This window comes from Aeromicrobium sp. 10G20-16 (assembly GCF_055809665.1).
On sequence record NZ_CM147919.1, the window covers coordinates 451,363 to 506,561 of the forward strand.

General features: G+C 68.9%; 58 protein-coding genes, 1 tRNA gene and 1 pseudogene (2 of these 60 only partly in view). 24 read left to right on the top strand and 36 right to left on the bottom strand.

Translation table 11 applies throughout. From position 1 onward, the window contains the following. On the bottom strand, positions 1-692 hold the 5' portion of the coding sequence (mshC, locus tag AC0L5F_RS02275) for a cysteine--1-D-myo-inosityl 2-amino-2-deoxy-alpha-D-glucopyranoside ligase (protein ID WP_473314991.1). The gene continues 532 nt to the left of window position 1, outside the view; only the first 692 of its 1,224 coding nucleotides appear in the window; the start codon lies at positions 690-692; its stop codon lies beyond the left edge, outside the window. A gap of 74 nt (positions 693-766) precedes the next feature. Here mshC and corA point away from each other — a divergent pair, with 74 nt between their 5' ends. Continuing rightward, the gene (gene corA, locus AC0L5F_RS02280; RefSeq protein ID WP_473314992.1) at positions 767-1,726 is read left to right on the top strand and encodes a magnesium/cobalt transporter CorA; all 960 of its coding nucleotides are present in this window, start codon (positions 767-769) and stop codon (positions 1,724-1,726) included. Positions 1,727-1,800: 74 nt separating this feature from the next. Here the strand turns inward: corA and AC0L5F_RS02285 are convergent, their stop codons facing one another. After that, a complete protein-coding gene (locus AC0L5F_RS02285; protein WP_473314993.1) occupies positions 1,801-2,634 on the bottom strand; it encodes an undecaprenyl-diphosphate phosphatase in 834 nt (277 codons plus the stop codon). A 63-nt stretch (positions 2,635-2,697) separates the two neighbouring features. Between AC0L5F_RS02285 and AC0L5F_RS02290 the strand changes: the two genes are divergently transcribed. From AC0L5F_RS02290 to AC0L5F_RS02300, 3 genes are read left to right on the top strand one after another with little or no spacing between them, the layout of a single operon-like run. Then, positions 2,698-3,654: an aldo/keto reductase gene (locus tag AC0L5F_RS02290; RefSeq protein ID WP_473314994.1), complete on the top strand. Its 957-nt coding sequence runs from the start codon at positions 2,698-2,700 to the stop codon at positions 3,652-3,654. After that, positions 3,651-3,851, top strand: a complete 201-nt coding sequence (locus AC0L5F_RS02295) for a DUF5703 family protein (protein WP_473314995.1) — start codon at positions 3,651-3,653, stop codon at positions 3,849-3,851. Before AC0L5F_RS02290 ends, AC0L5F_RS02295 begins: the two co-directional genes overlap by 4 nt. Before the next feature lie 7 nt (positions 3,852-3,858). Further along, positions 3,859-4,698: a hypothetical protein gene (locus tag AC0L5F_RS02300; RefSeq protein ID WP_473314996.1), complete on the top strand. Its 840-nt coding sequence runs from the start codon at positions 3,859-3,861 to the stop codon at positions 4,696-4,698. A 176-nt stretch (positions 4,699-4,874) separates the two neighbouring features. Here the strand turns inward: AC0L5F_RS02300 and AC0L5F_RS02305 are convergent, their stop codons facing one another. Further along, positions 4,875-6,167 carry a M20/M25/M40 family metallo-hydrolase gene (locus tag AC0L5F_RS02305; RefSeq protein ID WP_473314997.1) on the bottom strand — a complete coding sequence of 431 codons (1,293 nt, stop codon included), beginning with the start codon at positions 6,165-6,167 and terminating at the stop codon, positions 4,875-4,877. A 14-nt stretch (positions 6,168-6,181) separates the two neighbouring features. After that, a complete protein-coding gene (locus AC0L5F_RS02310) occupies positions 6,182-6,586 on the bottom strand; it encodes an SRPBCC family protein (RefSeq protein WP_473314998.1) in 405 nt (134 codons plus the stop codon). 21 nt (positions 6,587-6,607) lie between these two features. Between AC0L5F_RS02310 and AC0L5F_RS02315 the strand changes: the two are divergent. The 4 genes and pseudogenes from AC0L5F_RS02315 to AC0L5F_RS02330 form a co-directional block, all read left to right on the top strand. Then, positions 6,608-7,117: pseudogene (locus AC0L5F_RS02315) on the top strand (AAA family ATPase); the annotation flags it as partial. Between the two features lie 37 nt (positions 7,118-7,154). Beyond that, a complete protein-coding gene (locus AC0L5F_RS02320) occupies positions 7,155-7,484 on the top strand; it encodes a hypothetical protein (RefSeq protein WP_473316234.1) in 330 nt (109 codons plus the stop codon). After that, a complete protein-coding gene (locus AC0L5F_RS02325) occupies positions 7,477-8,901 on the top strand; it encodes a VWA domain-containing protein (RefSeq protein WP_473314999.1) in 1,425 nt (474 codons plus the stop codon). The genes AC0L5F_RS02320 and AC0L5F_RS02325 overlap by 8 nt, the downstream gene beginning before the upstream one ends. A 14-nt stretch (positions 8,902-8,915) precedes the next feature. Beyond that, the gene (locus AC0L5F_RS02330; RefSeq protein WP_473315000.1) at positions 8,916-9,875 is read left to right on the top strand and encodes a glycoside hydrolase family 16 protein; all 960 of its coding nucleotides are present in this window, start codon (positions 8,916-8,918) and stop codon (positions 9,873-9,875) included. Between the two features lies 1 nt (position 9,876). On the opposite strand, the gene AC0L5F_RS02335 is transcribed toward AC0L5F_RS02330, so the two are convergent. Beyond that, on the bottom strand, positions 9,877-10,638 hold the full coding sequence (locus tag AC0L5F_RS02335) for a 3-hydroxyacyl-CoA dehydrogenase (RefSeq protein ID WP_473315001.1): 762 nt from the start codon (positions 10,636-10,638) through the stop codon (positions 9,877-9,879). 49 nt (positions 10,639-10,687) lie between these two features. Between AC0L5F_RS02335 and AC0L5F_RS02340 the strand changes: the two genes are divergently transcribed. Together AC0L5F_RS02340 and AC0L5F_RS02345 are read left to right on the top strand one after the other, a co-directional pair. Then, a complete protein-coding gene (locus tag AC0L5F_RS02340; protein ID WP_473315002.1) occupies positions 10,688-11,080 on the top strand; it encodes a DoxX family protein in 393 nt (130 codons plus the stop codon). Positions 11,081-11,157: 77 nt separating this feature from the next. Next, positions 11,158-11,640 (top strand): DUF2231 domain-containing protein, encoded by a 483-nt coding sequence (locus tag AC0L5F_RS02345; protein ID WP_473315003.1) that lies wholly within the window; start codon positions 11,158-11,160, stop codon positions 11,638-11,640. 10 nt (positions 11,641-11,650) lie between these two features. Here AC0L5F_RS02345 and AC0L5F_RS02350 read toward each other — a convergent pair whose 3' ends face one another. Continuing rightward, a complete protein-coding gene (locus tag AC0L5F_RS02350; protein WP_473315004.1) occupies positions 11,651-13,483 on the bottom strand; it encodes a right-handed parallel beta-helix repeat-containing protein in 1,833 nt (610 codons plus the stop codon). Between the two features lie 154 nt (positions 13,484-13,637). On the opposite strand from AC0L5F_RS02350, the gene AC0L5F_RS02355 reads away from it, so the two are divergent. Next, positions 13,638-15,020 carry a serine/threonine-protein kinase gene (locus AC0L5F_RS02355; protein WP_473315005.1) on the top strand — a complete coding sequence of 461 codons (1,383 nt, stop codon included), beginning with the start codon at positions 13,638-13,640 and terminating at the stop codon, positions 15,018-15,020. A gap of 7 nt (positions 15,021-15,027) precedes the next feature. Here AC0L5F_RS02355 and AC0L5F_RS02360 read toward each other — a convergent pair whose 3' ends face one another. From AC0L5F_RS02360 to AC0L5F_RS02380, 5 genes are all read right to left on the bottom strand, one after another. Further along, complete coding sequence (locus AC0L5F_RS02360; protein WP_473315006.1) at positions 15,028-16,158, bottom strand: HNH endonuclease signature motif containing protein; 1,131 nt, start codon at positions 16,156-16,158, stop codon at positions 15,028-15,030. Positions 16,159-16,269: 111 nt separating this feature from the next. Further along, complete coding sequence (locus tag AC0L5F_RS02365) at positions 16,270-18,312, bottom strand: vWA domain-containing protein (RefSeq protein ID WP_473315008.1); 2,043 nt, start codon at positions 18,310-18,312, stop codon at positions 16,270-16,272. Further along, on the bottom strand, positions 18,305-19,690 hold the full coding sequence (locus AC0L5F_RS02370) for a magnesium chelatase ATPase subunit I (RefSeq protein WP_473315009.1): 1,386 nt from the start codon (positions 19,688-19,690) through the stop codon (positions 18,305-18,307). Before AC0L5F_RS02370 ends, AC0L5F_RS02365 begins: the two co-directional genes overlap by 8 nt. Positions 19,691-19,776: 86 nt before the next feature. Beyond that, positions 19,777-19,861, bottom strand: a tRNA-Leu gene (locus AC0L5F_RS02375). Positions 19,862-20,311: 450 nt separating this feature from the next. Next, a complete protein-coding gene (locus AC0L5F_RS02380; protein ID WP_473315010.1) occupies positions 20,312-21,604 on the bottom strand; it encodes a DUF445 domain-containing protein in 1,293 nt (430 codons plus the stop codon). Positions 21,605-21,655: 51 nt separating this feature from the next. On the opposite strand from AC0L5F_RS02380, the gene ypfJ reads away from it, so the two are divergent. Genes ypfJ through hrpA form a run of 3 tightly spaced genes read left to right on the top strand, consistent with a single transcriptional unit; the run spans position 21,656 to position 26,935 of the window. Then, positions 21,656-22,564 carry a KPN_02809 family neutral zinc metallopeptidase gene (gene ypfJ, locus AC0L5F_RS02385; RefSeq protein ID WP_473315011.1) on the top strand — a complete coding sequence of 303 codons (909 nt, stop codon included), beginning with the start codon at positions 21,656-21,658 and terminating at the stop codon, positions 22,562-22,564. Then, complete coding sequence (locus AC0L5F_RS02390) at positions 22,561-23,322, top strand: CPBP family intramembrane glutamic endopeptidase (protein ID WP_473315012.1); 762 nt, start codon at positions 22,561-22,563, stop codon at positions 23,320-23,322. Before ypfJ ends, AC0L5F_RS02390 begins: the two co-directional genes overlap by 4 nt. 10 nt (positions 23,323-23,332) lie before the next feature. Next, entirely contained in the window at positions 23,333-26,935 is a 3,603-nt protein-coding gene (hrpA, locus tag AC0L5F_RS02395; protein WP_473315013.1) for an ATP-dependent RNA helicase HrpA, read from the top strand. Between the two features lie 879 nt (positions 26,936-27,814). On the opposite strand, the gene AC0L5F_RS02400 is transcribed toward hrpA, so the two are convergent. The 5 genes from AC0L5F_RS02400 to AC0L5F_RS02420 form a co-directional block, all read right to left on the bottom strand. After that, positions 27,815-28,177 carry an FKBP-type peptidyl-prolyl cis-trans isomerase gene (locus AC0L5F_RS02400; protein ID WP_473315014.1) on the bottom strand — a complete coding sequence of 121 codons (363 nt, stop codon included), beginning with the start codon at positions 28,175-28,177 and terminating at the stop codon, positions 27,815-27,817. After that, complete coding sequence (locus tag AC0L5F_RS02405) at positions 28,174-28,407, bottom strand: DUF952 domain-containing protein (protein ID WP_473315015.1); 234 nt, start codon at positions 28,405-28,407, stop codon at positions 28,174-28,176. The genes AC0L5F_RS02400 and AC0L5F_RS02405 overlap by 4 nt, the downstream gene beginning before the upstream one ends. 77 nt (positions 28,408-28,484) lie before the next feature. After that, entirely contained in the window at positions 28,485-28,934 is a 450-nt protein-coding gene (locus tag AC0L5F_RS02410; protein ID WP_473315016.1) for a MarR family winged helix-turn-helix transcriptional regulator, read from the bottom strand. 21 nt (positions 28,935-28,955) lie between these two features. Further along, positions 28,956-30,173: an acyl-CoA dehydrogenase family protein gene (locus AC0L5F_RS02415; RefSeq protein ID WP_473315018.1), complete on the bottom strand. Its 1,218-nt coding sequence runs from the start codon at positions 30,171-30,173 to the stop codon at positions 28,956-28,958. A gap of 14 nt (positions 30,174-30,187) precedes the next feature. Then, positions 30,188-31,501 carry an acyl-CoA dehydrogenase family protein gene (locus tag AC0L5F_RS02420; protein WP_473315019.1) on the bottom strand — a complete coding sequence of 438 codons (1,314 nt, stop codon included), beginning with the start codon at positions 31,499-31,501 and terminating at the stop codon, positions 30,188-30,190. Positions 31,502-31,635: 134 nt separating this feature from the next. Between AC0L5F_RS02420 and def the strand changes: the two genes are divergently transcribed. After that, positions 31,636-32,235, top strand: a complete 600-nt coding sequence (def, locus tag AC0L5F_RS02425; protein WP_473315020.1) for a peptide deformylase — start codon at positions 31,636-31,638, stop codon at positions 32,233-32,235. Between the two features lie 3 nt (positions 32,236-32,238). Here def and AC0L5F_RS02430 read toward each other — a convergent pair whose 3' ends face one another. Then, positions 32,239-33,039, bottom strand: a complete 801-nt coding sequence (locus AC0L5F_RS02430; RefSeq protein ID WP_473315021.1) for a TrmH family RNA methyltransferase — start codon at positions 33,037-33,039, stop codon at positions 32,239-32,241. Positions 33,040-33,057: 18 nt separating this feature from the next. On the opposite strand from AC0L5F_RS02430, the gene AC0L5F_RS02435 reads away from it, so the two are divergent. After that, a complete protein-coding gene (locus AC0L5F_RS02435; protein WP_473315022.1) occupies positions 33,058-33,585 on the top strand; it encodes a YbhB/YbcL family Raf kinase inhibitor-like protein in 528 nt (175 codons plus the stop codon). 25 nt (positions 33,586-33,610) lie between these two features. Here AC0L5F_RS02435 and AC0L5F_RS02440 read toward each other — a convergent pair whose 3' ends face one another. From AC0L5F_RS02440 to AC0L5F_RS02455, 4 genes are read right to left on the bottom strand one after another with little or no spacing between them, the layout of a single operon-like run. Further along, complete coding sequence (locus AC0L5F_RS02440; protein WP_473315023.1) at positions 33,611-34,144, bottom strand: lytic transglycosylase domain-containing protein; 534 nt, start codon at positions 34,142-34,144, stop codon at positions 33,611-33,613. Continuing rightward, positions 34,075-35,469, bottom strand: a complete 1,395-nt coding sequence (locus tag AC0L5F_RS02445) for an SPFH domain-containing protein (RefSeq protein WP_473315024.1) — start codon at positions 35,467-35,469, stop codon at positions 34,075-34,077. Before AC0L5F_RS02445 ends, AC0L5F_RS02440 begins: the two co-directional genes overlap by 70 nt. Next, complete coding sequence (locus AC0L5F_RS02450) at positions 35,470-35,943, bottom strand: NfeD family protein (RefSeq protein ID WP_473315026.1); 474 nt, start codon at positions 35,941-35,943, stop codon at positions 35,470-35,472. Then, positions 35,847-36,755, bottom strand: a complete 909-nt coding sequence (locus AC0L5F_RS02455; protein ID WP_473315027.1) for an ABC transporter ATP-binding protein — start codon at positions 36,753-36,755, stop codon at positions 35,847-35,849. Before AC0L5F_RS02455 ends, AC0L5F_RS02450 begins: the two co-directional genes overlap by 97 nt. 79 nt (positions 36,756-36,834) lie before the next feature. Between AC0L5F_RS02455 and serB the strand changes: the two genes are divergently transcribed. Together serB and AC0L5F_RS02465 are read left to right on the top strand one after the other, a co-directional pair. Then, positions 36,835-38,040 (top strand): phosphoserine phosphatase SerB, encoded by a 1,206-nt coding sequence (serB, locus tag AC0L5F_RS02460; protein ID WP_473315028.1) that lies wholly within the window; start codon positions 36,835-36,837, stop codon positions 38,038-38,040. Positions 38,041-38,084: 44 nt separating this feature from the next. Further along, positions 38,085-39,305: an MFS transporter gene (locus tag AC0L5F_RS02465; protein WP_473315029.1), complete on the top strand. Its 1,221-nt coding sequence runs from the start codon at positions 38,085-38,087 to the stop codon at positions 39,303-39,305. Between the two features lie 6 nt (positions 39,306-39,311). Here AC0L5F_RS02465 and AC0L5F_RS02470 read toward each other — a convergent pair whose 3' ends face one another. Further along, on the bottom strand, positions 39,312-39,527 hold the full coding sequence (locus AC0L5F_RS02470) for a dodecin (RefSeq protein WP_473315030.1): 216 nt from the start codon (positions 39,525-39,527) through the stop codon (positions 39,312-39,314). A 56-nt stretch (positions 39,528-39,583) separates the two neighbouring features. Between AC0L5F_RS02470 and AC0L5F_RS02475 the strand changes: the two genes are divergently transcribed. Then, positions 39,584-39,907, top strand: a complete 324-nt coding sequence (locus AC0L5F_RS02475) for a DUF3099 domain-containing protein (protein WP_473315031.1) — start codon at positions 39,584-39,586, stop codon at positions 39,905-39,907. Next, positions 39,904-40,092, top strand: a complete 189-nt coding sequence (locus AC0L5F_RS02480) for an acetone carboxylase (protein ID WP_473315032.1) — start codon at positions 39,904-39,906, stop codon at positions 40,090-40,092. The genes AC0L5F_RS02475 and AC0L5F_RS02480 overlap by 4 nt, the downstream gene beginning before the upstream one ends. A gap of 5 nt (positions 40,093-40,097) precedes the next feature. Here the strand turns inward: AC0L5F_RS02480 and moaA are convergent, their stop codons facing one another. Then, entirely contained in the window at positions 40,098-41,099 is a 1,002-nt protein-coding gene (gene moaA / locus AC0L5F_RS02485) for a GTP 3',8-cyclase MoaA (protein WP_473315033.1), read from the bottom strand. Between the two features lie 38 nt (positions 41,100-41,137). Between moaA and AC0L5F_RS02490 the strand changes: the two genes are divergently transcribed. Then, the gene (locus AC0L5F_RS02490) at positions 41,138-41,908 is read left to right on the top strand and encodes an SURF1 family cytochrome oxidase biogenesis protein (RefSeq protein WP_473315034.1); all 771 of its coding nucleotides are present in this window, start codon (positions 41,138-41,140) and stop codon (positions 41,906-41,908) included. Here the strand turns inward: AC0L5F_RS02490 and AC0L5F_RS02495 are convergent. The 9 genes from AC0L5F_RS02495 to AC0L5F_RS02535 form a co-directional block, all read right to left on the bottom strand. Next, positions 41,881-43,479, bottom strand: coding sequence for an ABC-F family ATP-binding cassette domain-containing protein (locus AC0L5F_RS02495; RefSeq protein ID WP_473315035.1), 1,599 nt, complete (start codon positions 43,477-43,479; stop codon positions 41,881-41,883). The genes AC0L5F_RS02490 and AC0L5F_RS02495 overlap by 28 nt on opposite strands. Positions 43,480-43,876: 397 nt before the next feature. After that, positions 43,877-44,257: a metal-sulfur cluster assembly factor gene (locus AC0L5F_RS02500; protein WP_473315036.1), complete on the bottom strand. Its 381-nt coding sequence runs from the start codon at positions 44,255-44,257 to the stop codon at positions 43,877-43,879. Further along, entirely contained in the window at positions 44,254-44,721 is a 468-nt protein-coding gene (gene sufU / locus AC0L5F_RS02505) for a Fe-S cluster assembly sulfur transfer protein SufU (RefSeq protein WP_473316128.1), read from the bottom strand. The genes AC0L5F_RS02500 and sufU overlap by 4 nt, the downstream gene beginning before the upstream one ends. Positions 44,722-44,734: 13 nt before the next feature. Next, the gene (locus AC0L5F_RS02510; protein ID WP_473315037.1) at positions 44,735-46,021 is read right to left on the bottom strand and encodes a cysteine desulfurase; all 1,287 of its coding nucleotides are present in this window, start codon (positions 46,019-46,021) and stop codon (positions 44,735-44,737) included. After that, positions 46,018-46,782, bottom strand: coding sequence for a Fe-S cluster assembly ATPase SufC (sufC, locus tag AC0L5F_RS02515; protein WP_473315038.1), 765 nt, complete (start codon positions 46,780-46,782; stop codon positions 46,018-46,020). The genes AC0L5F_RS02510 and sufC overlap by 4 nt, the downstream gene beginning before the upstream one ends. Before the next feature lie 21 nt (positions 46,783-46,803). Beyond that, entirely contained in the window at positions 46,804-47,121 is a 318-nt protein-coding gene (locus tag AC0L5F_RS02520) for a Rieske (2Fe-2S) protein (protein WP_473315039.1), read from the bottom strand. Then, entirely contained in the window at positions 47,118-48,290 is a 1,173-nt protein-coding gene (sufD, locus tag AC0L5F_RS02525) for a Fe-S cluster assembly protein SufD (protein WP_473315040.1), read from the bottom strand. Before sufD ends, AC0L5F_RS02520 begins: the two co-directional genes overlap by 4 nt. Next, positions 48,287-49,744, bottom strand: a complete 1,458-nt coding sequence (gene sufB / locus AC0L5F_RS02530; protein ID WP_473315041.1) for a Fe-S cluster assembly protein SufB — start codon at positions 49,742-49,744, stop codon at positions 48,287-48,289. The genes sufD and sufB overlap by 4 nt, the downstream gene beginning before the upstream one ends. Then, entirely contained in the window at positions 49,741-50,430 is a 690-nt protein-coding gene (locus tag AC0L5F_RS02535; RefSeq protein WP_473315042.1) for a helix-turn-helix transcriptional regulator, read from the bottom strand. The genes sufB and AC0L5F_RS02535 overlap by 4 nt, the downstream gene beginning before the upstream one ends. Before the next feature lie 79 nt (positions 50,431-50,509). On the opposite strand from AC0L5F_RS02535, the gene AC0L5F_RS02540 reads away from it, so the two are divergent. Beyond that, on the top strand, positions 50,510-51,562 hold the full coding sequence (locus tag AC0L5F_RS02540) for a DNA polymerase domain-containing protein (RefSeq protein ID WP_473315043.1): 1,053 nt from the start codon (positions 50,510-50,512) through the stop codon (positions 51,560-51,562). A gap of 40 nt (positions 51,563-51,602) precedes the next feature. On the opposite strand, the gene AC0L5F_RS02545 is transcribed toward AC0L5F_RS02540, so the two are convergent. Both AC0L5F_RS02545 and AC0L5F_RS02550 read right to left on the bottom strand, forming a co-directional pair. After that, positions 51,603-51,818 (bottom strand): hypothetical protein, encoded by a 216-nt coding sequence (locus AC0L5F_RS02545; protein WP_473315044.1) that lies wholly within the window; start codon positions 51,816-51,818, stop codon positions 51,603-51,605. Between the two features lie 55 nt (positions 51,819-51,873). Continuing rightward, on the bottom strand, positions 51,874-52,539 hold the full coding sequence (locus AC0L5F_RS02550) for an aggregation-promoting factor C-terminal-like domain-containing protein (protein ID WP_473315045.1): 666 nt from the start codon (positions 52,537-52,539) through the stop codon (positions 51,874-51,876). A gap of 199 nt (positions 52,540-52,738) precedes the next feature. Here AC0L5F_RS02550 and AC0L5F_RS02555 point away from each other — a divergent pair, with 199 nt between their 5' ends. Beyond that, entirely contained in the window at positions 52,739-53,512 is a 774-nt protein-coding gene (locus AC0L5F_RS02555) for a GTP pyrophosphokinase (RefSeq protein ID WP_473315046.1), read from the top strand. Here AC0L5F_RS02555 and AC0L5F_RS02560 read toward each other — a convergent pair. Next, the gene (locus tag AC0L5F_RS02560; RefSeq protein WP_473315047.1) at positions 53,509-54,594 is read right to left on the bottom strand and encodes an ATP-dependent DNA ligase; all 1,086 of its coding nucleotides are present in this window, start codon (positions 54,592-54,594) and stop codon (positions 53,509-53,511) included. The genes AC0L5F_RS02555 and AC0L5F_RS02560 overlap by 4 nt on opposite strands. A gap of 1 nt (position 54,595) precedes the next feature. Next, positions 54,596-54,931: a DivIVA domain-containing protein gene (locus AC0L5F_RS02565; protein ID WP_473315048.1), complete on the bottom strand. Its 336-nt coding sequence runs from the start codon at positions 54,929-54,931 to the stop codon at positions 54,596-54,598. A 64-nt stretch (positions 54,932-54,995) separates the two neighbouring features. On the opposite strand from AC0L5F_RS02565, the gene AC0L5F_RS02570 reads away from it, so the two are divergent. Beyond that, positions 54,996-55,199 carry the 5' portion of an ABC transporter ATP-binding protein gene (locus tag AC0L5F_RS02570; protein WP_473315049.1) on the top strand. It continues 717 nt past the right edge of the window, so only the first 204 of its 921 coding nucleotides appear in the window; it begins with the start codon at positions 54,996-54,998; its stop codon lies off the right edge, out of view.

Genomic DNA, 55,199 nt, shown 5'->3' on the forward strand with positions numbered 1-55,199 from the left:
CACTCGATGTGCCATCCGGGCCGGCCACGGCCGAGCGAGGTGTCCCACGCGGGTTCGCCCGGTCGCTCGGCCTGCCACAGCAGGCAGTCGAGAGGGTGCTTCTTGCCGGGGCGGTGGGGATCTCCCCCTCGCTCGCCGAACACCTGACGCATCGTGTCGTCGTCGTAGCCGGAGACGGCACCGAAGTCGACGTCGGCGTGCACGTCGAAGTACAGGTCGTCGTCGACGGCGTAGACGGCGCCGGCAGCGTCGAGCTGGCCGATCATCTCGACCACGAGGTCGATGGACTCGACCGCACCGACGTAGTGATCGGGCGCGAGGATGCGCAGTGCCGTCATGTCGGTGCGGAACAGCTCGGTCTCGCGCTCGGCGAGCTCGGTCCAGTCCACTCCCGTGGCGGTGGCGCGCTCCAGCAGCGGATCGTCGACGTCGGTGACGTTCTGCGTGTAGACGACGTCCAGACCCGCGTCGCGCCACGTGCGCTGCATCAGGTCGAAGGTCAGGTACGTGGCGGCGTGGCCGAGGTGCGTGGCGTCGTAGGGCGTGATCCCGCAGACGTACAGGCGCGCCTGCTCCTGCGGCGCGACCGTGACCGCACCCTTCGTGGCCGAGTCGTGCACCTGCAGCGCCGGGCCGTGGCCGAAACCGAGGTGCTCGAGGGACGGGACGGTCGGACTCGTCCAGCTGCGCATGTCCTGAGGGTATCTGCTGGCTCGTAGCGGCCTGTCGACACCTGCTGCGCGAGAATTCGTCGGACAATGGCGGGGTGATCATCGACTGCGCTGTCTACCGCGGTGGGGTCCGCGAGGACACCGACGGAGAAGCCCCCGGACTCGACGCCGTGCTGGCCGGCCTGACCGACGACGAGTTCCTCTGGATCGGGATCAACAACCCGACCGCGGCGGAGATGCAGCGGGTGGGCGAGGCGTTGCAGCTGCACCCCTTGGCGATCGAGGACGCGCTCGAGGCTCACCAGCGGCCCAAGGTGGAGCGCTACTCCGACCACACCGTCATCTCGTTGCGCACCGTCACCTACAGCGACGACGACATCACGACCAACGAGGTCAACATCTTCCTGGGTGAGCGGTTCCTGCTCACCGTGCGCCACGGGGGTCGTGATCTGCGCGACGCCCGGCGTGCGGCCGACAAGATGATCGACCACCTCTCCCACGGGCCGACTGCTGCGCTCTACGCCGTGGTCGACAGCATCGTGGACCAGTACGAGCGGGTTGCCGCCGAGCTGGAGGTCGACGTCGAGGAGGTCGAGTCGTCGGTGTTCTCGCCGCAGCGCACGAGCGACTCCACCCGCATCTACCGCCTCAAGCGCGAGACGTTGGAGTTCCGCCGGGCGGTGATGCCGCTGCGCGATCCGATCAACCGGTTCGCCGTCGGCACGATGCCGACCGAGTCCCAGCCGTACTTCCGCGACATCGCCGACCACCTGACACGGGCGGCTGAGGCCATCGACTCCATCGACCACCTGCTCGACAACGCCCTGAACGCGCATCTGGCGCAGCTGAGCGTGCAGCAGAACGAGGACATGCGCAAGCTCACGGCGGGCGCCACCATCTTCGCCGTCCCCACGGCCATCGCCGGCATCTACGGGATGAACTTCCGGGACATGCCCGAGCTCTCGTGGCGCTTCGGCTACCCGGTGTGCCTGCTGGTCATCGCCGGCCTCTGCGCCTACGTCTACGCCCGCTTCAAGAGGTCCGGCTGGCTCTGAGGCCCCGAATTCTGCGGGCCTAGGCACCATTTCACCCGGTCGAATCGGTGCTTGACCCCGCAAAATGTGGGGAATCAGCCGACGGTCGTGCCGGCCGTGATGACGCCGGTGCCGATGAGGATCAGGACGAGGGAGCCGAGGCCGATGCGGTAGGCGACGAACGGGGCGTAGGAGCGGGTGCTCACGTACCGCAGCAGCCAGTGGATGACCGCCAGCCCGACGACGAACGAGATGACCGTGCCGACGACGGTCGGACCCCAGCCGTAGGTGTTCTCCCCGCTGATGTCCTTGAGCTTGTAGACGCCTGCGCCGACCACGGCGGGGATGGCGAGCAAGAACGCGTACCGAGTGGCCACCGCCCGCTCGTAGCCGAGGAACAGACCCATGCTGATCGTCGCCCCGGAGCGCGACACACCCGGGACGAGTGCGCCGGCCTGCGCCAGGCCCAGGAGGACGGCGTCGCGAGCGTTCAGCTCGTCGAGCGGCTTGACCTTGCGGCCGACCTTCTCCGCGATGCCGAGCACGATGCCCAGGACGATCAGGGTGGTGCCGATGACCGTGAGGTTGCGGAACTGGTCGTCGATGGCGTTCTGCAGCAGCAGACCCAGCACGACCACCGGGATGGACCCGATGATGATGAACCATCCGAGCCGCCATTCCGGTTCCTCGCGAGCCTCGCGGCGGAACACTCCGCGCACCCAGCCCGAACCGATCGTCCAGATGTCGTGCCAGAAGTACAGGAGCACGGCCAGCTCGGTACCGATCTGGACCACGGCCGTGTACGCGGCACCGGGGTCCTCCCAGCCGAGGAACTTGGGAATGATGGCCAGGTGGGCGCTGCTGGAGATCGGCAGGAACTCGGTGAGGCCCTGGACGACTCCGAGCACCACGGCTCGCAAGAGATCCACGCGCCGAGAGTACGCCTCGCGAGCCTCCCTACGGCCGCGACCCGGCCCCACTAGCCTGTGACCATGCAGATGCGCCGTGTCGGACGCTCCGGTCTGGAGGTCTCGCGCATCGGCTTGGGCACCATGACCTTCGGTGCGGACACCGACGCCTACGACGCCGAGGACCAGCTGACCGCGTTCCTCGACGCCGGCGGCACGCTCGTCGACACGGCTCCCATCTACGGCAACGGAGCGTGCGAGCCGCTGCTGGGAACACTGCTGGCCAAGGTCGGGCGCCGAGACGAGATCGTGCTCGCGGGCAAGGCGGGCTTCGTCCGTCGGGGCGACGCGGTGGTCAAGGACGGGTCGCGCCGCAGCCTGCTGGCCCAGCTCGACCAGTCGTTGAGCGACCTCGGGACCGACCACCTCGACCTGTGGCAGATCCACTCCCCCGACACCACGGTGCCGCTGGAGGAGACGTTGGGCGCCCTCGAGCACGCCGTGGCCACCGGCCGCGTCCGCTACGTCGGCGTCTCCAACTTCACGGGCTGGCAGACCGCCTTCTCGCACACCTGGCTCGCCGCCCGCCCCGCTGGCGTTCCGCTGCTGAGCAACCAGGTCGAGTACTCGCTGGTCAACCGCGATCCCGAGGACGAGGTCGTCGAGGCGGCCGAGTACCTCGGCATGGGCACCTTCGCGTGGTCGCCCCTCGGCCGCGGGGTGCTCACCGGCAAGTACCGCAGCGGCACCCCCGGAGACTCCCGCGGCGCGCAGCCGGGCTGGGACGAGTTCGTCGGCCAGTACCTCACCCCGGCCAGGTCGGGGACTGTCGAGGCGCTCGCCCGTGCGGCCGAGGGCCTGGGCGTGCCCATGACGCACGTCGCGCTCGCGTGGCTGTTCAAGCGCCCGACCCTGGCCGCCGCGATCGTCGGCGCGCGCACCACCCAGCAGCTGAAGCAGAATCTCGGAGCCGACGACGTCGAGCTGCCCCCCGAGATCCTGGCCGCCCTGGATGACGTCTCGAGCAAGGAGCCCAGATGATCGACGGCACGCTGATCGAGTACGAGTTCTGGAACCTGACGATCGACCGCACCAAGTCACGCAACGCGGTGTGCCGCATGCTCACCCAGGCGGCCGAGTACCAGGGGTGGGAGCTCGACCACCTGCGCAAGGACCTCACCGGCCAGCGCACGGTGCGACTGCGGCGCAAGATCATCCGCATGCGCAGCACGCTGTAGGGCGGACGTGGAGCCCCGCGAAGCCGCGATCGAGACCTACCGCTACCTGCGGGTGGGCATCGTCGCGCTGGCGGTGCTGCTCGCACTGGCCGTCACCGGCGAGATCGCCTTCGGCGACACCGGGCTGCTCGGCTCGATCAGTGCCTACTACTTCACGCCCGTGCGCGACGTGTTCGTCGGTGTCCTGGTCGCTCTGGGAGTCGGACTGATCGTCATCCGAGGCCGCGGCGTCGAGGACGTGCTGCTGAACGTCGCCGGCATGCTCGCACCCGTGGTGGCGTTCGTCCCCACGCCGGTCACCGACAGCACCCGTGCCGCACTCGGGTCGGTGCCACCGCCGGCACCCGACGCCACGTGGGCACTGATCGCGCTGGGAGTGCCCGCACTGGTCTTCGCCGCTGCCACCGCACGACGCCTGGAGGGGACGCAGCGCGCCGCAGCCTTCCGCGGAGTGGCGGCCGGCGCGGCGCTGGTCGTCGGCTTCGCTGCGTGGTTGGCGATCGACGCGTCGTCGTTCCTGCGCGGCGCCCACTTCGTCGCCGCTGTCGCCATGTTCGCGATGTTCGTGGTGGTGGCCCGGCTCAATGCCGCGTCGGCCCGGGACACCGAGGCGCCCGTCGTGACGATGCTCCCCGCCCGACGACGCCGGGCCGCCTACACCACGATCAGCTGGTCGATGCTTGCCACCGTGGTCGTGGCCGGCCTGCTTGGACTGCTGCAGCTGGCCGGCCACGTCCCGATCCCCCACTGGTTGTTCTTCGTCGAGGCGATCCTGTTGACGCTGTTCGCGACGTTCTGGGTGCTCCAGACCATCGAGTACTGGCGCGACGGCGTCCCGCTGGACTGACGTCGCTCACACGTCTCGCAGGCTCCCCGTTCCCTGCTCGCCAGGGGGCCGTTCGCGGCCGACCGTGAGGAAGCGAGGAACGAGCGACCGAGGCGAGACTTCCGCAAGCCGCCCGGCTGTGGTCCGCCTCGCTCCGCACACGCTCCTCGCAGGGCTCGTCGCTGGCGAAAGGGCGTTCAGGCGAGGTTGAGGAACTCGTCGAACACCTGGGAGCCGAACTCGAGAGCCGAGACGGGGACACGCTCGTCGACGCCGTGGAACAGAGCCGTGAAGTCGAGGTCGGCCGGGAGGCGCAGCGGTACGAACCCGTACGACGTGATGCCGAGCTTGTGCCACGCCTTGGCGTCCGTGCCGCCGGACATGAGGAACGGGGCGATGTGGGCCTCGGGGTCCTGGCTGTGCAGGGCCACCGTCATGGCATCGACCAGATCGCCCTCGAACGGGTACTCCAGCGCCGCGTCACTGATGTGCGGCTCGACGGTGACCTTGTCACCGACGATGTCCTGCACGGCAGGAAGGAACGTGTCGGCGTGACCGGGCAGGTAGCGACCGTCCACGTACGCGACCGCCTCGCCGGGGATGACGTTGTGCTTGTAGCCGGCCTCGAGCATGGTCGGGTTGGTCGAGTTCTTGATGCCGGCGCCGATCATGCGGATGGCAGGCCCGAAGTGGCTCATGATCTCCTCCGCGGAACCGTCCGTGCCGGTGAGCGCGGTGACCTTGGCCAACAGCGCCTGCATCGACGGGCCGGGCTCCTCGGGCCACTCGTGGTCGGCGATCGCCACCAGGCTCCGCGCCAGGTTCGACACGGCGTTGTCGTCGTTGCGCATGGAGCCGTGTCCGGCCGTGCCCTTGGCGGTCAGCCGCATCCAGCCGATGCCCTTCTCACCGGACTCGATCAGATAGAGGCGCTGACCGCCGACCTCGGTGGAGAAGCCGCCCACCTCCCCGATCGCCTCGGTGCACCCCTCGAAGAGGTCACGGTGGTGCTCGACCAGCCAGTGGGCGCCCTTCACTCCCCCGGCTTCCTCGTCGGCGGTGAAGACCAGCAGGATCGGCCGATCCGGGATGGCGCCTGCGCGTTGCCGGGCGCGCACGACCGACAGCAGGATGCCGTCGAAGTCCTTCATGTCGACCGCGCCGCGTCCCCACAGGTACCCGTCCTTGACCTCGGCGGCGAACGGGTCGACCGTCCAGTCGGCGGCGTTGGCCGGCACGACGTCGAGGTGTCCGTGGATCAGCAGGCCGGGGCGCGCGGAGTCCTGGTTGCCCCAGCGGGCCACCACGCTCGCCCGGCCCGGCTCGGACTCGTAGATCTGCGACTCGATCCCCACCTCGGCCAGGGAGGCGGCCACGTACTCGGCGGCCTTGCGCTCCCCCGGTCCGGACGAGTCACCGAAGTTCGTGGTGTCGATGCGGATCAGGTCTCGGCAGATCTCGAGCGCCTCGGTCTCCGGTGCGTAGCCCATGGAGCCGACCCTACCTACGCCGGCTGAGCCAGCACGCCGTCCAGCACCCGCGAGAACAGCATCTCGCTGGAACGCCGTACTGCACCGGCCGCGAAGCGCGGAACGCCGCGCACCGAGATGTCCTCGCGCCACACCACGCGGCTACCGTCCCCGTGCGGCGCCACCTCGAGCTCGGCCCATCCGGTCACCAGTCGGCCGGTCTTGACCAGCTTGCAGTAGCTCGGCTCGTCCCACTCGACGATCTCCATCGGGTCGTCGAAACCGACTCGGCCCACACCCGTGCGAGCCAGGAACCCGTTGTCGGTCCGGCTGATCGTGGTCAGCGGCACGTGGTCGCCGTGCCGCTCCCAACGGGTCAACCGGGCCCAGGCCTCGGACGGTTCCAGGTCCACCACGCGCACGATCTCGAATTGGGTCACGGCATGATCGTAGGCATGACCATGTCGTTCGCGTCGCCTGACGACGTCAAGAAGCGCCTCTCCGCAGCCGGCTACCTGGCCTCCGACGCGGTGGCCACCACCGTGTTCCTCGCCTCCGCTCTCGGCAAGCCCTTGCTGGTCGAGGGCCCTGCGGGCGTGGGCAAGACCGAGCTGTCGCGTGCTGTCGCCGAGGCCTGCGGCGCCGAGCTCATCCGCCTGCAGTGCTACGAGGGTGTCGACGAGGCTCGGGCGCTGTACGAGTGGAACCACGCCAAGCAGCTGCTGCGCATCACCGCGGGCCGCGACGAGTCGTGGGACGAGGCACGCACTGACATCTTCAGCGAGGAGTTCCTGCTCCCCCGCCCCTTGTTGCAGGCGATTCGTCGCGACGGGCCCACCGTGCTGCTCATCGACGAGACCGACAAGGCCGACGTCGAGATCGAGGGCCTGCTGCTCGAGCTGCTCGGCGACTTCCAGGTCACGGTCCCCGAGCTCGGCACGATCACGGCCACCCAGCGGCCCTTCGTGGTGCTCACGTCCAACGCGACCCGCGAGCTTCTCCGAGGCATTGCGTCGTCGCTGCCTGTTCCTGCACATCGACTTCCCCGATGCCGATCTCGAGACCGACATCGTGCGGCTGAAGGTGCCGAACCTCGACAAGACCCTGGCCGACTCGGTCGTGCGCGTGGTCAACGCGCTGCGGGCCATGCCACTGCGCAAGGCCCCGTCGGTGTCCGAGTCGATCGACTGGGCTCGCACGCTGATGGCGCTCGGCGCCGACATCCTCGACGACGAGGTGGTCAAGGACTCGCTCGGCGTGATCCTCAAGCACCGCGACGACATGGACAAGGCCACCGCCAAGCTCGACCTGGATGCGGTGCTCCAGTCCGGTGAGTGACGAGCTCGAGGGCCTCCCGGGACGCCTGGTGGCGTTCGTCGGGGCCCTGCGCAGCAAGGGCATCCCGGCCGGCACCAGCGAGACCGTCGATGCCGCCGCCGTCATCGACGTGCTCGGCATGCAGGACCGCACCCTGCTGCGCGAGGGGCTGGCCTCGGCGCTCGTGCGCCGCGGTGGCCAGCGCGACGTGTTCGACATGACGTTCGACCTGTTCTTCCCCGCCGGCGTCGGCACGTCGCAGTCGGTGCTGGACGCCCAGGACGACAGAACCGGCATGGATCTGGACGATCTGCGCGACCTGCTGGCCATGGCGCTGGCCGACGGAGATCTGCGCACGCTCGAGCAGCTCGCCGAGCTGGCGGTGGAGACGCTGGGCGAGGTCGGCCTGCCCGGAACAGCCACCGGCGGCTGGTCGGCCTACCAGACCCTGGAACGGCTGCGTCCCCAGACACTCATCGCGCAGATCATGCAGATGCGGGGCGAGGGAGGCATGCCGGGCGAGGGTTCGGGTCAAGGATCCGGGCAGGGTCAGCAGAGCGCGGGTGCCTTCACCCAACGGCTGGAGCGAGACGAGCTGCGACAGGCCATCGAGCGCTTCCGGCAGATGGTGCAGGCCGAGGCTCGGAGGCGAACCGCCGAGGTACGCGGCCGCGACGTCGTGACGCGCCACGCGGTGCGGCAGGGCACCGATCGCATCGACTTCCTGAGCGCCAATCGTCAGCAGCTCGAGGAGCTGCGGCGGACCGTGCAGCCCCTGGCCAGGCGGCTCGCCACCCGGCTGGCAGCACGCCGGCGCAAGAACCAGCGCGGCCAGATCGACATCCGTCGCACGCTCCGCCGGGCGATGGGGACCGGCGGGGTGCCGATGGAACCGGTCCACGCCAAGCCACATCCCACCCGCCCCGAGCTGGTGCTGCTGTGCGACGTCTCGGGCTCGGTGTCGGGCTTCTCGAGCTTCACGATGCACCTGGTGCAGGCGTTGAGCAGCCAGTTCAGCAAGGTACGGGTGTTCGCCTTCGTCAACGCCATGGACGAGGTGACCGACCTCGTGGTGCCGGACGAGGACGATCTCGGTGGCCGCATCGCCCGCGAGGCGCGCATCACCAAGTGGCACACCAGCAGCGACTACGGCGAGGCCTTCGGCGACTTCACCGAGCACTTCCTGGCCGCCGTCGGACCCCGCACCTGCGTCCTGATCCTCGGCGACGCCCGGAACAACAACCAGGATCCGAACCTCGGGGCTCTGCACGAGATCTCGCAGCGGTCTCGTCGCACCTTCTGGCTCAATCCGGAGCACGCGATGCGCTGGGGTCTTGGCGACTCGGTCGCGCCGCTGTACGGCGACGTCGTCGAGATGCACGAGTGCTGCACGGTCGAGCAGCTCAGCCGATTCGTGTCACGCCTGCTGCCGGTCTGAACTAGCGTGCGGGCATGCGCCTTCGGACCCTGCTCGGCGCCGGTGCCGTCGGCGTGGGGCTCCTGGCCGCGACGACGCTCGCCGCCGACACGCTGACCGAACCGCCGGTGCCGCTGACGCCACGATCGTGCGAGTCGATCGACTTCCGAGACCCGGCCCAGGGGTCGCTGACGTTCGCCGACGACTTCGACGGCACCGAGCTCGATCCGACTCGCTGGCGCGTGCGCGACGACACCCACCTCGACTTCGACCAGGCGCTGATCAGGCGTGAGAACGTCTCGGTCCACGATGGCCTGCTGGACATCGCGGGGCGCAAGCTGCCCGAGGACCAGTGGCGCACCACGCCGGACTCGCGCTACGCCTGGAACCGGGTGCGGGACTACTCGACCGGCTACGTCGACAGCATCAAGACCGCCGGCTACGGAAACGCAGCCAGCAATCGGCGGTTCAGTCAGCGCTACGGCACCTTCGTCGTGCGTGCCCAGGTGCCGAGCCGATCAACGATGTCGAGGGGCATCTGGCCCGCCTTCTGGTTGCGCGCCGACCACGAGCTCGGCGAGATCGACCCGATGGAGTCCTACGGAGCGCCGACGATCCGCGACTTCGACCCCTCACCGTCGTACGAGTGGAACTCCTGGGAGGACACCAGCCAGAAGTCCAGCACCGAGCACACCCAGGGGCGGGCTCATCCGCGGCTGGACAACGAGCCGATCTGGCAGGGCTTTCACGAGTTCGGCGTCACGTGGTCGCCGACATGCTTGCGCTACACGTACGACGGGCAGACCGTCGCGATGGTGCCGCTGACCTCGAAGCACTACTTCACCGGGCCGACGTTCGACGACACCTTCCACATCCGCCTCAACATGCAGGTCGGGTCGAACTACTGGGGCAAGGCCGACGACGAGCACACCCGACCCGACTTCCACTACCTCGTGGACTGGGTGCGGGTGTACCAGGGCCACGAGCTCCGCTGAATCAGCGGGGAGCCATGCGGATGGCGCCATCGAGGCGGATCGTCTCGCCGTTGAGCATGGGGTTCTCGACGATGTGCTGCACCAGCTGGGCGTACTCGACCGGATGACCCAGGCGGCGGGGGTGCGGCACCTGCTGTCCGAGGGAGGCCCTCGCGTCCTCGGGCAGGCTGGCGAGCAGCGGCGTCTCGAACAGTCCCGGTGCGATGGTCATGACACGGATGCCCAACGACGCGAGGTCACGAGCGATCGGCAGGGTCATGCCGACGACACCGCCCTTGCTGGCCGAGTAGGCGGCCTGACCGATCTGCCCGTCGAAGGCCGCCACCGAGGCGGTGTTGACGATGACGCCACGCTCCTCGCCCACCAGGTCGAGCCTGCTCATCCGATCGGCGGCGAGCCGCAGCACGTTGAACGTGCCGATCAGGTTGATCTCGATGATGCGCTGGAACTTCTCGAGCGGGTACGGGCCGTTCTTGCCCACGGTCTTGATGGCGTCGCCCGTGCCGGCGCAGTTGACCGTGATGCGCAGGTCGCCGAGCTCGTCGGCGGCGTCGAGCGCCGCGGTGACGGCGGCCTCGTCACGGACGTCGCCGGGACAGAACCACACGTTCTCGCCCAGGCGTGCCGCGACGTCTTCTCCGGGCGAGCCCGGCAGATCGATGATGACGACCTTGCCGCCCGCGGCGACGAGCGCCTCGACGGTGGCCAGTCCGAGTCCTGAGGCGCCGCCGGTGACCAGGGCGACGGAGTTGGTGATGTCCATGGCCCCGACGGTATCGGCCCGCGCCATCGTGGTGCGCGAGACTCTCGCCATGACCCTTCGCACCCTCGGCCGCTGGCTCCTCGGACTGTTCCTCACCGTCGCCGGTGTGGCCCACCTGACCTTCGCCCGTGAGACGTTCGCGGCGCAGGTTCCGGACTGGCTCCCGTTCGAAGACGCGATCATCGTCGTGTCCGGCCTCGTCGAGGTGGTGCTGGGGCTGGCGCTGCTCCTGCTCGTGCGGCACCGCGTGGTCCTGGGCTGGGTGGTGGCGGCCTACTTCGTGCTGATCCTTCCGGGCAACATCAACCAGCTGGTGACCCACCACGACGCGTTCGGCCTCGACACCGACCGCGCGCGGGTCATCCGGTTGTTCTTCCAGCCCGTGCTCGTGGCGTGGGCGCTCTGGTGCACCGCCGCGTGGCGCGACCGCGCACGACTTTGACGACAATTTGACGTCGCCTTGAGGTTCGGCCGTTCGGGGGCTGTGAGGCTGGATTCCTACCTCAGGAGGACACATCCATGCCCAACGACTTCTACGGCCTGCCGCTGCACCCGCTCGTGGTGCACGCCACCGTGGTGATCATCCCGCTCGCCGCCCTGACGGTCATCCTGGCCGTCCTGTGGCCACGTTTCCGCGCGTGGGCCGGTCCACTGCCCCTGGGCCTGAGCGTCGTCGGGCTGATCCTGGTGCCGCTGTCGACATCGACGGGCGAGACGCTGGAGAAGCACGTGGAGCGCACCGCCCTGGTGCGTGACCACACCCGGATGGCCGACGAGCTGTTGCCGTGGATGATCGGGCTGGCCGTCTTCGCTGCTGCGGCCTACTTCGTGCACCGGCGAGCCACGGCTGGGGCGTCACTGCGGCGGCCGCTGGTGCTGGGTGTCGCGGTGCTGGCTCTGGTCGCCGCCGTCGGCACCTCGGTGCAGGTCGCTCGGATCGGGCACGCCGGCGCCAAGGCGTCGTGGGAGTCCACGGACATGAACGCCGCCGCGACCCGGTAGCCGCGCGCGATCAGGTCAGACGGTGACGTCCCGCGGGCTTGGCCGGGCGCACGAGCCATGCGCCGCCCGCCACCATGAGGACGGCCAGCAGGAGCTCCCAGCCCCCCAGGTCACTGCCCGTGTCCGGGAGCGCCCCGTCGTTGGTGCCGGAACCACCGCTACCGCCGTTGGAGCCGTCGCCGCCGGCTCCTCCCGTACCCGTGCCGCCGTTTCCTGTTCCGGGGTCGGTCGCGACCGGCGTGACGGTCAAGGGAAGGTCGACCGGTTCACCGGTGACCACGGCGGCTCCGTAGTGGGCTCCCGCGACGTCGGGCAGGCCCGGGAACTCGGCTCGATCGAGGGTGACCGTGACGATGTCGGCGCCGGCCGTGCTGGGCGCGGTGTAGGTGCTGCTCGCCTGGCGCGAACCGTCCAAGGTGCTGCTGGCGGGCGAGAGGGAGCCGTTGTCGGCCTCGAACGCGGCTGCGAGGCCGGTGAAGAACGCCCCCAGTGGAGCCGTACCGCCCGAGCTCAACGTGGTCAGGTTGGCGTCGACACCGGTGGTGCCGTTGGCCGGGACGCTGGCTGCGCCGAGGGCGGCGCTGGTGACGATCCAGGTCGAGGTGTCGATCGAACCGGTGCCGGTGTTCGACACCACCGAGCAGTACCCCGACCCTGAGGTCGGTCCGTCCTGGCAGCCCCACCAGTTCTCGGTGGCGACGGCAGCCGTGGTGGCCTGGTTGGAGACGCCGTTCTCGTTGGCGAACAGTCGATTGCGCTGCGCGGAGACCTCGACCGGGTTCTGGTCCTTGACGGTGGCGATGCCGACGCCGTTGCCCACACCCACGATGTCGTTGTCGTCGATGGTGGCGCTGTCGACGTAGCCGGAGATCTGCACGCCGGTGGTGCCGGTCGAGGACCCGTCTCCGCGGATCGAGTTGCCGGTGACCACGACCTGACCGATCCGGGTGGCCGGGGCGCCGTCCGGCGAGTTGGTGCTCACCAGGATGCCGGCGTCGGAGCCGGCCAGATCGGTGATGGTGTTGTCGGTGACCGACACGTCGGCGAATCCGCCGCGGCTCGCGAGGGTCGGGCTGAGATCGATGTTGCGGACGTAGACCAGTCGGCCGACGCTGGTGTTGTCGTGGATCGTGACCGGTGCGGTGATCTGGTTGGGCGTGTACTCGTTGAACACCAGCAGCGCCGAGTTCCCGATGGTGCCCTCGCGAAGGTCGTTGTTGGAGATCTCGACCGGAGCGAACCACCCGTCGACGCCGATGTTGTTGTACCGGGTGCCCGTGATGGTGCTGTTGGTGATGGTCAGCGGCGGTGCCTGCCGGTCGGTGCCGCTGGTGACTCCGCTGTCGGCATAGACGCCGTAGTCGGGCTTGGCGGGGTCGTTCGTGCCCTCGATCGTCAGGCGGTCGAGGGTGATGCCAGTGATGCCGGTGGTCGGGCGCTTCACGCCGATGGAGACGCCGAAGTAGACGGTCGCGGTGGTGTTCTTGCTGGTGTTGCGCAGCAGCATGTTCCTGATCGTGATGTCCCCGGAGCCCTTGGGCGGGTCTCCGGGCAGGATCCGGAAGATTCCCGGAACCGAGCCCACGGAGGTGCCGCCGCCATCGACGATGGTCGAGTCTCCGGCACCTTCGATGGTGAGCGGCTTGTCGATGACGATGCCGAACTCGGAGTACGTCCCCGCGCCGACGGTGATCGTGTCGCCGGCGGCGGCAGCCGTGACGGCTGCCTGGATCGTTGCGTACGTGCATCCGGACGGACAGACGTCGAGCGTCGCCGCGCTGGCCCCTGGAGCCATCGCGACCGATGCCGTCGAGATCGCCACCGCCATGGCGGCTGCAGCCACCCGAGCGATTCCACGCATCGCCGTTCTCCTTCGTTCGTGCCCCGATCCTGGTGAACAACGAGCGACGTGGCAGGTGGTCACGAATAGGCGGGGGCGCGCATCGGCGCAGTCAGGCCGTGCCCCGTAGATTGGACGGCTGAGGTCAGGAGCAGACGTGTTGGCGGATCGGTACGAGCTGGACCACGAGATCGGTCGTGGCGGCATGGGAGCGGTGTGGCTGGCCCACGACACCCTCCTGGACCGGACGGTCGCCATCAAGCGGATCGGTGTGGTCTCGGGCAGCGGGTCGCCGGACCTGGAGCGCGCCGAGCGAGAGGCCCACCTTGCTGCTCGGGTGAACCACCACAACGTGGTCGCGGTGTTCGACCTCGTCGCGGACGAGCAGGGCCAGTGGCTGGTCATGGAGCACGTCGACGGGCCGACGTTGGGAACTCTGGTGGCCGAACGTGGACCCATCGACCCGCACGAGCTGGCCCCGGTCGTCGCCCAGGTGGCCGGCGCCTTGCACGCCGCCCACGAGCACGGCATCGTGCACCGCGACGTGAAGCCCTCGAACATCCTGCTCACGCGCGACGGCACGGCCAAGCTGTCGGACTTCGGTGTGGCCCGGGCACAGGCCGATGCCTCGCTCACCCAGACCGGCCTCGTGACGGGATCGCCCGCGTACCTGTCGCCCGAGGTCGCCACAGGCCATACGGCCACCGCGGCCAGCGACGTGTGGTCGCTCGGCGCGACGATCTTTCACGCGTTGGCCGGTCACGCGCCCTACACGTCCGGCGACAACGTGCTCGGCACGATGTACCAGATCGTGCACGACGCACCGCCACGGCTGCAGGGCGACGACCACCTGAGCCTGCTGGTCGCTGCGATGATGCAGCAGGATCCGGACGCCCGGCCCACCATGCGTGAGGTGCAGGCGATCGCCACCGGTGAGGTGTCGGCGGCGGCCCTCGATCTTGAGTCGACCCAGGCGATGACGGCGGTCGCCACCGAGGCCGACCCGACTCCGACCACCGCCTTCCGACCGCTTGGAGCGCCCGTCGCGCAGCCTGCCGGGGACTCCTCGGCCTCCCGTCTCGCCTGGACTGCCGGTCTGGCCGCCGCGGCGGTCCTGGGCATCGTGCTGCTGGCCACGTCGATCGGGAGCAACCCCTCGGCAACGGCCGCCGATCCCCCGGCGGAGGCGACAGCCGGCCAGTCGTCTCCCGGGGCGACTCCCGTGGCCCAGTCCGACCCCGAGGTGGCGCGCCTCGAGGGCTTCGCCACGGACTACCTCACGGCGGCCGCAAATGATCCGGCCCGTGGCTTCGCGATGCTGACATCGAAGTACCAGAAGAAGAGCGGCGGATTCGACGGCTACTCGGGGTTCTGGTCCAAGGTGAGCAACCTCGACGTCAGCGAGGTCAGCGCCGACGCCGCGAAGATGACCGTCTCCTACACGTACTCGTACGACCTCGACGGCGAACGACGCACCGAGGACGTCACGCTCGACCTCAAGGAGCAAAAGGGCGAGCTGTTCATCGACGGAGCGTCCTGATCGTCCCTCAGGCGGCGTGCTGAGCCGGTTCGGCGGGGGCGGTCTGGCCTGATGGCAGTGTCCAGTGGATGACGTCGTGTGACTTCATCTGGTGGTGTCTGGCGCACAGTGGCCAGAGGTTCGCCCCGACGGTGTGTCCGTGGGGCCAGGGTTGTCGGTGGTCGTACTCGCACCGGTCGGCCGGTGTCGTGCACGTCGGCGCCTGACAGGTGCCGTCTCGGAAGGCGATCGCCTTGCGGAGCGTGTCGGGGGCGAAGCGTCCGGCGTAGTGGTGTTCGAGGGTGTTGCCGCCTGTGTCGGTGAGCAGCTTGTGCCAGAACGGGTTCGCGGCGTCGTCGGTGATCCAGTGGGCGGGGACGATGAACGTCCCGTCCGCAGCGACAGCGGGTTCGTCGGTGAGACCGACCAACGTGGTGGCGGGGACCACGACCGCGACATCGGCGCCGATGGCTGGTTCACCGTTGTCGGTGGTGGTGGCCCACGCAGCGAGCAGGTCGGCCCGCCTCTGGGCGATGGTCCGGTCGTCGTGCTCGAACGCCTTGGCTTCGCGGTCGAGCCGTTTGTCGATCGCAGCAGCCACGTGTGAGGGCAGGTAGGCCGACAGCCAGGCCATGGCGTCGTCGACGTGCTCGACGACGACGCGCCGTTCGGCTCGTTGTGTTTCGGCGCGCTCGTTGGCGAGGTCGGCTTCGACCCGGGCCACGAACCGTTTCAGCCAGGTCTTGAGCTCGATGCTGGTGTGGTCGGCCGCGTAGGCGATGACGCGCCGGTCGAGGCGGGTGATGGATTCGGGGCGTTGGAGGCGTCCGATGGTGTCGCTGATCAGCTGGGCGCGCCTGCCGTCGAGGACACCGTCGGCGAACGCGGCCCAGACGGTGGGTGTGTGGTCGCGCAGGCGTTCGGCGGCGGTCAGGATCCGGTGGACCTGGCCCTCGGACTGGCGGGTGGCGACACCGATCTCGAGCGGGATCGAGCGCAGCAACGCCTGACGGCGGAAGTACTCGTCCTCCTGACGCTGCTCGGCGGCAAGACGGTCCGAGTAGCGGAGGATCTCGACCCACTCGGCATGCTCAGCCACCGCACGCGCCCGAGCAGCGGCGACCAGCCGAACCTCGGGATCTGCCTGCGATTGCTGCATGTTTCCAACCTAGAACACCCCTCTGACACTCCCCTTGCGTCGATCAGAGATGTCCACAACCGGCCAGCATGAGAAGCTCGCTTGCCTCCGGTGACTCACGCGGCTCGTGGGTCAGCCGGCCCACCAGCTGCGACCACCGCCGAACAGGTCACCCATGCTGCCGAATCCGCCCGGCTGACGGGAGCCGAGGTACGAGCCGACGACCGCTGCTCCGAGATCGTCCAGCTCCGGGGCGACCACGCTGCCGCCGACGCGGTGCGCCATGGACGCGATGAAGCGGGCCAGGCCGGGATCCTCGCCCAGCCGGAAGAACGTGGTCTGGGCGCCCAGTCTCATCGAGTTGTCCAGCTCGCGGACCGCCAGCGCGATGGTCACCGGGTGCGGCGGGTACTCGAAGTAGACGTCGCCGCTGGCCTCCAGGTGCGACGTTGGCTCGCCGTCGGTGACGATTAGCAGCACCGGCTGCGCGTTGGGGTGCTTGCGGAAGTGCCGGTTGGCCAGCAGCAGCGCGTGGTGCAGGTTGGTGCCCTTGTCCCACATGGCGTCGAGTGCGGTGAGCTGTTCGATGTCCATGACCTCGGCGTGCCGGCCGAAACCGATCAGCTGCAGGTCGTCGCCGCGGAACCGGCTCGTGATGAGGGTGTGCAGGGCCAGCGCGGTGCGCTTCATCGGCACCCAGCGGTTGTCGATCGCCATCGAGAACGAGGTGTCGACCAGCAGCGCGACGCACGCCTGGGTGCGCGCCTCGGTCTCCTGCACCTCGACGTCACCGATGTCGATCTGCACGCCGTGGGCGGTCGACCTGCCCTCTCCGGCCGCCCTGGTGATGGCGTTGGTGATCGTCCTGGTCACGTCCCACGGCTCGGTGTCGCCGAAGGCCCACTCGCGGGTGGCGCCGGAGCGTTCGCCCGCCGCGCCGGCCTGGCGCAGGTCTCGGTTGCCCTGGCGTCCCGACATCTTGTCGGCCACGTCGCGCAGCAGCGCCTTGCCCAGCTGACGCATGGCCTTGGGAGTCAGCTTGAGCTGGCCGTCGGTGCCACGCTTCATGGTGCCGGAGTCGCGCAGTGCCTTCTCCAGGGCCTGCAGCGTGCGGGCGTCCACGGCCGCCTCGTCACCGAGCTGTCGCGACAGTGCGTCGAGGTCGACGTCGTCCATGCTGGAGCCGTTGTAGCTCTGCGACAGCTGTTCGGACAGCTGGTCGAGGTCGGCGAGGTCCTGGAAGACCCCCGTGCCGTCTCCGAGGCCGAGACCCTCTCCCCCGTCCATCTGTTCCGAGCCGCCCCAGTTCTCGCCCGGACGCATCGCCTGCAGGTTGCCGTCGAGCTGCGCCAGCGACTCCATCAGGCTCGGCGATCCGAAGGCCTGGGTGGCGAGCGCGTCGAGCTCGGCGCGCTGCTCAGGGGTCATGGAGTTGCGCATGCGCTGGGCGGCCGCGGCCCGCTGGGCGAGGCTGTCGAGCAGCTCGTCGACGTTCTGCGGGTTCTCGGGGAAGAAGTCGCCGTGCTTGGCCATGAAGTCGGAGAACTGCTGGTCGGTGTCCTCGCCACGACGATGAGCCTCGAGCAGACCGTTGAGGTCGTCGAGCATCTCGTTGATGGCTGCGCGGTCCTCGTCGGTGGCATTCTCGAGGGCCTGCTTCATGCCGGCGAAGCGCTGGTCGAGCATCTCGCGGCCCAACAGGTCCTTGATCTTCTCGAAGTCCTCGCGGGCCTCCGCGCTGTTCCACTCGTAGCCGTTCAGCTCGTTGACGGCCGCTGCCACCGACGGCGGCAGGTTGTCCAGCTGCATCTCGGCGAAGGCACGTGCGGAGTCGTCCATGTCGACGTCGCGGGCCAGCTGCTTGCGCTCGGCGAGCACGGCCTGGTCGAGCAGTTCACGGACCTCCGCCAGGGTGCCGTCGAGGTTGTGCTTGGCGGTGAGCTGCCGCCGACGCTCCGCGACGCGCCGCGCCAGATCGTCCAGACCGCGCTGGTCCCTGCCACCGCGGCGCAGGAACTCGCGCATCGCACGCTCGGGCGAGTAGCCCGCCATCACGTCCTCGCCGATGGCGTCGAGGGCCTCGGACAGGTCGACCGGGGGCGCCAGCGGATCCGGTCCGCCCGTGTAGGCGCCGTAGCGTGCGCCCCGGGTCAGGCGCCGGTTGGCTCTAGCCATAGATGGTCTCGCCCTCGCCGGTCTCCTTGCTGACCTCGCGGGCCAGGTACAGGCCCTCCAGAGCCAGCTCGATCGCACCGGCTCGCTGGCCGTCGTTCGTGGCGCTCAGCCGGTTGCAGATCTCGTCGTAGATCTCGGACTCACCGAGGACGGGCAGCCCGGCCAGGAAGTCACGTGCCGTGACCTGCTCACCCGTGGTCACCATGACACCGCCGGCGAGGGCGTCGACCAGCACGGTGAAGTCGATGCCGCCGAGGTGCTCGCTGACGGTCTCGGCTGTCGCCGTGCGCAGCAGGTGGTCGAGGATCTCGTCCTCGCGTCCCTCCTCGCCGCTCTCGAACTCGATCTTGCCGCCGAGGACGTCCACGGCGGTCTCGAGGTCGACCGGGCGAGCCACGGCCACGTCCTCGCCCTGCCGGGTGGCGCGATGGATGGCAGCCGCGGCGATCGTCTCGGCACCCGCGATGGCGAAGCGGGCGCTCACTCCGCTGCGCTGGTCGACGGCGCTGGACATCCGCAGGTTGCGGGTGAACCGGGCCAGGATCTCGACCAGGTGGTCCGGGACGTCGGCGACGAGCTCGGCCTCCTGCCGGATCACGGCGATCTCCGCCTCGAGCTCGGTCGGGTAGTGGGTGCGGATCTCGGCGCCGAAGCGGTCCTTCAGCGGCGTGATGATGCGGCCGCGGTTGGTGTAGTCCTCGGGGTTGGCGCTGGCCACGACCAGCACGTCCAGCGGCAGCCGGAGCACGTAGCCGCGGATCTGGATGTCGCGTTCCTCCATCACGTTGAGCATGGCCACCTGGATGCGCTCGGCGAGGTCGGGCAGCTCGTTGATGGCCACGATGCCGCGATGGCTGCGCGGGATGAGTCCGAAGTGGATGGTCTCTGGATCGCCGAGACTGCGGCCCTCGGCCACCTTCATCGGGTCGACGTCGCCGATCAGGTCCGCCACGGAGGTGTCGGGCGTGGCCAGCTTCTCGGCGTAGCGCTCGTCGCGGTGACGCCAGACCACAGGGAGGTCGTCGCCCAGCTCGGCGGCGCGACGCTGGCTGGCGGCCGAAATCGGCTCGAAGGGGTGCTCACCGAGCTCGGAACCCTCGATGACCGGCGACCACTCGTCGAGCAGCCCCACCATGGTGCGCAGCAGACGGGTCTTGCCCTGGCCACGCTCGCCGAGCAGCACGATGTCGTGGCCGGCGATGAGCGCGCGTTCCAGCTGCGGGATGACCGTGGCCTCGAAACCATGCAGGCCCGGCCAGGGGTCGCGCCCCTCGGCGAGGGCCGAGAGGAGGTTGTCGCGGATCTCGGCACGCAGCGTCTTGTGCACGTGTCCGGAGGTTCGCAGTTCGCCGACGGTTGCCACGGTGGGAGCAGTCACGCCGTCAACGCTACGCCTGACGGCCACGAGGCGAAGGTCGGTGACGAACAAAACCCCCACACCGGCGAGAGTGTGAGGGTCTTGAGTGTCCGAGGGGGGACTTGAACCCCCACGCCCGTAACCGGGCACTAGCACCTCAAGCTAGCGCGTCTACCATTCCGCCACCCGGACGAGTGACGCCCCGCGAGGGGCAGCAATGAACTCTAGCAAACGACCGCGGTGTGACCGAATCGCGGTGGACACAGCTCGTGACGGCTGCAAACATGGAAGAAGCCCCGGGAAAGTATGAGTTTCCCGGGGCTTCTCAGTGGACGAGCGTGATGGTCTCCTCCATCCGGGAAACGTCTTCTCCCCCGCCTGCCGCATCACCGGCCTGCTGTCGTTGGCTTGCGCCGCCGACCATGGGTTCGAATCTGTTTCCGTTCCCGCATTTCCGAAGAAGTGCGTGAGACATTTGTATGCCTCCGGCGCCACCTCGCGCAAGGCTTTTCTGCAGCTTTTTCAGACTATTTCTTGGGCATCTGGTCTGTGCACAGGCTTACCCACAGACTGTGGGTGTTCACCCACAGGTCGCCTGAAGTTACCCACATCTTGTCCACATGTGGGGCCGGCCAGCTGGGGTCAGAACAGCGACGAGATCGAGTAGATGACCAGACCGGCCAGACCACCGACGACCGTCCCGTTGATGCGGATGAACTGCAGGTCGCGTCCCACGTGCAGCTCGATCCGCTCCGCGGTCTCCTTGCCGTCCCACCTGTTCACCGTCACCGAGATCACGGTGGCGATCTCGGTCCCGTAGTTCTCGATCACGTAGGCCGACACGTCGCTGATGCGTGCGTCGATGCGCCGGGCGAGGACGTCGTCGGTCATCAGCCGGCGCCCGAACGACTCCAGCTCCTCGAGCGCCCGCCTGCGCAGCAGCCCCGACTCATCACCCAGCGAGCCGATCACCGCGCGGCGCAGCGCGTCCCACAGTGCGATCGAGGTGTCGACCACCCGAGGCTGGACCAGCATGCGTCGTTTGAGCGCCTCGAAGCGGTCCATCGTGTCCTGGTCGTGCTGCAGGTCGCGAGCCATGTCGCCCAACCAGCCGTCCACGGCCTGGCGCGCCGGATGGTTCGGGACGCGACTGATCTCACCGACCCACTCGACCACCTGCGCGTGCACCCACGTGGCGACGCGTCGGTCGACCCACTCAGGCGTCCAGCTGGGCGCCCGGTTCTCGATCAGCGCCGACACCTCGCCCTCGTGGTCGGTCAGCCACCGCCCCAGCTCGTCCAGGACGAGGTCGACCAGCCCGGTGTGGGCGCCGTCGCGCAGGACCTCCTCCAACAGCTGTCCCACCGCAGGGCTCAGCGGCTCCTCGACCAGACGGGGAATGAGAGCCTGCTCGATGATCGCGGCGACGTCGCGCTCCTGCACGTACGACAAGGCGTCGGCCAGCACCTGCGACCCCTCGTCGACGATCCGCCGCGCGTGGTCGTCTGCCACCAGCCACTCTCCCGCTCGCCGACTGACCTGTGCGGAGTCGATGCGTTCGCGGATGACGTCCGATCGCAGGAAGTTCTCGGCGACGAACTCCTCGAGGCTCGCGCCGAGCGCAGCCTTGCGGTTCGGGATGATCGCGGTGTGCGGGATCGGGAGGCCCAACGGGTGCCGGAACAGCGCGGTCACCGCGAACCAGTCCGCGATCGCCCCCACCATGGCGGCCTCCGAGGCGGCCTCGACGTACCCCCATGCGCCGCCGCGGTCGTGCGTCAGGGCGAAGACGATCGCGGCCAGCACCAGCAGGGACAGGGCGAGCGCTCGCATGCGCCGCAGCCCGCGCAGCCGGCCGGCGTCGGCCTCGGAGAACTTCAGGCCGAAGTCGGCGTCTGACGGGGGTCCACTGGTCGTGGTGGAAGTCGCGGTCACGCCCTGACAGTAGAGGCCGGTGCCCTGCTGCGCCTGCGTAGACTGCACGCCATGAGCTTCAACGAAGGAGCCTCGCTCGACACGAGCCAGGTCACCGGCGGCGGCGGAGGCGGACGGACCGGAGCTGTCATCGGCGGCGGAGTGGGTGGTCTGGTGATCATCCTCATCGGCGCGCTCCTCGGCATCGACACCAGCGGCATCACCGGCTCCGACCCCTTCGGCACGAGTCAGGTGGCTCCAGGCGGATCGAACGCCTCGAGCGTCGACTTCTCCGAGTGCCGCACCGGCGCCGACGCCAACCGCGACGACACCTGCCGGGTCATCGGCACGGTCAACAGCGTGCAGGCCTACTGGTCCGAAGCGCTGCCAGCCGACGTCCAGCGGCAGTACTCGCCGGCGAAGACCGTGCTGTACTCCGGCTCCACGCAGTCCGCGTGCGGAACGGCATCGAACCAGACCGGGCCGTTCTACTGCCCGTCGGACCAGCAGGTGTACATCGACGCGAGCTTCTTCGACGAGCTCACGAGCCGATTCGGGGCCGACGGTGGCGCGCTCGCGCAGGAGTACGTGGTCGCACACGAGTACGGCCACCACATCCAGAACCTGCTCGGCATCCTCGCCAAGGCGCAGGACGGTCGGACCGGGCCGCAGAGCGGCGGCGTGCGGGTCGAGCTGATGGCCGACTGCATGGCCGGCGTCTGGGCGAAGAACGCCGCCACCACCAAGGACGCCAACGGCGAGACGTTCCTGCGCCCGCTCACCCAGGACGACATCGACTCGGCACTCTCGGCCGCTGCGGCCGTCGGTGACGACCACATCCAGGAGACGCTCGGCGGTGGACGCGTGAACTCCGAGACGTGGACGCACGGATCCAGCGCGTCGCGGCAGAAGTGGTTCACGGCCGGCTATGACAGTGGCAACGTCAACAGCTGCGACACCTTCGCCACCAACGACCTTTGAGCGAGTCGGCCGACCGTCGCGATCAGGCGGTCGAGATCTGGATCGTCCTCGGCGTCTCGCTGGGCGCGTCCGGCGTCTACTCGATCGTCAGCCTGATCCGCAAGGCCACGCTGACCGGCGGCATCAAGAACCAGACGGCCACGCTCAACGGGTCGCTCGACAACCGGCAGGTCTTCGACTTCGTCTACCAGATCCTCGGCATCGGGTTCGCCCTCGTGCCGGTGGCTCTCGCGCTGTACCTGCTGTCGCGCGACGACGTCCGCGAGAGCGTGGCGTCGCGCATCGGCATCGACCGCACTCGCCCCGGCTTCGACCTGCTCTGGGGCGCGGCGCTGGCCGCAGTGATCGGGCTCCCGGGCCTCGGCCTGTACGCCGCCGGTCGCGCCCTGGGGATCACCGCACAGGTGATCGCCGCACCCGACATCTCCTACTGGTGGACCGTTCCGGTGCTGATCCTGTCGGCCGCCCAGAACGCCATCGTCGAAGAGGTCATCGTCATCGGCTTCCTGATGACGCGCCTTCGACAGCGTGGCTGGACCACCGCCGCGACCATCGTCGCGGCCGCCGCGCTACGCGGCAGCTACCACCTGTACCAAGGCGTCGGCCCGGGCATCGGCAACTTCGTGATGGGCCTGGTGTTCGGCTACTGGTTCCATCGCACCCGACGCGTCCTGCCCCTGATCATCGCCCACACCATCCTCGACGTCGTCGCGTTCGTCGGATATCTGCTGTTCGCGGACGCGTTGGGGCTGAGGTAGTGGCGGCGCGGTGAAGATCACCTTCGACCCTGCCCTGCCCATCGCGGAGCGTCACGCGGACATCTCCGCGGCGATCCGTGACCACCAGGTGGTCGTCGTGGCGGGCGAGACCGGATCGGGCAAGACCACCCAGCTGCCCAAGATCGCCCACCAGCTGGGCCGCACCTCGATCGCCCACACGCAGCCGCGTCGCATCGCGGCGCGCAGCGTGGCCAAGCGCATCGCCGAGGAGTGCCAGGTCGAGCTGGGCGCAGAGGTCGGCTACGCCGTCCGCTTCGACGACCAGACCAGCGACGCCACCGTCATCCGGCTGGTGACCGACGGCCTGCTGCTGGCCGAGCTGCAGCGTGACCGGCAACTCTCGCGCTTCGACACGGTCATCATCGACGAGGCGCACGAGCGGTCGCTGTCGATCGACTTCCTGCTGGGCTACCTCAAGAAGCTGCTCCCCCGGCGTCCTGACCTCAAGGTGATCATCACGTCGGCCACCATCGACGTGGAGCGGTTCGCGGAGATGTTCGACGCCCCGATCATCGAGGTCAGCGGACGCACCTACCCGGTCGAGATCCGCTACCAGCCCCGACTCGAGACCGGCGCGGACGACGACCTCGAAGCCATCGCGTTGGCGATCAGCGATCTGCCCGCCCACGGCGACATCCTGGTCTTCCTGTCCGGTGAGCGCGAGATCCGCGACGCCGCGGATCACCTGGCGGGCAAGAAGTATCCGCACACCGAGATCGTGCCGCTGTACGGACGCCTGGCCGCAGCGGACCAGCAGAAGATCTTCAGCAGCCATCCGGGGCGCCGCATCGTCTTGTCGACCAACGTGGCCGAGACCTCGCTGACCGTCCCGGGCATTCGGTACGTCATCGACACCGGGGTGGCCCGCATCTCGCGATTCAGCCAGCGCCTCAAGGTGCAGCGACTGCCGATCGAGCCCATCTCGCAGGCGAGCGCGGCCCAGCGGGCTGGCCGGTGCGGACGTGTGGCCGACGGCATCTGCATCCGCCTGTACTCGGAGGAGGACTTCGACGGACGGCCCGAGTTCACCGATCCGGAGATCCTGCGCACCAACCTCGCCTCCGTGCTGCTGCAGATGGCATCGCTCGACCTCGGCTACATCGCCGAGTTCCCCTTCCTGGACCCGCCCGACTCGCGGGCCGTCAGCGACGGCCTCAACCTGCTGTACGAGCTGGGTGCGCTCGACACCTCGCGCGTGGGCGGCAACCGCCTGACGAAGATCGGTCGACGCATGTCGACCCTGCCCACCGATCCTCGCCTGGCTCGAATGCTCCTGGCGGCGGACCGGCTGGGTTGTCTGGCCGACGTGCTGGTGATCGTCGCCGCGATGTCGATCCAGGACCCTCGAGAACGCCCGTTGGACCACCAGCAGGCCGCCGACGAGAAGCACAGCCGGTTCCGTGAGCCGCAGTCGGACTTCCTGTCGTACTTGACGCTGTGGCGGTACATCCGCACGAAGCGCGATGAGCTGTCCAGCTCGGCGTTTCGCCGCCTGTGTCGCGACGAGTACCTGCACTGGCTGCGTATCCGCGAGTGGCAGGACGTGCACTCCCAGCTGCGCCGGACCGCCAAGGACCTGGGCCTCAAGCCGGGTTCGATCGGCTCGGACCCCGACCGGATTCACCAGGCGATGCTGGCGGGTCTGCTGTCGCACATCGGTCTGCGTGAGAGTGACGGTCGCGAGTTCCTCGGAGCGCGGCAGGCGCGGTTCATGATCTTCCCCGGTTCGGGACTGGCCAAGAAGCCGCCGCGCATGGTGATGGTCGGCGAGCTCGTCGAGACGAGCCGCCTGTGGGGTCGCACCGCCGCGAAGATCGAGCCGGAGTGGGTCGAGGACGCAGCCCAGCACCTCGTCAACCGGTCGTACTCCGAGCCGCACTGGTCCTCGCGTCGCGGTTCGGCGATGGCCCACGAGAAGGTCCTGCTGTTCGGGGTGCCGATCGTCGCCGACCGGGTCGTGCAGCTGGGGCGAGTCGACCCCGTGGTTGCACGCGACCTGTTCATCCGGCACGCCCTGGTGCAGGGCGAGTGGCGTACGCATCACCGGTTCTGGGAGCGCAACCAGAAGCTGATCGCCGACGTCGAACAGCTCGAGGACCGGTTGCGGCGCCGCGACCTGCGAGTCGACGACGACACGCTCTACGCGTTCTACGACCAGCGAGTGCCCGAGCACGTCGTGTCGGTGCGTCACTTCGACAGCTGGTGGAAGAAGACCCGCCGCGACTCCCCCGAGCTGCTGACGTTCGATCCCGCCATGCTCAGCCACTCCAGCGACGACGCGGAGGACGAGTTCCCGCGCGAGTGGCACTCCGACGGCGAGGCCTATCCCCTCACCTACGCGTTCGAGCCCGGTCTCGAGGACGACGGCGTGACGGTCGACCTGCCGATCGATCGTCTGCTGAGCGTCGACGAACGCGCCTTCGACTGGCACGTGCCCGGTCATCGGGTCGAGCTGGTCACCGAGCTGATCCGCAGCCTGCCCAAGCGGCTGCGCCGTGAGTTCGTGCCGGCGGGTCAGTTCGCCCCTCGGCTGGTCGAGGCCATGGACGCCGAGTCCGACGACCTGAGTGAGGAGCTCGCGCGCCAGATGCGGCTGCTGAACGGCACCGTCGTGGCCGCCGACGACTTCGACTTCGCATCCCTGCCACCCCATCTGCGCGTCACCTTCCGCGTCATCGACGACAACGGCGCGGAGATCGGGCGTGGCAAGGACTTGCCAGAGCTGCGCCACAGCCTCGCCGGACACCTGCGGGCCGACCTGGCCAAGGTCGCCCGTCGTGAGGAACGCTCCGGGATTCGCACGTGGGACGTCGGCACCATCGACGTCGAGGTCACGGCCGGTCAGGTCACCGGGTACCCGGCACTCGTCGACGAAGGCAGCTCGGTGGGCCTGCGCATCCTCGACACGCCGGCCGAGCAGGCCGTCGCGATGGTCAAGGGCCAGGCCCGGCTGCTGTCATTCGCGCTGCCCAACCCCGTCACGCACCTGGGCCGATCACTGGACCTGCACGCCAAGCTGCTCCTCTCGACCGGACCGCATCGCGACGCTGCCGAGGTCATCGAGGAGTGCTGGCTGGCCGCGTTGGACGCCCTGGTCGTCCAGAACCACGGTCCCGCGTGGGACGAGGCGTCGTTCTCGCTGCTGCACGACGTGGTGCGTGCGGATGCCTACGAGGCCACGGAACAGGCCGTCCAGAGCGTCCTGATGACCTTGCGCGCCCTGGGTGACCTCGAGCCGCTCCCGGACACCGAGGCGGGCGAGGACGTGCGGGTGCAGCTGTCCTGGCTGGTGTACCCCGGGTTCGTGCGCGACACCGGGGTGGCGCAGCTGCGGCGGCTGCCGCTGTACCTGCAGGCAGCGCGCAGACGGCTCGATGCGCCCCTGACCGACGATCTGCTCGCGGCACAGGAGCTCGAGGCCCGCTTCCACACCGCCACGGCGGACCTGAGCTCGTGGGCCCGGCTCGCCCCCGACGTGCAGCACGTCCGCTGGGCCCTCGAGGAGCTGCGCATCGGCCTGCTCGCCCAGAACCTGCGCACCGCGTTCCCGGTCTCCGTCAAGCGCGTGACGGCACTGGTCGACGCGCTCTAGCCGCCCATGAGGCCGCTCGGGGCCGACTGTGAGGGAGCGCCAGCGACCGAGGCGAGAGCGAGCCTGACAGCTTGGTTCGCCTCGCGGAGCGGGCCCTAGCGGAGCGTGAGCGAAGCGAAGGGCACAGTCGCTTCGCTCCCTGGCGAACAACCCGCTCGCGCGGCGAGACCACCGCAAACCCGTCGGCTGTGGTTCGCCTCGGCCTTCGGCCTCGCGGTCGCTGCGCTCCCTGGCGCACAACCCGCTCGCCAGTGACGAGCTCTGCGAGGAACGTGAGGGAGCGCCAGCGACCGAGGCGACAGCGAGCCTGACAGCTTGGTTCGCCTCGGCCTTCGGCCTCACGGTCGCTTCGCTCCCTGGCGAACAACCCGCTCGCCCGGCGAGACCACCGCAAACCCGTCGGCTGTGGTTCGCCTCGGCCTTCGGCCTCGCGGTCGCTGCGCTCCCTGGCGCACAACCCGCTCGCCAGTGACGAGCTCTGCGAGGAACGTGAGGGAGCGCCAGCGACCGAGGCGACAGCGAGCCTGACAGCTTGGTTCGCCTCGGCCTTCGGCCTCACGGTCGCTGCGCTCCCTGGCGAACAACTCGCTCGCCAGTGACGAGCTCTGCGAGGAACGTGAGGGAGCGCCAGCGACCGAGGCGAGACCACCTCACGTCGGTCGGCTGTGGTTCGCCTCGGCCTTCGGCCTCACGGTCGCTGCGCTCCCTGGCGAACAACTCGCTCGCCAGTGACGAGCTCTGCGAGGAACGTGAGGGAGCGCCAGCGACCGAGGCGAGACCACCTCACGTCGGTCGGCTGTGGTTCGCCTCGGCCTTCGGCCTTACGGTCGCTCCGCTCCCTGGCGAACAGCCCGCTCGCGCGCCGTGGGCCGCCTGGAGTCAGCCGACTCCGAGCAGGTCGATGACGAAGATCAGCGTCTTGCCGCTGAGGCGGTGTCCACCACCGGCGGGGCCGTAGGCGAGCTCGGGCGGGCACACCAGCTGGCGGCGGCCGCCGACCTTCATGCCGGGGATGCCCTTTTGCCAACCGGCGATCAGCTGCGGGAGGGGGAAGTTCGCGGACTGGCCGCGGTCCCAGGAGGCGTCGAACTGCTCGCCGGTGTCGAACTCGACACCCACGTAGTGCACGTCGACGACACCGCCGGGAACGGCCTCGGGGCCGTCTCCCTCGATGAGGTCGCTGATCTGTAGCTCGGTGGGCGCGGGGCCCTCGATGAAGTCGATTTCAGGCTTCTGAGTCATGACGTCGACCCTACCGAGGTCGTCTCCACGACGGCGGGCAGGTCGATCGGCCCGAAGATGTGGGGGAACTCGTCGTCGCCCACCGCCTCGAAACGCCACGGCGAGGTGAGCAGGTCGGTGTCGATCGTGAGCAGCACCAGCTCATCGACGTCGGCGTAGTACCGCTCCCGGACTCCCTCGACTTGGTCGGGACGAGAGCAGTGGATGAATCCGACCTCGTCCACCGTCATGCCCCGGGTCGAGACCCGGTACTCCCCCGCACCCTGGGCAGCCTCCCACTCATGAGGCAGCGCCAGGTGGAAGATCCTCAGCTGAGCCCCTCGGCGGAGTCGTTGAGCCGAGCCATCGAGCGCGCGAAGCCTTCGATCTCGTCATGGGTCCAGTCGGACAGGATCGCGCCCAGCCGAGCACGCGACGTCTGCCGATACTCCTCCATGGCGCGGGTGGCGACCGGTTCGGCGACCAGCAGCTGCGCACGCCCGTCGTCCGGGTCCGGAATGCGCGTCACGAGGTGCATGCGCTCCAGCGCCGCGATGGCGCGGCTGGCGGTCGACTTGTGCACGCCGAGCGCATCGGCCAACTCGGAGCCGCGGATGCCCTCCTCGGCGTCGCAGATCATGATGAGGAACAGGAACGTCCCGTAGTCCAGTTTCGGGTGGATCTCCTCGAGACGCCTCAGCGACTGCACGCGCACCCGCCTGAGGAACCGAGCGAGCTCGACGTCGACGTCGATGAACTCCGAAACTTCCTGCGTCATGATCTCAGTCTAGTGACCGCCTCAGCGAAGCTGGGACGAACTCAGCTCGAGCAGGCGGCGCGCCACGATCAGCTGCTGGATCTGCTGCGTTCCCTCGAAGATGTCGAGGATCTTGGAGTCGCGGCTCCACTTCTCGATCAGCTCGGTCTCGCTGTAGCCCAGGGTGCCGACCAGCTCCACGCAGCGCAGCGTGATGTCGTTGCCGACCCGCCCGGCCTTGGCCTTGGCCATGGACGCCTCCATGGAGTTGGGCTTGCGGTTGTCCGCCAGCCACGCGGCCTCGAGGGTCAGCAGCAGTGCCGACTCCCAGTCCGCCTCCATCGAGATGAACGTGGCGGCCGCGTGCGACTGCGTCGAGAGCGGGCGGTCGTAGTCGATCTCGACCCCGGCCTCCTCGAGCAGGCGACGGGTGTCCTCGAGCGCTGCGCGGGCGCAGCCGACCGCCATGCCCGCCACCAGCGGACGCGTGTTGTCGAAGGTCGCCATGGCGCCGGCGAAGCCTTCCTTGGTGTCGATCTCCGGGTTGCCCAGCAGGTTCTCGGCCGGCACGCGGCAGTTGTCGAGCACGATGACGGCCGTGTCGGAGGCGCGGATGCCGAGCTTGTGCTCGAGGCGCTCGACCCGGATGCCCGGTGTGTCCTTGGTGACCAGGAACGACTTGATCGCGGCACGGCCGAGCTTCTTGTCGAGCGTGGCCCAGACGACGACGGAGTCAGAACGCTCGCCGGCCGTGACGAAGATCTTCTCGCCGTTGAGGACGTAGTGATCGCCGTCCTTGACCGCCGTGGTGGTGATGGCGGCGGAGTCGGAGCCGAAGCTGGGCTCGGTGATGGCCATCGAGGCCCACGTGCCCTTGAAGCGCTCGAGTTGCTCGGCGTTGGCCACCGAGGCGATCGCCGAGTTGCCCAGGCCCTGTCGCGGCATCGAGAGCAGCAGGCCCACGTCGCCCCAGCACATCTCGATGATGGACAGCACCGACGACATGTTGGTGCCGTTCTTGACCTTGGAGCCGTCGTCGGAGGCGTCCTCGTCACGACGGACGCCGGCGGCTCCGGCGCCCTGGCCCTGGCCGGAGTCGCCCATGCCGTCGACCAGCGAGGCGAGCAGGTCAAGCTCCTTGGGGTAGGAGTGCTCGGCGAGGTCGTACTTGCGCGAGTTGGCGCGCAGGAAGTTGTCGGCCACATCGTGGGCCTGCTTGATGAAGGCGCGGAACTTGTTGGGGGTGTCGAGATTGATCATGATGTGGTCCGTCCTCAGACGAGGACTGCTCCTTCCATGAGGCCGACGGCGCGCAGATCGCGGTACCAACGCTCGACGGGGTGCTCCTTGACGAATCCATGTCCACCGAGCAGCTGGACGCCGTCGGTGCCGATCTTCATGCCGTACTCGGACGCGAGGCGGCGGGCCAGCGCGATCTCGCGGGCGCAGTCCTTGCCCTGCTCGGCGCGCGAGGCCGCCTTGAGCGTCACCAGACGCAGGCCCTCGAGCTCGATGGCGATGTTGGCCACCATGAACGCCACCGACTGCCGGTTCGCGATGGGCTCGCCGAACGCCTGCCGTTCCTTCACGTAGGGCTTGACGTAGTGGAGCACCGCCTTGGCCGTGCCCATGGCCAGGCCGGCCCAGGCCAGTCGCGACAGCCGGATGCACTCGCGGTAGTCGTCGATCGAGCCGTCACCGAGGACTGCGTCGGCCGACACCTCGACGTCGGTGAGGATCAGTCGGGACAGACCTGCGGCGCGCAGACCCATGCTCGGGTCGTCCTGGATGGTGAGGCCGGGCGCGCTGGACTCCAGCAGCACCAGGGTGGGCGTGCCGTCGATGTCGACGGCCACCACGAACAGCTCGGCCTCGGTGCCGCGGACCACGGCGGACTTGACGCCGTTGATCCGGTAGCCGGTGTCGGTCTTCTCGGCCGTGGTCTGCAGCGCGAACGGATCGAACAGCGGACGGGGTTCAGCGACCGCGAGAGCGGCCGCGGGCACGTCGTCGCCGGCGAAGGCCGGCAGGTAGGTCTGCTGCTGGGCGTCCGAGCCCCACAGGGAGATCGCGGTGGCCACGGCGGACGGTGCCAGACAGGCGACGGCCTGACCCATGTCGCCCTCGGCCAGGGCCTCGGCGACCAGCACACCGGTGACGGCCGACCGCTCCTCGCTGAGTCCGCCGAGCTCCTCGGGGATGTTCAGCAGCGTCAGACCGAACTCCGAGGTCTGCGCCAGCACCTCCTTGGGGGTGGTGTTGGTGTCCTCGGCGTCGCTGGCTCCGGGACGGAGCACCTCGGCGGCGAACTCGTTGATGACCTCGACCATCATCTGCTGGTCCTCGGTGGGCGTCAGGTCGAAGACGCCGGATCCGCCGGAGCGCTTCTGGCGCTGGGGATCACCGGACCCCTTCACCTTCTTGAAGGTGCGACCGGCTGCCGCAGCGACCTGGAAGCCGTTCTTGGCGCCCTGGTAGACGGCCTTCTCGGTGCTCTTGCGCAGGCCGAGACGGTCGATCGCCGGTGAGCTGGCGATGCGGTTGAGCACCGCCAGGCCAAGGGCCATGGGGTCTTTGCTGGTGGCCACGGGACGCTCCTTCAATCGGGCGAGTTCGGGGTGAGGGTTCCATCGAGGACAACGACAACTGTAACTAACAGTTACACCTTGCATACCCATGGTATCCGAAGTCACACGTCAACGGGCTTCGGTAGGCTGTTTCGGTGCCCGACAGCGACCAGTCCCGCCCTCTTCCCACCGGCGGCTCGATCCGCCCGATCACTCGGTGGGGAACCCCCGTCATGCATCACGAGCTGGCCGACATCACGTCCTTCGACGACGATCTCAGCACGCTGGTCGCCGACATGGTCGCCACGATGTACGCCGCCCACGGAGTCGGACTCGCGGCCAACCAGGTCGGCGTCGACCTCAAGGTCTTCGTGTTCGACTGCCCGGACGACGACGACAACCGGGTCACCGGCGTGGTGTGCAATCCCGTCCTGTCCCTGCCCGAGGGCAAGGACCGCCAGCTGGAGACCGCCGACGAGGGCTGCCTGTCCCTGCCCGGTGCCTTCACGGAGTGCTCGCGGCCCGACCGGGCCCGCGTCACGGGCGTCGACCACACCGGCGCACCGGTCGAGTTCGACGGCACCGGGTTGCTGGCCCGTTGCCTCCAGCACGAGACCGACCACCTGTTCGGCACCGTCTTCGGCGATCGGGTGTCCGAGCGAAGCCGCAAGAAGCTGCGCAAGCAGCACGACGAGCTCGCCGAGAACTACCCGGACGACTGGCCGGTCACGATCCTGATCGACGAGGACGAGTAGGCCTCACTCGCGCAGCTGCCAGCAGGCCACGGCGACGGACGCAGCGGCGTTCAGCGAGTCGATCTCCGCGGCCATCGGGATGGTCACCCGCAGGTCCGCCCCGTGCTCCCAGCGCTCGCTGAGGCCATGACCCTCCGAGCCCACGATCAGCGCCAGGCGGTCGAGGCCAGCGGGCACCTCGTCGATGGCAGTGGCGCCCTCGCCGACCGTGAGCGCGCAGGTGGTGAACCCGGCGTCGCGCAGCAGGTCGGGAGCCGCCCACCAGTCGTCGATCCGTGCGTGGGGCAGCCGGAACACCGCACCCATCGAGACCTTGATGGCCCGCCGGTACAACGGATCGGCGCAGCGCGGCGACATCACGACGGCGTCGTACCCGAGCGCGGCGGCGGACCGGAAGATCGCGCCGACGTTGGTGTGGTCGCTCAGGTCCTCCATCACGACGATGCGCCGGGCACCGGCCAGCACCTCGGCGACGGGCGTGGGCGCCGGCCGTTCCAGCGCTGCCAGCGCCCCACGATGCACGTGGAAACCGGTCAGCGACTCGATGGCCGCCTCCGGAAGGACGAAGCAGGGCGCGTCGGACGCGTCGAGCACGTCGGCCAGACCGTCGAGCCAGCGCGGTGCCATCAGGAACGACACGGGACGGTGCCCTGACTCGGACGCACGCCGCACGACCTTCTCGCCCTCGGCGAGGTAGATGCCGTGCTCGGCCTCCAGCTTCTGGCGCAGGCTCACGTCCCGCAGGTGCACGTAGTCGGCCAGCCGGGGGTCGGCCGGGTCGTCCAGTCGTACGATCTCGGCCACGGGGCTAGCCTAGCCAGCATGAGCCTCGACCGACCCGTCTCGCCCGATCCCTACACCCTCCTGCCGACGGTGCCGACCTTCTCGGTCACGAGCACCGACCTCGCCGACGGCCAGCCCCTGGCCGACGCCCAGGTCAACGCGCACGGCGACACCTCGCCGCAGCTGTCCTGGAGCGGCGCTCCGGAGGGCACCAAGTCGTTCGTCGTCACCTGCTTCGATCCTGACGCGCCGATCGTGTCGGGGTTCTGGCACTGGACCGCCGTCGACATCCCGGCCGACGTCACCGAGCTCGCCACGGGTGCCGGCGCGTCCGACGACACCCTCCCCGGAGCGGCGTTCCACGTCCGCAACGACGGCGGCGGCCTCGGATTCATGGGCGCGGCCCCGCCCGAGGGCGACCAGGTGCACCGCTACTTCTTCGTCGTGCACGCCGTGGGCGAGGACCGCCTGGGCGTCGACGGCGACGCCTCCCCCGCCGTGGTCGGCTTCAACCTCGCGTTCAAGACGCTGGGCCGCGCCATCATCCACGGCACGTACCAGCACTGACGCACCACCGGTCAGCAGGCGGACGCTAGTCGGCGAACGATGTGGCGATCTCGCGGACCTTGTCGACGTACGCCATCGAGTTGTTGTAGCCGAACACCGCAGGGACCCAGCCCTCACCCCGCAGGTCGTGACCGGGCACGCACAGGTGGCGTGACGCACCGAGGGCGGCGTCGTCGATGTCATTGGGGTCGGCCTCGCCGTCACCGTCGGCGTCTGCCCCGTACCGTTCCCACGACGACGTGAGGAACTGGAAGGGTCCGACGGCTCGGTCCCACTCGTCGTCCCCGGTGTACCGGGTCGACTCCGCAGTGGCCTTGATGGCGCGGTTGCCGTTCGTGCCGTCGAGCGCGGGCCCGAGGATCGGCTTGTTCGGCACGCCCTCGGCATCCAGGCCCGCTCCGCCGAGGGTTCCATGGGCCGACTCGACCGACCCGATGGCGGCCAACGTGTTCCACCGCAGGTGACACGCCGGCTGCTTGACCCGTTCGGTCAGCTCGGTCGTGGCGTACGCCTGCATGGCGCGCAGCGGTATGAGGTTCTTCTCGGCGGTCTCGGCCACCCAGTCCGGATCGGGCTCGGTGGGCGACCCGTCGACGGCCGGCACCCGCTCCGCCGAGACCGGCGCAGGCCCCGACGGGGCGGAGTCTCCACCCGGGTCGGCGACGAGCCACGTGATCCCCACGACGGCCGTGAGGGCAGTGGCACCGGAGAGGAGCAAGCGGTCGCGCTGGCGTGGCATGCCGCCAGCCTGCCAAGCGCCCCCAACCTGCCGCGTGGGACGACTACTGCTGGGGCTCCTCCGGCGACGCGACCGAACCGGGCGGCCGCGAACCGGGCTGCTCGGCCTGCTTGGCCGCGTCGATGGCCTCCTGCACGGCCTGCGAGGTCTCGCCGGCGTCCTGCAGGTCGTCGGTGATGTCCTCGTCGAGGTCGACGCGCGTCTTGGCTCCCCCGCCGTCGACGGGGATCTTGCCGAGCGTGCCGCCCAGCGTGCCGAGCGCCTTGGTGCAGCTCGGCCGGGATGATCCACGTGGTGGCGTTGTCACCCTCGGCGATCTTGGGCAGCATCTGCAGGTACTGGTACGACAGCAGCTTCTGGTCCGGGTTGCCGTCGTGGATGGCCTGGAACACCGCCGAGATGGCCTGCGCCTCGCCCTGGGCGCGCAGGATGGCGGCCTGGCGGTCGGCCTGCGCGTTGAGGATCATGGCCTGACGGTTGCCCTCGGCGTTGAGGATCGCAGCCTGCTTCTGGCCCTCGGCCGTGAGGATGGCCGACTGGCGATCGCCCTCGGCGGTGAGGATGATCGCGCGCTTGTCACGGTCGGCGCGCATCTGCTTCTCCATCGCGTCGATGATCGACGGCGGCGGATCGATGCCCTTGAGCTCGACCCGGTTGACGCGGATGCCCCACTTGCCCGTGGCGCTGTCGAGCTCGCCGCGCAGGCCGGAGTTGATCTGGGTGCGGCTGGTGAGCGCGTGCTCCAGCGTCATGCCACCGATGATGTTGCGCAGCGTCGTCATGGTCAGCTGCTCGATGGCCTGGATGTAGTTGGCGATCTCGTAGGTGGCCGCGACCGGATCGGTGACCTGGAAGTAGATGACCGTGTCGATGGAGACCGTCAGGTTCTCCTCCGTGATCACGGGCTGGGGCGGGAACGACACGACCTGCTCGCGCAGGTCGATGCGGTAGGCCAGCCGATCGATGAACGGCGTCACGACGTTGAGGCCGGCCGGCAAGGTCGTGCGGTACTTGCCGAATCGTTCGACGATGCCGGCTCGGGCCTGCGGCACGATCTTGACGGTCATGGAGACCGCCACGATCGCCAGCACGGCGAGAAGGATGAGGACGATCGTAAAGGCGGACGCGCCAGCTGACGTGAACATTCAGGACTCCTGGGTGGTGGTGGAAGGACTGCTGACGGCGCCGACGACGGCTGTGGCCCCGTCGATGCGCAGGACGCTGACTTCTTCGTCCGTGTCGAAGGAGGACTCCTCGGAGTCGGTGCGGGCCGACCACAGCTCGCCTGCGAGCCGGACCCGGCCGTTGAAGCGGGTGACGGGCTCGACGACCACCGCGCGGCGTCCGACCTGGGCGTCATGGCCCTGGGTGAGCGTGGGTCCGGCGTGCAGACGCTCCAGCAACGGCGGCCGCAGGAGGGTCAGCAGGGCCACCGACACCACGGCGAACACGAGGATGGCCAGCCAGACCGGTCCACCGACGACGGAGACCAGCGCGGCGGCCAGTGAGCCGACGGCGAACATCAGCAGCACCAGCTCGAGGCTGAAGATCTCGACGATGACGAGCACGACGGCGATCGCCAGCCAGATCGCCCACGGGTTGTCCTGCAAGAAGTCCATGTCGCTCCTAGTGCAGCTCGGTGTTCGTAGGCGGCGCGACGCGCGGTGTACCGGCCGTCCGTGCGTGTCAGCTCCAGCTTGCTGCCGAACGTACGGCCGAGGTTGTCAGCCGTCAACGTCGACTCCAGCGGTCCCTGGGCCACGACGTGCCCGTCGCGCAGCAGCAGTGCGTGCGTGAAGCCGACCGGGATCTCCTCGACGTGGTGGGACACCATGATCAGCACCGGAGACATCGGGTCGGACGACAGCAGCTCGAGGCTGGCCAGCAGGTCTTCGCGGGCGCCCAGGTCCAGGCCCGCGCTGGGCTCGTCGAGCAGCAGGATCTCGGGGTCGGTCATCAGCGACCGTCCGATCAGGACGCGCTTGCTCTCGCCCTCGGACAGCGTGCCGAAGGTGCGGTTGGCGAGGTGGGCGATGCCGAGCTCGGTCATGATCTGGTCGCGGCGCTCGACGTCCTCGGGGTCGTACTGCTCCTGCCAACGGCCGGTGACGGCGTACGCGGCGGACAAGATGACGTCGGCCGCTGACTCGCCGCGTGGGATCTGCTCGGCGATGCGAGTGCTCACGTGCCCGATCCGGGTGCGCAGGTCGAACACGTCGACCCGGCCGAGCCGGTGGCCGAGCACCTTGGCCTTGCCGGACGTCGGGTGGGTGGCAGCACCGGCCACCTGCATGAGCGTGGTCTTGCCCGCACCGTTGGGTCCCAGCACGATCCACCGCTGGCCCTCGACGACCTTCCAGGAAACCTGGTGGAGCAGAGTCTTGTCGCCGCGCACGATGCTGACCTTCGACAGCTCAAGGGCGGACGCCATGCGGTCTCCTCCGGGTCGGTGTCATCGTGTCCTCAACCTATCGCGGCACGACGAGCGGCTGACGATAGCCTCGACCCCGATGACGATGCCCGTGCCCACCACCCACTTCACCGACCCGACCGTGCTCGTCACGCTCGTCGGGCCGGACCAGAGCGGTGTCACCACCCGGCTGTTCGAGGCGGTCGCACCGTACGAGGTCGAGGTCATTGACGTCGAGCAGCTGGTCGTCCGCGGCAAGCTGGTGCTCAGCACGCTGCTGACCGTTCCCGACGACCTCGCCGGCCTGGAGCGCACCGTCACCGAGGTCGCCGAGGCGTTCGGGCTCGAGGTCACCGTCGAGCACGGAACAGGTGACAACCGGCCCCGACGCGTGGGTCGCGCCCGAGTCGTGATCCTGGGCGCTCCCCTGCGCCCGGCCGCCGTCGCCGCGCTCGCCGCACGGATCAAGTCCCTCGGCGGCAACATCGACCGCATCATCCGCATGGCCCGCTACCCGGTGATCGCGATCCGCATGGAGGTGTCGGGCGCCGATCCCGACCAGCTGCAGGCTGAGCTCGCCGCGGTCGCCTTCGAGCACGGCATCGACATCGCGGTCCAGGAGAACGGGATCCTGCAGCACGCCCAGCGACTGGTGGTCATGGACGTCGACTCCACGCTCATCCAGGGTGAGGTGATCGAGATGATCGCCGCGCACGCCGGATTCGAGGCCGAGGTCGCCGCCGTGACCGAGCGCGCGATGCGCGGCGAGATCGACTTCGCCGAGTCGCTGCACGAGCGCGTGGCGCTGCTGGCCGGTGTCCCGGTGTCGGCCCTCGACGAGGTCTACGCCTCGCTGCAGTACACGCCCGGCGCCCGCACCATGATCCGCACGCTCAAGCGCCTCGGGTACCGGTTCGCGCTGGTCAGCGGCGGATTCACGCACCTCATCGACCAGATGGCCGCGGAGCTCGGCATCGACTACCACGCGGCCAACGAGCTGGAGGTCGCCGACGGCAGGCTGACGGGGCGCATCGTGGGCGAGGTCGTCGACCGAGCCGGGAAGGCCGAGGCGCTGAGGCGGTTCGCCGATGACGCCCGCATCCCGGTCAAGAACACCGTCGCCATCGGCGACGGCGCCAACGACCTGGACATGCTGGCGGCGTCCGGCCTCGGCATCGCCTTCAATGCCAAGCCGCTGGTGCGCGACCAGGCGCGTACCTCGGTGAACGTGCCGTACCTCGACGCGATCGTCTACCTGTTGGGCATCACCCGCGAGGAGATCGAGGCTGCCGACGCCGCCGACTGAGCGCGCACGGGAACAACCGGCGTGCCCAAGAGGTTGAGTCCGGCATGGCCTCCACCAGCCCTGTCATCGAGACTCCTCGTGATTCTCGTCGTCGCGTGTCGCCGGGTGTGGGCTTCTGGTTCGGGCTGGCCGCGACGCTCGCGATGCTCTTCGGGGCATCGGCCCCGTCCCCGTTCTATCCGGTGCTGCAGGCCGAGCTCGGCTACTCGCAGGGAACCAGCACGGTGGTGTTCGCGATCTACGCCGTGGCCCTGCTCATCACGCTGCTGATCACCGGCTCGCTGTCGGACCACCTCGGACGTCGCCCCGTGCTGTCGGCCGGCTTCCTGGTGCTCGCAGCGAGCATGCTGCTGTTCTGGCACGCCGACACGCTCGCCGTGCTGCTGACCGCTCGGACGGTCCAGGGCGTGGCGACCGGACTGCTCCTGTCGACGTTGGCGGCGGTCGTGGTCGACTTCGAGCCGCCCGAGCGGCCGGGGTGGGCGGCCACCTTCAACAGCGTCTTCCCCCTGCTGGGCCTCGCCCTCGGAGCGTTGGCCGGTGGACTCGCCATCGAGCTGCTCGACCGACCGCTCACCGCGGTGTTCGGCGGGCTCGTGGCCCTCTACGTGGCGTTCGGGGTCGTGGTGTGGGCCCTGCCGGAGACCTCGGCGCGCCACGAAGGTGTCTGGCACGCACTGGTCCCCCGTGTCGGCATGCCCGCCGCGGCGCGACCGGCGTTCGTCCGCAGCGCCCCGGCGTTGTTCGCCGGATGGGCCACGGGTGGGTTCTACCTCTCGCTCGGCGCCCCGCTCGTGCTGGTCACGTTCGACGAGCCCAACCACGTCGTCCAGGGACTCGTGGTCACGGCCCTGACCGGAACCGGCGCCCTCAGCGCCTACCTGGCGCGCGGCTTCAGTCCCCGAGCCATCACGCTGTACGGCACCACCGCTCTGGCCGTCGGCACCGGCTTGGGCATCGTCGCGATCGCGACGGGGTCGCTCGTGGGGTTCATGGCGACAGCCGTCATCGCCGGTACCGGATTCGGCACGGCCTTCATGGGCATCCTGCGATCGATCACGCCGACGGTCGGGCCGGACGAGCGCGGCGAGCTGTTCGCCGCCGTCTTCGTCATCAGCTACCTCGCGTTCGGCATCCCCGCCGTGGCCGCCGGCTTCGCCTCGCCCGAGGTGGGTCTGGCGACGACGGCCACGATCTACGGCGCGGCCGTCGTGGTGCTGTCGGCCACGGCGGCGTTGCTGCGCCGATTCACGACGACGGACTGAGAGCGCCTACTCGTCGTCCTCGAGACGAAAGCCCAGCTTCATCGTCACCTGGTAGTGCGAGACGTCGGCATCGGTGATCTGTCCGCGGATGTCCGTGACCTCGAACCAGTCGAGGTGACGCAAGGTCTGGGACGCGCGGCCGATGCCGTTCTCGACGGCCTCGGTGATGCCGTCCGGTGAGGTGCCGACGATCTCGGTGACGCGGTACGTGCGATTGCTCATACCGCTCATCATGCCGCCTACCGTGTGGAATTCGTAGACCGACGTAGGCTGGTGCCATGTCCGACGGTCAGCAACGCAAGCCCCGCGGCCAGGAAGTCTTCTCCATCACCTCCGCTCCGGAGTCGCACAGCTCGGAGCTGGGATCGCGTGAGAAGCGCTACGCGATCTCCATGGCGATCCGGACCCTGTGCTTCGTCGCAGCGGTGATCGTCTCAGGACCGCTGCGCTGGATCCTGCTCGCCGGAGCGGTCTTCCTGCCCTACGTGGCCGTCGTGGTCGCCAATGCCGGCGTGCGGCGCAAGAGCGATGGCCCCTCACCGTTCGGCCCCGAGGCCAAGGGTGAGATCGAGGGCAGCTCCACTCCCCCACGCGAGCTGTGAGCGACCAGCTGGTCTGCTCGGCCAAGGGATGCACGGCCACTGCCGTGCACCAGGTCGTGTGGAACAACCCGAAGATCCACACTCCTGATCGTCGCAAGACGTGGTTGGCCTGCGACGACCACGAGCAGACGCTGCGGCGGTTCCTCGACGCCCGTGGGTTCTACCTGGCCACCGAGCCCCTCTGACCCGTTCAGCCGCCGATCGCGGACATCGGACGGTCGGACTGCAGGAAGCTCGGGTCGTTGATGCCGTGACCGGGCAGCTTCGTCATCATCGCGGCCGCCCAGCGCTGGGCGATCTCGATGTCGGAGGCGCCGCCGCGCAGCGAGGCACGCAGGTCGGACTCCTCGCGGGCGAACAAGCAGTTCATGATCTGCCCGTCAGCCGTCAGGCGCACGCGGTTGCAGTCGCCGCAGAACGGCCGGGTGACCGAGCCGATGATGCCGACCGTGTGCGGACCGTCGTCGACGAGGAACTTCTCCGCCGGAGCGGACCCGCGTCCCTCCATGGGCGTGAGCGTGAACACCTCGGACAGCAGACCCAGGGTCTCCTCGGCGGTGATCATCGCCTCGCGGTTCCAGCCGTGCTGGGCGTCGAGCGGCATCTGCTCGATGAAGCGCAGCTCGTAGCCGCGGTCCATGCACCACTGCAGCAGCGCTGGGCCCTCGGTGTCGTTGTGGCCGCGCAGCAGGACCGCGTTGACCTTGACGGGCCCCAGGCCCGCATCCTGGGCCGCTGCGAGGCCGTCTGCGACGTCCTGCCACCGGTTGCGGCGGGTGATGCGCTCGAACACCTCCGGATCGGTGGTGTCGAGGCTGATGTTGACGCGATCGAGACCGGCGTCGGCCAGTGCCCGCGCGGTGCGCTTGAGCCCCAACCCGTTGGAGGTCATGGCGGTGCGCGGCGAGCCTGAGCCGTCGGACAGCGTCATGGTCTTCGTGGCGGCGATGATGCCCGGCAGTCCGCGGCGCAGCAGCGGCTCGCCGCCGGTGAAGCGCACGTCGGTGATCCCGAGGTGCTCCACGCCGATGCCGATCAGGCGGATGAGCTCGTCGTCGGAGAGAGTCTCCTCGGTCGGCATCCACTCCAGGCCTTCGGCGGGCATGCAGTACTGGCAGCGCAGATTGCACCGATCGGTCAGCGACACCCGGAGGTCGGTGGCTATGCGGCCGTGCTGATCGATGAGGTCCATGGGTCCCATCGTAGGCTCATGGGGTGCAGCGTTTCTTGTTGAATCCGCGATGGCTGGGACTTCTGGCCTTCGTGCTGGTGTTCGGCGCCGTCTGCTTTCGCCTCGGCATGTGGCAGATCCACCGTCTCGAGCACCGCCTGGACCGCAATCAGGTGATCACCGCCCACTTCACGACCGATCCGGTGGCGCTCGACACCGCCGCTCCAGCGGGCACCACGATCGACGAGACCAGCGAATGGACCCGGGTACGCCTGCGGGGCGTCTACGACCCCGATCACGCCGCCTCGGTCAAGTTCACCACCCGCGACAGCGCCCCCGGCGTCGACGTCGTCGTCCCCCTGCGCCTGGACGACGGGACCGCTATCTTGGTCGACCGAGGGTGGATGCAGACGCAGAACTCGAACCAGCGTCCTGAGCTTCCGGCTCCGCCCAGCGGCGAGGTCACCGTGCAGGGCTGGCTGCGGCAGGACAACAAGGCCGGCGGCGACGCGGTGCGGGTCTTCGACGGACAGGTGCGGGCGATCGACAGCACCGGATTCGGCGAGTCCGTTCCGTACAAGCTGCGTGACGGCTACGTCAACGCGCAGGACGAGTCACCGGCCGCCACGGCCACACCCGCGCTGGCCGCCGAGCCCGAGCCCGAGCTGGGGCAGGGACCGCACTTCTTCTACGCACTGCAGTGGTGGTTCTTCGGGCTGATCGGCCTCACCGGCTACATCTGGTTCGCCATCCAGGAGTCCCGCGACCGCAGGCGTGCGAGCACCAAGGCCCCGGTCGAGCCTCAGGCCAGGGCGACGAGCTCGGCGTAGGTGTCGCTCCAGAGGTCCTCGTCGCCGTCCGGCAGCAGCAGGACCCGGTCGGGCTCCAGCGCCGTCACGGCGCCCTCGTCGTGCGAGACCAGCACGATGGCGCCCTCGTAGGTGCGGATGGCCCGCAGCACCTCCTCGCGGGAGGCAGGGTCCAGGTTGTTGGTGGGCTCGTCCAGCAGCAGCACGTTGGCGCTGGAGACGATCAGGCTGGCGAGGGCCAGTCGGGTCTTCTCGCCACCGGACAGCACGCCTGCGGGCTTGGACGTGTCGTCGCCGCTGAACAGGAACGACCCGAGCACGCTGCGCGCCTCGGTGTCGGTCAGCTGCGGCGCCTGGGCCTGCATGTTCTCCAGCACAGTGCGTGAGGTGTCGAGCGTCTCGTGCTCCTGCGCGAAGTAGCCGATCTTGAGGCCGTGGCCGGGCATGATCTCGCCCGAGTCGGCGTCGAGCGTCCCGGCCAGCATGCGCAGCAACGTGGTCTTGCCGGCACCGTTGAGGCCCAGGATGACCACGCGGCTGCCCTTGTCGATGGCGAGGTCGACGCCGGTGAAGATCTCCAGCGAGCCGTAGCTCTTCGACAGGCCCTCGGCCATCAGCGGCGTCTTGCCACACGGCGCGGGCTTGGGGAACTTGATGTGCGCGACCTTGTCGTTGGCCCTCTCCCCCTCGAGCCCGGACACCATCTGCTCCGCGCGGCGCAGCATCTGCTGGGCCGTGGACGCCTTGGACGCCTTGGCACGGAACTTGTTGGCCTGGGTGGTCAACGCCTCGGCCTTCTTCATGGCGAGGGTTCGCTCACGCTTGCGGCGCTGCTCGTCGGCCTCGCGCTGCTTCTGGTAGGCCCGCCAGCCCATGTTGTAGATGTCGATGGTCGCGCGATTGGCATCGAGGTAGAAGACCTTGTTGACGGTCTCCTCGATCAGGTCGACGTCGTGGCTGATCACGATCAGACCGCCCGCGAAGTTTTTCAGGAAGCCGCGGAGCCACACCACCGAATCGGCGTCCAGGTGGTTGGTCGGCTCGTCGAGCAGCAGGGTGTCGGCGTCCGAGAACAGGATGCGCGCCAACTCGATGCGGCGGCGCTGGCCGCCCGAGAGCGTCGACAACGGCTGCTCGAGCACACGGTCCGGCAGACCGAGCGCCGTGGCGATCGTCGCCGCCTCGGACTCGGCGGCGTATCCGCCACCGGACGAGAAGGTGGTCTCCGCGCGGGTGTAGGCGGCCATGGCCTTCTCGGCGATGGCGGGGTCGGGAGATCCCATGTCGAGCTCGGCCTTGCGCATCGCGGTGAGCGCCTCGTCGAGCCCGCGTGCACCGAGGATGCGGTCGCGCGCCGTGGTGGCGAGGTCGCCGCTCTTGGGGTCCTGCGGCAGGTAGCCGATCTTGCCGGTGCCCGTGATGGTGCCCTCGGCAGGGTCGCCGTCGCCGGACAGCATGCGGGTGAGGGTGGTCTTGCCGGCGCCGTTGCGGCCGACCAGGCCGACCTTGTCGCCCTTGTCGACGCGGAAGGAGACGTCGGACATCAGGACACGGGCGCCGAAGCGCAGCGTCACGTTGCTGACGGTGAGCATGTGGAGACTTTCTGGTTCAGGGTGTGCGAATCGGGTCGAGGACGTACCTCGACATCACTCCCGCTGGTAGAAAGCCACGTCCTCACTGTACGGGTGCGGACCCCGATCCCCCGAATCGTCGGCCGTGAGGTGCCTCACCCGCCCCGCCGCACGCTCACGAGTCACGTAGATCCGCTGACGAGTCACGTACGTCCGCTGACGAGTCACGCAGGATCGCTCAGGAGTCACTCCGGTCCACCGACGAGTCATTCCGGTCGAGACCGACGGCCCAGACACGTCGGCCCATGGCCAGAACGGCGATCTGCGTGACTCGTCACTGGTCCTCGGTGACTCGTCAGCGATCCTGCGTGACTCGTCACCGGTCTGGCGTGACTCGTCGGGGGACGTACGTGACTCGTCAGCCGATGTTGAAGCCGAGGGCGCGCAGCATCTCGCGGCCGTCGTCGGTGATCTTGTCCGGGCCCCACGGCGGCATCCAGACCCACTCGATGCGGAAGTCGTTGACGATGCCGTCGAGAGCAGCGCGGGTCTGGTCCTCGATGACGTCGGTGAGCGGGCAGGCCGCCGAGGTGAGGGTCATCGAGAGCACCGTGTTGCTGTGCTCGTCGACCTCCGCACCGTAGACGAGTCCGAGGTCGACGACGTTGATGCCGAGCTCGGGGTCGACGACGTCCTTCATCGCCTCGATGACGTCCTCCTGGGTGGTGGCGCCGCTGCCGGCCCCGGACGGGGTGCTGGTGTCGACGTCGGGCAGGTCGGAGTGGTCGATCTGGCTCATGAGGTCTCCTCTGAGGAATCGTTCGGGGCAGATGGGCTGGCTTGGAGAGTGGCGTCCTTGAAGGCCATCCAGGCCAGCAGTGCGCACTTGATGCGGGCGGGGAACTTGGCGACCCCGGCGAAGGCGATGCCGTCCTCGAGGACGTCCTCGTCGGGCTCGAGCTGGCCCTTGCTCTGCATCAGCTCGGCGAACGCGTCGAGCACCGTGGTGGCCTCGTCGACGGTCCTGCCGTTGACCAGCTCGAACATCACCGAGGCGGACGCCTGGCTGATCGAGCAACCCTCCGCGGCGTACGAGACGTCGCTGACGGTGCCGCCGTCGAGATGGACCCGCAGGGTGATCTCGTCACCGCAGGTGGGGTTGACGTGGTGCACCTCGGCCTCGAACGGCTCGCGCAGACCGGAGCCGTTCTTGGCCTTGTAGTGGTCGAGGATGATCTCCTGGTACAGGGAGTCGACATTCATCGCGTCCGTCACGTCAACCTCCGAAGTACGTCTTCGTGTGGTGCAGGGCATCGACCAACGCGTCGATCTCCTGCTCGGTCGTGTACAGGTAGAACGACGCCCGGGTGGTGGCCTGCACGCCGAACCGCAGGTGGGCCGGCTTGGCGCAGTGGTGACCGGCACGCACGGCCACGCCGCGCGAGTCCAGCAGCTGGGCGATGTCGTGCGGGTGCACGCCGTCGAGGGTGAAGCTGATGGCTCCCCCGCGGTCGACGGCCTCCCGGGGCCCCACGACGGTCAGGCCGTCGATCTGCTGCAGGGCGCCGAGCGCGTACGCGGTGATCTGCTGCTCGTGGGCCGCGATGTTCTCCATCCCGATGCCGGTGAGGTAGTCGGCGGCCGCCGCCAGACCCACCGCCTGCGCGATGGGCGGGGTGCCCGCCTCGAACCGAGCCGGCGGACGAGCGAACGTGCTGCGCTCCATCGTGACGGTCTCGATCATCTCGCCACCGCCGAGGAACGGCGGAAGCTCAGCCAGCAGGTCGTAGCGACCCCACAGCACGCCGATGCCCGTGGGTCCGACCATCTTGTGGCCGGTGAACGCGACGAAGTCGGCTCCCAGCGAGGCCAGGTCGACCGGCAGCTGCGGGACGGCCTGCGACGCGTCGACGACCACCAGGGCGCCCACCTCGCGAGCGCGCGCGATGACGGTCTCGAGCGGGTTGATCGTGCCGAGCATGTTGGACACCCAGGTCAGCGAGACGACCTTGGTGTGCTCGGTGATCAGCGTGTCGAGGTTCGACAGGTCGAGGCGGCCCTCGTCGGTGACGCCGAACCAGCGCAGCGTGGCGTGCGTGCGGTCGCACAGCAGCTGCCACGGCACGATGTTGGAGTGATGCTCCATCTCGGTGATGACGACCTCGTCGCCGACACCGATGCTGTGCTCGCTGCCGGGAGCAGCGTCACCCAGGGTGCGGGCGACCAGGTTGAGCGCCTCGGAAGCGTTCTTGGTGAACACGACCTCCTCGCGCAGCGGCGCACCGATGAACTCCGCGATGCGGGTGCGGGCGTCCTCGAACGCCTCGCTGGCCTCGGCGCCCAGCTGGTGCATGGCACGGGCGACGTTGGCGTTGTGCAGCCGGTAGTGGCGCTCGATGGCGTCGATGACCTGCTCGGGCTTCTGCGACGTGTTGGCGCTGTCGAGGTAGACCAGCGGCAGGTCCCCGGCCAGGCGACGACCCAGGATCGGGAAGTCCTCCCGGATCCTGTCGACGTCGTACGCCCCCGCGTCGTGGGTGGTGGCGCCCTGGGTGACGGTCACGCGTCCGCAGCCGCCTTCGTGTACTTGTCGTAGCCCTCCGCCTCGAGCTGGTCGGCCAGCTCGCGGCCGCCCTGCTCGGCCACCTTGCCGTTGACGAACACGTGGACGAAGTCGGGCTTGATGTACTGCAGGATGCGCGTGTAGTGCGTGATCAGCAGCACGCCGCGATCGCCCTGGTCGCTGTAGCGGTTGACGCCCTCGGAGACGACGCGCAGAGCGTCGATGTCGAGGCCGGAGTCGGTCTCGTCGAGGACGGCGAACTTCGGGTTCAGCAGCTCCAGCTGGGCGATCTCGTGGCGCTTCTTCTCGCCGCCGGAGAAGCCCTCGTTGACGCTGCGCTGGGCGAACTCCTTGTCGAGCGTGACCCGCTCGAGCGCGGAGTTGACGTCCTTGATCCAGGTGCGCAACTTGGGCGCCTCGCCGTCGATGGCGGTCTTGGCGGTGCGCAGGAAGTTCGCGACCGAGACGCCGGGGACCTCGACGGGGTACTGCATCGCGAGGAACAGGCCGGCGCGGGCACGCTCGTCGACGGTCATGGTGAGGATGTCCTGGCCGTCGAGCGTGATCGAACCGCCGGTGACGGTGTACTTGGGGTGGCCGGCGATCGTGTAGGCGAGGGTGGACTTGCCCGAGCCGTTCGGGCCCATGATCGCGTGCACCTCACCGCTCTTGATGGTGAGGTCGACGCCCTTGAGGATCTCCTTGTCTCCGTCTTCGGTCTTGACCGAGACGTGCAGGTCCTTGATGTCGAGGGTTGCCATGTGGTGCTCCTGTGCTGGAAGTCAGAGGTCGACGAGGACGGTGTCGCCCTCGACGCGGGTGGGATAGGTGGGGACCGGCTCCACGGCCGGAAGGTTGAGCGGCTTGCCGGTGCGGGCGTCGAACAGCGACCCGTGCAGCCAGCACTCGATCTCGCAGCTGCCCGTGCCGACGGTGACGTCACCCTCGGACAGCGGAATGGCGGCGTGCGAGCACTCGTCGCGCAGGGCGTAGACGCCCTCGCCGTCACGGACCAGGGCGATGTCGACGCCGTCGAGCTCGACGGCCAGCACCCCACCGACCGGGAGGTCGGCGAGGTCGGCGGCGGTCTGGAAGGTCATGCCGGCTCGCTGAGTCGCCCGACGTGCTCGGCCAGCTCGTCCTCGATGGAGGCCACGAGGCGCTCCTCGAGCTCGGGCACGCCGATGCGGCGGATGATCGAGTTGAAGAAGCCGTGCACGACGAGGCGACGAGCCTCCTCCTCGGGGATGCCGCGGCTCTGCAGGTAGAACAGGTGCTGGTCGTCGAAGCGGCCGGTCGTGGACGCGTGGCCCGCGTCCTCGATGTCGCCGGTCTCGATCTCGAGGTTGGGCACGGAGTCGGCCTTGGCGCCGTCGGTGAGCACGAGGTTGTCGTTGCTCTCGAAGGTCGTGATGCCCTCGGCCTCCTTGCGGATCAGCACGTTGCCGACCCACACGGTGTGCGCGCCCTGGCCCTGGAGCGCGCCCTTGTACTCGACGTTGCTCTGGGTCCGCGGAGCCGTGTGGTCGATGAACTGACGGTGCTCGATGTGCTGGCCCTCGTCGGCGAAGTAGACGCCGAAGACCTCGGCGCTGCCGCCGGGACCGGCGTAGTCGACGTTGACGTTGGTGCGCACGAGGTCGCCGCCGAGGCTGAACTCGAACAGGCGCACGGTGGCGTCGCGCCCCACGCGCACGTTGTACTGCGCAGCGTGCACGGCGTCGTCGTTCCAGTCGTTGACCGTGACGATGTCGACCTGCGCACCGTCGCCGACGATGACCGGCACGAATGCGTCGTAGACGGCGCTGCCGACGTGGTCGATCACGATGGTGGCCGTGGCGTGGGTGCCGATGCGGATGGCCGTGTGGCCCCAGACGGTCTGCTCCGGCGACGTGCCCGTGAGCGTGAGCCGCACGGGCTGGTCGAGCTCGGTGTTGGCAGGAACGTCGAGCAGCGAGACGTCCCCCGCGTTGGCCACCGCGAGCGCGCCGAGGCGGTCGAACGGTGCCGACACGTCGAGGGCCCGGGCGTCGTCAGCGCTGATCGAGGTCAACGTGGCGCCGGTCGGGATCTCCTCCTTGCGGTCCAGGCGGGCGTCCGACGGCGTGCCGTCGAGCAGGCCACCGAGGCGCTTGAGCGGCGTGAAGCGCCAGATCTCCTCCATGCCCGTGGGCACGGGGTGGGCCTCCACGTCGTACGTGGGCTCGGGATGCAGGTGCGACTCCACGTGCTCCAAGGCGGAACTGATGTTGGGTTCGACCATCGTCATCCGACTGCACCCTCCATCTGGAGCTCGATGAGGCGGTTCAGCTCGAGCGCGTACTCCATCGGCAGCTCGCGGGCGATGGGCTCGACGAAGCCGCGGACGATCATCGCCATGGCCTCGTCCTCCTCCATGCCGCGCGACATGAAGTAGAAGAGCTGGTCGTCGCTGAGCTTGGAGACCGTGGCCTCGTGGCCGAGCGTGACGTCGTCCTCGCGGACGTCGACGTACGGGTAGGTGTCCGAGCGGCTGATCTGGTCGACCAGCAGCGCGTCGCACTTGACCGTGCTGGCCGAGCCCTCGGCGCCCTCGAGCACCTGCAGCAGGCCGCGGTAGGACGTGCGTCCGCCGCCACGGGCGACCGACTTGCTCAGGATCGAGCTGGACGTGTTGGGGGCGGCGTGCACCATCTTGGCGCCGGCGTCCTGGTGCTGTCCCTCACCGGCGAACGCTATCGACAGCGTCTCGCCGCGTGCGTGCTCGCCCATCAGGTACACGGCCGGGTACTTCATGGTGACCTTGGAGCCGATGTTGCCGTCGACCCACTCCATCGTGGCGCCCTCCTCGCAGACGGCGCGCTTGGTGACCAGGTTGTACACGTTGTTCGACCAGTTCTGGATCGTCGTGTAGCGGACGCGGGCGCCCTTCTTGACGATGATCTCGACGACCGCGGAGTGCAGCGAGTCGCTGGAGTAGATCGGCGCCGTGCAGCCCTCGACGTAGTGCACGTACGAGTCCTCGTCGGCGATGATCAGCGTGCGCTCGAACTGACCCATGTTCTCGGTGTTGATGCGGAAGTAGGCCTGCAGCGGGATGTCCACGTGGACGCCCTTGGGCACGTAGATGAACGAGCCGCCGGACCACACGGCGGAGTTCAGCGCGGAGAACTTGTTGTCACCGACCGGGATGACGGTCGCGAAGTACTCCTGGAAGATCTCCGGGTGCTCCTTGAGCGCCGTGTCGGTGTCGAGGAACAGGACACCCTGCTCCTCGAGGTCCTCGCGGATCGAGTGGTAGACGACCTCGGACTCGTACTGGGCGGCCACGCCGGAGACGAGGCGCTGCTTCTCGGCCTCGGGGATGCCGAGCTTGTCGTACGTGTTCTTGATGTCCTCGGGCAGGTCGTCCCACGTGGCGGCCTGCTTCTCCGTGGACCGCACGAAGTACTTGATGTTGTCGAAGTCGATGCCGCTGAGGTCCGAGCCCCAGGTGGGCATGGGCTTGCGGCCGAACAGCTTGAGGCCCTTGAGGCGCAGGTCGAGCATCCACTCGGGCTCGCTCTTGAGGTTCGAGATGTTGCGCACCACGTCCTCGCTGAGGCCGCGCTGGACGGTGGCGCCGGCGTCGGTCTTGTCGGACCAGCCGAACTCGTAGCGGCCGACGTCCTTCAGGCCCGGGTTGGCCTCCAGGACCGCGTTGGGGGTCTCGGTGGTGCCTGTCTCGTGGCTCGTCGTGGTCATGACGTGCCCCTCTCTGCTTCGGTGGTTCGTGGCAAGTGGGTCGTGCAGACGCCGTCGCCGTGGGCGATGGTCGCGAGTCGCTGCACATGGGTGCCGAGGACGCGAGAGAACATCTCGGCCTCGGCCTCGCACATCTGGGGGAACTCGGCGGCCACGTGGGCCACCGGGCAGTGGTGCTGGCACATCTGGGCGCCGGCCGGGGTGGAGCTGACCGAGGCGGCGAAGCCCTCGTCGGTCAGCGAGCTGGCCAGGACCTCGGCGCGGTCGGCCGGATCTGCCTGCTGCAGCAGGGGGCGCACCCGCTGCTCGAGATCGGCCATGCGGTGCTGCGCGAAGGCGGTGACGGCTTCGTCGCCGCCGGTGTCTCGCAGGAACCGCAACGCCTCGGCGGCGAGGTCGTCGTAGGACTGCTCGAACTGGTCGCGACCCGATGCGGTGATGGCGAAGACCTTGGCCGGACGGCCGCGTCCACGCTGGGCACCGACGCGCTGGTCACGCGCCTCGACCACGCCGTCGGCGATCAGGTGGTCGAGGTGACGACGCACCGCAGCGGGCGTGATTTGCAGCTTCTCGGCCAGATCGGCGGCCGTGGACGGCCCGCTGACGAGGATGATCTGCGTGACGCGGGTGCGCGTGGGGGCGTCGGCCACGTCGTGCACCGGCGCCTCTCGCTCCTCGACCCGCATGTTTTTCACAACACCAGTGTGCCGTTAATGCTTCCGCGCGTTCAAGCAAGGTCCCCCTTACCCGCACTAGGCTGCCGACATGGCGTCGGACGCGGTGATGGTGCAGGCAGGAGACCGCGAGGTGCGTGTGTCCAGCCCGGATCGCGTGATCTTCGAGGATACGGACTTCTCCGCCCAGGTCACCAAGCAGATGGTGGCGCAGTACTACGCCGACGTGGGCGACCACGTCCTGCGGGCGCTGAAGGACCGCCCCGTCACCCTGGAGCGGTGGCCCAAGGGAGTCCGCGAGGGCATGGAGCTGTCCACTCGCCAGGACGGTCGAGGAGCCGATGCGTTCTACCAGAAGCGCATGATGCGCGGCGCCCCCGACTTCATCGAGTCGGCACGCGTGAACTTCCCGTCCGGTCGCCGGGCCGACGAGCTGTGTGTCACCGAGGTGGCCTCGGTCGTGTGGGCGGCACACATGGGGGCCGTGACCTTCCACCCGTGGCCCACGCGGCGCGACGACAACGACCATCCCGACGAGCTGCGCATCGACCTCGACCCGTTCGGCAGCACGGGGTTCGTCCAGGCCCGCGACGCGGCAGCGGCCGCGAAGCAGATCCTCGACGAGCTGGGCGTGCGGGGCTTCGCCAAGACCAGTGGCAACCGCGGTGTCCACGTGTACGTGCGGATCGAGCCGAGGTGGACCTTCACCGACGTCCGGCACGCGGCGATCGCGTTCGGCCGCGAGCTCGAACGGCGCGCCGACGGTGTGACCACGGCCTGGTGGAAGGAGCTGCGCGGCGACAACGTCAGCGTCGACTTCAACCAGAACGCCCGCGACCGAACGATCGCGTCGGCCTACTCGATCCGGCCCAAGCCCGGCGCTCCCGTCTCGATGCCGTTGACCTGGGAGCAGCTGGCCGAGGTCGACGACCCGCGCGAGTTCACGGTGCACACCGTCCCGGGCCTGCTGGCCGACCGCGGCGACGCGATGGCCGAGATCGACGACGTCGCCCACTCGCTCGAGCCGTTCCTCGACCTGTGGCGGGCCGATCTCGAGCGCGGGCTCGGCGAGGAGCCCTACCCCCCGGACTACCCGAAGATGCCGGGCGAGCCGAAGCGCGTGCAGCCGTCGAAGGCTCGCTGACTCGTCGAGCAAGGTCGACGCCTTGCCTCGTTCCGTGGAGCTAGCGCGCGGAGGCGGCGGCGCGCTTGGACCGGAGTGCGACAACCAGCGTCGCCATGGCCGCCCCGAACCAGGCAAGGATGACGACTCCCAGCAGAACTCGCACCGGAGTCGAGAACGCAGCGGGATCAACGACACCGACCCAGTCCAGCACCGTCAGCACCACGTAGGGGACCGTCAGGATCTCGAAGATCTGGCGAGCGCGAAGGTGCGGCATGCCTGCCATGATCGCACGGCCAGGTGCGGCACGGCCCGCGTCGACACCTGAACGATCAGTACCAGCCGTGGCCGGACTTGAAGGACGCCGCGCCACACGGAGATCCGTAGGAGCGCTGGATGTACTTCAGGCCCCAGCGGATCTGGGTGACCGGGTTGGTCTGCCAGTCCTTGCCCTCGGTGGCCATCTTGGCGCCGGGAAGAGACTGCGGGATCCCGTAGGCGCCGGACGACGGATTCGCGGCCGCGTAGTTCCAGCCGCTCTCGCCGGTCCACAGCTGGTCGAGGCAACCGAACTGACCTGCGCCCCAGCCGAAGTCGGCGAGCATGGCGCGCGCGACGGCCTGCGGGTTCTGCTGGGCCTCGCGCAGCTCGCGACGCTTCTTCTCCTTGGCGGCCTTCTTCTTGGCCAGGTCGGCTGCCTCGGTGACCTGATCGACGGCCACCTGGGCGGTGTCCTCGATGGAACCGAGCCCCGGGCGCTCGGCGTCGCGTGAGACGTCGCCGTCCAGGTTGGAGCCGGCGGCCAGCGGTGGCTCGCCGGCGGGGACCGACATGGCCGCGTCAGACGTGTCCGCCACGAACGACTGCGTCGCGACGGCACCGGCCGACAGCAGGAGTCCGCCGATGGCACCCACCGCGAGGCTGCGGTGGGACGGGCGCCGCCGTGATCGATGCTCGGTGCGCGGGGTGGCGCGATGGCGGGCTGATGCGTGGGACATGCGTGAATACCTCAAGGTCGACGACATCTCGGCCTCGAAGGCCTTTCGCGACGTTACGGAGCGAGCCTGAGAACACGGGGGTCTCGCGCTCAGGATCGGTATGGCGTCGACCACGTGGCACGGGTCACGTCCGGGCGCCCTTGGTCGGTCCAGGAGCGTGCACCGACGACGCACAGCATCGTCTGCCTACAGTGACCGGGTGGACGACACACCTCGCGGGCTCGACCTCGGCCGACTCATCGAACAGGTGGAGCCTGGCGGTGACCTGAACCAGCTGCGGCAGGACTTCACCCGCTTCATGATGCGGTACCGCTTCGGGATGGACGAGATCGTCACCAAGCTGACGATCCTGCGCGACGAGTACGCGCATCTGCACGACGAGAACCCGATCGAGAACATCTCCTCGCGGCTCAAGCGGCCCGAGAGCATCCTGGAGAAGATGCAGCGCAAGGGCACCGAGCCCACCTTTGACTCGATCGCGCACACCATCACCGACATCGCCGGCGTGCGGGTCGTGTGCAGCTTCGTGTCGGACGTGCGGCGGGTGTTCGACCTGCTGTGCGGTCAGTCCGACATCACCGTGATCGACGTCCGCGACTACATCGAGAACCCCAAGCCGAACGGCTACCGCAGCCTGCACGCCCTGCTCGAGGTGCCGGTGTTCCTGACCGACGGGACCGAACCGGTCACCGTCGAGGTGCAGATGCGCACGATCGCGATGGACTTCTGGGCCAGCCTGGAGCACAAGATCTTCTACAAGTACCGCGAGGACGTTCCGCAGTCGCTGCTCGACGGGCTGAAGGAGGCGGCCGAGTCCGCCACCGTCCTCGACCACCACATGCAGGACCTGCACACCGAGATGAGGACGGCCGGCGCACTCCCCCACGCGCTCGAGTCCGAGCTGCGGTCCTCGGACTCCCTGGTGCCGGACGAGACCTTCCTGCGCCGGTTGCACCAGATGGGCGACCGCTAGCTCAGGATCTGCCCGAGGTCGTACGAGGCGACCTCCTCGAGCTGCTCGTACGTGCACGACTGCGGCTCACAGTCCTCGCGCCATCGCTTGAACTGCGCGGTGTGCCGAAACCGCGTGCCCTCCATGTGCTCGTACCCGACCTCGGCCACCAACGTGGGGGCGATCGTGGCGAACGACAGGTCCTTGGTGCCGGACCACCGGCTCTGGCCGCCGGGGAGCCGATCGCCCGCCTGCGCGGCCGCGTCCTGCCACTCGCCCCACGGATGCTCGTCGAGCGACACCCGCATCGCGTCGAGCTGGTCGAACAGCTCAGCGCGCCGTGTCTCGGTGAAGGACGCCGCCACCCCGACGTGCTGGAGCCGGCCGTCCTCGTCGTACAGGCCCAGCAGCATCGAGCCCAGCAACGGACGCTCGTCGGTCGACGTCTTGTGCAGCCGGAAACCCGCGACGACGACGTCGGCGGTGCGCGCGTGCTTGATCTTGAGCATCGTGCGCCCGTTCGGCGCGTAGGGCTTGGACAGGGCCTTGGCCACGACGCCGTCGAGCCCGGCTCCCTCGAAGATGCCGAACCACTGCTCGGCCTCGGCCGCGTCGGTCGTCGTGCGCGTGACGTGCACGGGCGCCGACGCGTGGGCCAGAGCCCGCTCCAGCTCGGCGCGGCGCTCACCGAACGGACGCTCCATCCACGACTCGTCACCGAGCGCGAGCAGGTCGAACGCGACGAACGACGCCGGCGTGGTCTCGGCGAGCATGTCGACCCTGGACGCGGCCGGGTGGATGCGCTGCGACAGCACGTCGAACTCCAGCCGACCATCGACGGCCAGGAAGATCTCGCCGTCCACGACGATGCGGTCGGGGAGCTCGCGGCGGAACGCCTCGACCAGCTCGGGGAAGTACCGCGCCAGGTCCTTGGTGGACCGACTGCCCAGCACCACCTCGTCGCCGTCACGGAACACCACGCAGCGGAAGCCGTCCCACTTGGGCTCGAACGACAGACCGCCCGCGACCGAGTCAGCCGCGGGCACGCCCTTGACCGACTTCGCCAGCATCGGCTTGAGCGGCGGCATCACGGGCAGGTCCACGTCAGCCCTTTCGGCCGAAGATCCGCGACATGAGCCCGCGTTGCCTCTCCACCACCGCAGGACCGGAGGCGGTGTCGCGCGCGCGGACCTGACGAGGTGGCGTCTCGCCACCGCTGGCCATCCGCTCGAGGAACCTGTCGACCTCACCCATCTCGTAGCCCTCTCGCAGACGCACCGGGGTGAACCTCGCCTGATCGACCATCGGTCGTAGCGCCTGGCCGCTGTCGGCCGCCACGGCCAGCCGGTCGAGAAACGCGTCGACCTCAGCCATGTCGTAGCCCTCCCGCAACCGCACCGGCGTGAACAACACATCGCGAATCTCAGGACCCAGGCTCATGCCCGGATCCTAGCGATCACGACGTGCGCGGAGCGGCGTTCTGGCCGAGACCTACACTGATGCGGTGAGCCAGCCCGCCGTGGAGGTCGTCGACCTCGTCATGCGCTACGGCTCCATCACCGCGGTCGAAGGGCTCTCGCTGAGCATCGAGCCGGGCACCATCACCTCGATCCTCGGCCCGAACGGCGCCGGCAAGACCACCACGATCGAGACGTGCGAGGGGTTCCGCGAACCCCAGTCCGGCACCGTGCGCGTGCTGGGTCTGGAC

Bases quoted from the DNA above. Each gene is read 5' to 3' on its own strand.
- AC0L5F_RS02400 (WP_473315014.1), bottom strand. From the start codon at position 28,177: ATGACTCAGAAGCCTGAAATCGACTTCATCGAGGGCCCCGCGCCCACC.
- AC0L5F_RS02565 (WP_473315048.1), bottom strand. From the start codon at position 54,931: ATGAGCCTGGGTCCTGAGATTCGCGATGTGTTGTTCACGCCGGTGCGG.
- AC0L5F_RS02365 (WP_473315008.1), bottom strand. From the start codon at position 18,312: ATGGCTAGAGCCAACCGGCGCCTGACCCGGGGCGCACGCTACGGCGCC.
- AC0L5F_RS02290 (WP_473314994.1), top strand. From the start codon at position 2,698: ATGCAGATGCGCCGTGTCGGACGCTCCGGTCTGGAGGTCTCGCGCATC.
- AC0L5F_RS02305 (WP_473314997.1), bottom strand. From the start codon at position 6,167: ATGGGCTACGCACCGGAGACCGAGGCGCTCGAGATCTGCCGAGACCTG.
- AC0L5F_RS02475 (WP_473315031.1), top strand. From the start codon at position 39,584: ATGTCCGACGGTCAGCAACGCAAGCCCCGCGGCCAGGAAGTCTTCTCC.
- AC0L5F_RS02455 (WP_473315027.1), bottom strand. From the start codon at position 36,755: ATGGCGTCCGCCCTTGAGCTGTCGAAGGTCAGCATCGTGCGCGGCGAC.
- AC0L5F_RS02550 (WP_473315045.1), bottom strand. From the start codon at position 52,539: ATGTCCCACGCATCAGCCCGCCATCGCGCCACCCCGCGCACCGAGCAT.
- AC0L5F_RS02520 (WP_473315039.1), bottom strand. From the start codon at position 47,121: ATGACCTTCCAGACCGCCGCCGACCTCGCCGACCTCCCGGTCGGTGGG.
- AC0L5F_RS02470 (WP_473315030.1), bottom strand. From the start codon at position 39,527: ATGAGCAATCGCACGTACCGCGTCACCGAGATCGTCGGCACCTCACCG.
- AC0L5F_RS02340 (WP_473315002.1), top strand. From the start codon at position 10,688: ATGACCCTTCGCACCCTCGGCCGCTGGCTCCTCGGACTGTTCCTCACC.
- sufU (WP_473316128.1), bottom strand. From the start codon at position 44,721: ATGAATGTCGACTCCCTGTACCAGGAGATCATCCTCGACCACTACAAG.
- sufD (WP_473315040.1), bottom strand. From the start codon at position 48,290: ATGACGATGGTCGAACCCAACATCAGTTCCGCCTTGGAGCACGTGGAG.
- AC0L5F_RS02330 (WP_473315000.1), top strand. From the start codon at position 8,916: ATGCGCCTTCGGACCCTGCTCGGCGCCGGTGCCGTCGGCGTGGGGCTC.
- AC0L5F_RS02540 (WP_473315043.1), top strand. From the start codon at position 50,510: ATGGCGTCGGACGCGGTGATGGTGCAGGCAGGAGACCGCGAGGTGCGT.
- moaA (WP_473315033.1), bottom strand. From the start codon at position 41,099: ATGGACCTCATCGATCAGCACGGCCGCATAGCCACCGACCTCCGGGTG.
- AC0L5F_RS02410 (WP_473315016.1), bottom strand. From the start codon at position 28,934: ATGACGCAGGAAGTTTCGGAGTTCATCGACGTCGACGTCGAGCTCGCT.
- AC0L5F_RS02415 (WP_473315018.1), bottom strand. From the start codon at position 30,173: ATGATCAATCTCGACACCCCCAACAAGTTCCGCGCCTTCATCAAGCAG.
- sufC (WP_473315038.1), bottom strand. From the start codon at position 46,782: ATGGCAACCCTCGACATCAAGGACCTGCACGTCTCGGTCAAGACCGAA.
- AC0L5F_RS02545 (WP_473315044.1), bottom strand. From the start codon at position 51,818: ATGCCGCACCTTCGCGCTCGCCAGATCTTCGAGATCCTGACGGTCCCC.
- AC0L5F_RS02345 (WP_473315003.1), top strand. From the start codon at position 11,158: ATGCCCAACGACTTCTACGGCCTGCCGCTGCACCCGCTCGTGGTGCAC.
- AC0L5F_RS02465 (WP_473315029.1), top strand. From the start codon at position 38,085: ATGGCCTCCACCAGCCCTGTCATCGAGACTCCTCGTGATTCTCGTCGT.
- serB (WP_473315028.1), top strand. From the start codon at position 36,835: ATGACGATGCCCGTGCCCACCACCCACTTCACCGACCCGACCGTGCTC.
- AC0L5F_RS02405 (WP_473315015.1), bottom strand. From the start codon at position 28,407: ATGACGGTGGACGAGGTCGGATTCATCCACTGCTCTCGTCCCGACCAA.
- AC0L5F_RS02435 (WP_473315022.1), top strand. From the start codon at position 33,058: ATGAGCCTCGACCGACCCGTCTCGCCCGATCCCTACACCCTCCTGCCG.
- sufB (WP_473315041.1), bottom strand. From the start codon at position 49,744: ATGACCACGACGAGCCACGAGACAGGCACCACCGAGACCCCCAACGCG.
- AC0L5F_RS02450 (WP_473315026.1), bottom strand. From the start codon at position 35,943: ATGGACTTCTTGCAGGACAACCCGTGGGCGATCTGGCTGGCGATCGCC.
- AC0L5F_RS02495 (WP_473315035.1), bottom strand. From the start codon at position 43,479: ATGCTCACCGTCAGCAACGTGACGCTGCGCTTCGGCGCCCGTGTCCTG.
- AC0L5F_RS02500 (WP_473315036.1), bottom strand. From the start codon at position 44,257: ATGAGCCAGATCGACCACTCCGACCTGCCCGACGTCGACACCAGCACC.
- AC0L5F_RS02535 (WP_473315042.1), bottom strand. From the start codon at position 50,430: ATGCGGGTCGAGGAGCGAGAGGCGCCGGTGCACGACGTGGCCGACGCC.
- ypfJ (WP_473315011.1), top strand. From the start codon at position 21,656: ATGAGCTTCAACGAAGGAGCCTCGCTCGACACGAGCCAGGTCACCGGC.
- AC0L5F_RS02295 (WP_473314995.1), top strand. From the start codon at position 3,651: ATGATCGACGGCACGCTGATCGAGTACGAGTTCTGGAACCTGACGATC.
- AC0L5F_RS02335 (WP_473315001.1), bottom strand. From the start codon at position 10,638: ATGGACATCACCAACTCCGTCGCCCTGGTCACCGGCGGCGCCTCAGGA.
- AC0L5F_RS02445 (WP_473315024.1), bottom strand. From the start codon at position 35,469: ATGTTCACGTCAGCTGGCGCGTCCGCCTTTACGATCGTCCTCATCCTT.
- AC0L5F_RS02360 (WP_473315006.1), bottom strand. From the start codon at position 16,158: ATGCAGCAATCGCAGGCAGATCCCGAGGTTCGGCTGGTCGCCGCTGCT.